At 70.4% G+C, this 57,671-nt stretch carries 43 protein-coding genes (1 of these 43 only partly in view); 26 read left to right on the top strand and 17 right to left on the bottom strand.

The features are described from left to right. Positions 1 to 134: 134 nt before the first annotated feature. Positions 135 to 1,145: an acetylxylan esterase gene (locus tag ACZ6I3_RS36140; RefSeq protein WP_469420514.1), complete on the bottom strand. Its 1,011-nt coding sequence runs from the start codon at positions 1,143 to 1,145 to the stop codon at positions 135 to 137. Between the two features lie 232 nt (positions 1,146 to 1,377). On the opposite strand from ACZ6I3_RS36140, the gene ACZ6I3_RS36135 reads away from it, so the two are divergent. The 5 genes from ACZ6I3_RS36135 to ACZ6I3_RS36115 are packed head-to-tail and all read left to right on the top strand — an operon-like array spanning position 1,378 to position 7,678. Beyond that, positions 1,378 to 2,370 carry an ABC transporter permease gene (locus ACZ6I3_RS36135; protein WP_469420513.1) on the top strand — a complete coding sequence of 331 codons (993 nt, stop codon included), beginning with the start codon at positions 1,378 to 1,380 and terminating at the stop codon, positions 2,368 to 2,370. Then, complete coding sequence (locus ACZ6I3_RS36130; RefSeq protein WP_469420512.1) at positions 2,364 to 3,236, top strand: carbohydrate ABC transporter permease; 873 nt, start codon at positions 2,364 to 2,366, stop codon at positions 3,234 to 3,236. The genes ACZ6I3_RS36135 and ACZ6I3_RS36130 overlap by 7 nt, the downstream gene beginning before the upstream one ends. A gap of 45 nt (positions 3,237 to 3,281) precedes the next feature. Continuing rightward, positions 3,282 to 4,937, top strand: coding sequence for an ABC transporter substrate-binding protein (locus ACZ6I3_RS36125; RefSeq protein WP_469420510.1), 1,656 nt, complete (start codon positions 3,282 to 3,284; stop codon positions 4,935 to 4,937). Between the two features lie 54 nt (positions 4,938 to 4,991). Next, a complete protein-coding gene (locus ACZ6I3_RS36120) occupies positions 4,992 to 5,675 on the top strand; it encodes a hypothetical protein (protein ID WP_469420509.1) in 684 nt (227 codons plus the stop codon). Continuing rightward, positions 5,672 to 7,678, top strand: a complete 2,007-nt coding sequence (locus ACZ6I3_RS36115) for a beta-galactosidase (protein WP_469420507.1) — start codon at positions 5,672 to 5,674, stop codon at positions 7,676 to 7,678. The genes ACZ6I3_RS36120 and ACZ6I3_RS36115 overlap by 4 nt, the downstream gene beginning before the upstream one ends. A gap of 9 nt (positions 7,679 to 7,687) precedes the next feature. Here the strand turns inward: ACZ6I3_RS36115 and ACZ6I3_RS36110 are convergent, their stop codons facing one another. Together ACZ6I3_RS36110 and ACZ6I3_RS36105 are read right to left on the bottom strand one after the other, a co-directional pair. Next, entirely contained in the window at positions 7,688 to 9,664 is a 1,977-nt protein-coding gene (locus tag ACZ6I3_RS36110) for an alpha-glucuronidase (RefSeq protein ID WP_469420505.1), read from the bottom strand. A 20-nt stretch (positions 9,665 to 9,684) separates the two neighbouring features. Beyond that, a complete protein-coding gene (locus ACZ6I3_RS36105) occupies positions 9,685 to 13,482 on the bottom strand; it encodes a GH92 family glycosyl hydrolase (protein WP_469420504.1) in 3,798 nt (1,265 codons plus the stop codon). 367 nt (positions 13,483 to 13,849) lie between these two features. Here ACZ6I3_RS36105 and ngcE point away from each other — a divergent pair, with 367 nt between their 5' ends. From ngcE to ACZ6I3_RS36060, 9 genes are all read left to right on the top strand, one after another. After that, positions 13,850 to 15,304 (top strand): N-acetylglucosamine/diacetylchitobiose ABC transporter substrate-binding protein, encoded by a 1,455-nt coding sequence (gene ngcE / locus ACZ6I3_RS36100; protein ID WP_469420502.1) that lies wholly within the window; start codon positions 13,850 to 13,852, stop codon positions 15,302 to 15,304. 41 nt (positions 15,305 to 15,345) lie between these two features. After that, the gene (locus ACZ6I3_RS36095; RefSeq protein ID WP_382495966.1) at positions 15,346 to 16,272 is read left to right on the top strand and encodes a carbohydrate ABC transporter permease; all 927 of its coding nucleotides are present in this window, start codon (positions 15,346 to 15,348) and stop codon (positions 16,270 to 16,272) included. Between the two features lie 3 nt (positions 16,273 to 16,275). After that, entirely contained in the window at positions 16,276 to 17,199 is a 924-nt protein-coding gene (locus ACZ6I3_RS36090) for a carbohydrate ABC transporter permease (protein WP_469420500.1), read from the top strand. A gap of 183 nt (positions 17,200 to 17,382) precedes the next feature. After that, complete coding sequence (locus ACZ6I3_RS36085) at positions 17,383 to 18,594, top strand: ROK family transcriptional regulator (RefSeq protein ID WP_469420520.1); 1,212 nt, start codon at positions 17,383 to 17,385, stop codon at positions 18,592 to 18,594. A gap of 133 nt (positions 18,595 to 18,727) precedes the next feature. Next, entirely contained in the window at positions 18,728 to 19,834 is a 1,107-nt protein-coding gene (locus tag ACZ6I3_RS36080) for an ABC transporter substrate-binding protein (protein ID WP_469420518.1), read from the top strand. A 118-nt stretch (positions 19,835 to 19,952) separates the two neighbouring features. After that, positions 19,953 to 20,744, top strand: coding sequence for an ATP-binding cassette domain-containing protein (locus tag ACZ6I3_RS36075; protein ID WP_391100768.1), 792 nt, complete (start codon positions 19,953 to 19,955; stop codon positions 20,742 to 20,744). Continuing rightward, positions 20,741 to 22,042, top strand: a complete 1,302-nt coding sequence (locus tag ACZ6I3_RS36070) for a sugar ABC transporter permease (protein ID WP_469420498.1) — start codon at positions 20,741 to 20,743, stop codon at positions 22,040 to 22,042. Before ACZ6I3_RS36075 ends, ACZ6I3_RS36070 begins: the two co-directional genes overlap by 4 nt. 188 nt (positions 22,043 to 22,230) lie before the next feature. Further along, positions 22,231 to 24,153 (top strand): 1-deoxy-D-xylulose-5-phosphate synthase, encoded by a 1,923-nt coding sequence (dxs, locus tag ACZ6I3_RS36065; RefSeq protein WP_469420496.1) that lies wholly within the window; start codon positions 22,231 to 22,233, stop codon positions 24,151 to 24,153. A gap of 145 nt (positions 24,154 to 24,298) precedes the next feature. Further along, positions 24,299 to 25,798 (top strand): amino acid permease, encoded by a 1,500-nt coding sequence (locus ACZ6I3_RS36060; protein WP_469420494.1) that lies wholly within the window; start codon positions 24,299 to 24,301, stop codon positions 25,796 to 25,798. Positions 25,799 to 25,891: 93 nt separating this feature from the next. Here the strand turns inward: ACZ6I3_RS36060 and ACZ6I3_RS36055 are convergent, their stop codons facing one another. Continuing rightward, positions 25,892 to 26,263: a PIN domain-containing protein gene (locus ACZ6I3_RS36055; protein WP_469420493.1), complete on the bottom strand. Its 372-nt coding sequence runs from the start codon at positions 26,261 to 26,263 to the stop codon at positions 25,892 to 25,894. 81 nt (positions 26,264 to 26,344) lie between these two features. Between ACZ6I3_RS36055 and ACZ6I3_RS36050 the strand changes: the two genes are divergently transcribed. Further along, the gene (locus ACZ6I3_RS36050; RefSeq protein WP_469420492.1) at positions 26,345 to 27,361 is read left to right on the top strand and encodes a PLL family lectin; all 1,017 of its coding nucleotides are present in this window, start codon (positions 26,345 to 26,347) and stop codon (positions 27,359 to 27,361) included. Between the two features lie 71 nt (positions 27,362 to 27,432). On the opposite strand, the gene ACZ6I3_RS36045 is transcribed toward ACZ6I3_RS36050, so the two are convergent. From ACZ6I3_RS36045 to ACZ6I3_RS36030, 4 genes are all read right to left on the bottom strand, one after another. Next, positions 27,433 to 29,586, bottom strand: a complete 2,154-nt coding sequence (locus ACZ6I3_RS36045; RefSeq protein WP_469420491.1) for a 3-hydroxyacyl-CoA dehydrogenase NAD-binding domain-containing protein — start codon at positions 29,584 to 29,586, stop codon at positions 27,433 to 27,435. Continuing rightward, positions 29,583 to 30,800 carry a thiolase family protein gene (locus ACZ6I3_RS36040; RefSeq protein ID WP_469420489.1) on the bottom strand — a complete coding sequence of 406 codons (1,218 nt, stop codon included), beginning with the start codon at positions 30,798 to 30,800 and terminating at the stop codon, positions 29,583 to 29,585. Before ACZ6I3_RS36040 ends, ACZ6I3_RS36045 begins: the two co-directional genes overlap by 4 nt. Positions 30,801 to 31,010: 210 nt before the next feature. Then, the gene (locus tag ACZ6I3_RS36035; RefSeq protein WP_469420487.1) at positions 31,011 to 32,045 is read right to left on the bottom strand and encodes a LacI family DNA-binding transcriptional regulator; all 1,035 of its coding nucleotides are present in this window, start codon (positions 32,043 to 32,045) and stop codon (positions 31,011 to 31,013) included. Next, complete coding sequence (locus ACZ6I3_RS36030; RefSeq protein ID WP_469420486.1) at positions 32,042 to 34,411, bottom strand: glycoside hydrolase family 2 protein; 2,370 nt, start codon at positions 34,409 to 34,411, stop codon at positions 32,042 to 32,044. Before ACZ6I3_RS36030 ends, ACZ6I3_RS36035 begins: the two co-directional genes overlap by 4 nt. A 164-nt stretch (positions 34,412 to 34,575) precedes the next feature. On the opposite strand from ACZ6I3_RS36030, the gene ACZ6I3_RS36025 reads away from it, so the two are divergent. From ACZ6I3_RS36025 to ACZ6I3_RS36015, 3 genes are read left to right on the top strand one after another with little or no spacing between them, the layout of a single operon-like run. Next, complete coding sequence (locus ACZ6I3_RS36025) at positions 34,576 to 35,889, top strand: ABC transporter substrate-binding protein (protein WP_469420484.1); 1,314 nt, start codon at positions 34,576 to 34,578, stop codon at positions 35,887 to 35,889. Continuing rightward, positions 35,889 to 36,767 (top strand): carbohydrate ABC transporter permease, encoded by an 879-nt coding sequence (locus ACZ6I3_RS36020; RefSeq protein ID WP_469420482.1) that lies wholly within the window; start codon positions 35,889 to 35,891, stop codon positions 36,765 to 36,767. The genes ACZ6I3_RS36025 and ACZ6I3_RS36020 overlap by 1 nt, the downstream gene beginning before the upstream one ends. Beyond that, positions 36,764 to 37,594, top strand: coding sequence for a carbohydrate ABC transporter permease (locus ACZ6I3_RS36015; RefSeq protein WP_469420480.1), 831 nt, complete (start codon positions 36,764 to 36,766; stop codon positions 37,592 to 37,594). Before ACZ6I3_RS36020 ends, ACZ6I3_RS36015 begins: the two co-directional genes overlap by 4 nt. A gap of 298 nt (positions 37,595 to 37,892) precedes the next feature. Here ACZ6I3_RS36015 and ACZ6I3_RS36010 read toward each other — a convergent pair whose 3' ends face one another. The 3 genes from ACZ6I3_RS36010 to ACZ6I3_RS36000 all read right to left on the bottom strand — a co-directional run bounded on the left by ACZ6I3_RS36010 (position 37,893) and on the right by ACZ6I3_RS36000 (position 41,041). Next, positions 37,893 to 39,182, bottom strand: a complete 1,290-nt coding sequence (locus ACZ6I3_RS36010) for a ribonuclease D (protein WP_469420478.1) — start codon at positions 39,180 to 39,182, stop codon at positions 37,893 to 37,895. 187 nt (positions 39,183 to 39,369) lie between these two features. Continuing rightward, positions 39,370 to 40,032, bottom strand: a complete 663-nt coding sequence (locus tag ACZ6I3_RS36005; RefSeq protein WP_184589340.1) for a response regulator transcription factor — start codon at positions 40,030 to 40,032, stop codon at positions 39,370 to 39,372. 334 nt (positions 40,033 to 40,366) lie between these two features. Further along, a complete protein-coding gene (locus ACZ6I3_RS36000; RefSeq protein WP_469420475.1) occupies positions 40,367 to 41,041 on the bottom strand; it encodes a DUF3000 domain-containing protein in 675 nt (224 codons plus the stop codon). 102 nt (positions 41,042 to 41,143) lie between these two features. On the opposite strand from ACZ6I3_RS36000, the gene hemE reads away from it, so the two are divergent. Continuing rightward, a complete protein-coding gene (gene hemE, locus ACZ6I3_RS35995; protein WP_469420473.1) occupies positions 41,144 to 42,211 on the top strand; it encodes a uroporphyrinogen decarboxylase in 1,068 nt (355 codons plus the stop codon). A gap of 109 nt (positions 42,212 to 42,320) precedes the next feature. Then, a complete protein-coding gene (locus ACZ6I3_RS35990; protein ID WP_184589326.1) occupies positions 42,321 to 42,650 on the top strand; it encodes a hypothetical protein in 330 nt (109 codons plus the stop codon). Positions 42,651 to 42,752: 102 nt separating this feature from the next. Here ACZ6I3_RS35990 and ACZ6I3_RS35985 read toward each other — a convergent pair whose 3' ends face one another. Further along, positions 42,753 to 44,150, bottom strand: coding sequence for an FAD-dependent oxidoreductase (locus tag ACZ6I3_RS35985; protein ID WP_469420472.1), 1,398 nt, complete (start codon positions 44,148 to 44,150; stop codon positions 42,753 to 42,755). Between the two features lie 27 nt (positions 44,151 to 44,177). Beyond that, positions 44,178 to 45,185 (bottom strand): DUF4349 domain-containing protein, encoded by a 1,008-nt coding sequence (locus ACZ6I3_RS35980; RefSeq protein WP_469420470.1) that lies wholly within the window; start codon positions 45,183 to 45,185, stop codon positions 44,178 to 44,180. A gap of 158 nt (positions 45,186 to 45,343) precedes the next feature. Between ACZ6I3_RS35980 and hemG the strand changes: the two genes are divergently transcribed. Both hemG and hemQ read left to right on the top strand, forming a co-directional pair. Beyond that, positions 45,344 to 46,807: a protoporphyrinogen oxidase gene (hemG, locus tag ACZ6I3_RS35975; RefSeq protein WP_469420469.1), complete on the top strand. Its 1,464-nt coding sequence runs from the start codon at positions 45,344 to 45,346 to the stop codon at positions 46,805 to 46,807. Between the two features lie 4 nt (positions 46,808 to 46,811). After that, complete coding sequence (gene hemQ, locus ACZ6I3_RS35970) at positions 46,812 to 47,543, top strand: hydrogen peroxide-dependent heme synthase (protein WP_469420468.1); 732 nt, start codon at positions 46,812 to 46,814, stop codon at positions 47,541 to 47,543. Here the strand turns inward: hemQ and ACZ6I3_RS35965 are convergent, their stop codons facing one another. From ACZ6I3_RS35965 to ACZ6I3_RS35955, 3 genes are all read right to left on the bottom strand, one after another. Further along, positions 47,544 to 49,154 carry an alpha/beta hydrolase gene (locus tag ACZ6I3_RS35965; protein ID WP_469420466.1) on the bottom strand — a complete coding sequence of 537 codons (1,611 nt, stop codon included), beginning with the start codon at positions 49,152 to 49,154 and terminating at the stop codon, positions 47,544 to 47,546. A 114-nt stretch (positions 49,155 to 49,268) separates the two neighbouring features. Then, on the bottom strand, positions 49,269 to 50,039 hold the full coding sequence (locus ACZ6I3_RS35960; RefSeq protein WP_469420464.1) for a TIGR04222 domain-containing membrane protein: 771 nt from the start codon (positions 50,037 to 50,039) through the stop codon (positions 49,269 to 49,271). An 86-nt stretch (positions 50,040 to 50,125) separates the two neighbouring features. Beyond that, complete coding sequence (locus ACZ6I3_RS35955; RefSeq protein ID WP_469420462.1) at positions 50,126 to 50,848, bottom strand: DUF4142 domain-containing protein; 723 nt, start codon at positions 50,846 to 50,848, stop codon at positions 50,126 to 50,128. A 384-nt stretch (positions 50,849 to 51,232) separates the two neighbouring features. Between ACZ6I3_RS35955 and ACZ6I3_RS35950 the strand changes: the two genes are divergently transcribed. From ACZ6I3_RS35950 to ACZ6I3_RS35940, 3 genes are all read left to right on the top strand, one after another. Further along, entirely contained in the window at positions 51,233 to 52,699 is a 1,467-nt protein-coding gene (locus ACZ6I3_RS35950; RefSeq protein WP_469420459.1) for an aldehyde dehydrogenase family protein, read from the top strand. Positions 52,700 to 52,763: 64 nt separating this feature from the next. Next, positions 52,764 to 54,335, top strand: a complete 1,572-nt coding sequence (locus ACZ6I3_RS35945) for a GMC family oxidoreductase (protein ID WP_469420457.1) — start codon at positions 52,764 to 52,766, stop codon at positions 54,333 to 54,335. Continuing rightward, positions 54,332 to 55,810 carry an APC family permease gene (locus ACZ6I3_RS35940; RefSeq protein WP_469420455.1) on the top strand — a complete coding sequence of 493 codons (1,479 nt, stop codon included), beginning with the start codon at positions 54,332 to 54,334 and terminating at the stop codon, positions 55,808 to 55,810. Before ACZ6I3_RS35945 ends, ACZ6I3_RS35940 begins: the two co-directional genes overlap by 4 nt. A gap of 16 nt (positions 55,811 to 55,826) precedes the next feature. Here the strand turns inward: ACZ6I3_RS35940 and ACZ6I3_RS35935 are convergent, their stop codons facing one another. Beyond that, entirely contained in the window at positions 55,827 to 57,458 is a 1,632-nt protein-coding gene (locus ACZ6I3_RS35935; RefSeq protein ID WP_469420453.1) for an MbnB/TglH/ChrH family RiPP precursor modification enzyme, read from the bottom strand. Between the two features lie 162 nt (positions 57,459 to 57,620). Between ACZ6I3_RS35935 and ACZ6I3_RS35930 the strand changes: the two genes are divergently transcribed. Continuing rightward, positions 57,621 to 57,671, top strand: partial view of a potassium channel family protein gene (locus ACZ6I3_RS35930; protein WP_469420451.1) — the 5' portion only. It continues 531 nt past the right edge of the window; 51 of the gene's 582 nt are visible here — the first part of the coding sequence; it begins with the start codon at positions 57,621 to 57,623; the stop codon falls past the right edge of the window.

Here is a 57,671-nt window from a genome sequence, read left to right as displayed (position 1 = left end):
CCCGCACCCCCAGACCGGGTCGTGCTCGGATGGTTGTTTGTGGACCGGGGGCCGGGCTGACTCACTGCACCGTGAGCGAGCTCTACTTGTTGCGTCGGCCAAGTCTCAAGGTGCCTCTGAACCGGCATCGCACCCTACGACGCACCACCCCCAACCACCCCCGCCACCCACCCCAGTTGACGCCGCACCTGCACCGCATCCCCACCCTCATGCCCGTTGAACGGATAGGAATGGATCTCCTTCACAGGGCCTGACCCCGCCCCCGCCCCCGCCAACTCCCCATAGACATTGAACGCCCCATACACCCCACTAGGCGGACACACCACATCCCGCAACCCCACCCCAAAATGGGCGGCAGCCGAGGCCCGGCGGGCGAAGGAGGTGCCCTCCATGTGCGACAGCGTGCGATAGGCCTCGCGTTCGGCGCCCCGATGGACGGACAGATACGCGGCGATCTCCCCGTACGGCCCCGCGTCCGTGAGGTCCAGCGCCCGTCGGATCCCGCACAGCAGGGGCGCCGTGACCAGCAACGCCGCCAGGTCGGGGACGAGCCCCGCGACTGCCAACGCCACCCCGCCTCCCTGGCTGTTGCCGGCCGCGACGATCCGCGCGGCGTCTACGCCGGGCAGCACCCGGACCGTCGAGACCGCCCGCACCGCGTCGGTGATCAGGCGCCGGTAGTGATAGTCCTCGGGGGCGAGCAGCCCGCGCACGGCAGGCCCGGGCCCGCCCGGTGCCGCGGCGTGCGGATCCGGGGTGTCGCCACCGCAGCCGTACTGGTCGCCCTGGCCGCGGTTGTCCATGAGCAGATGCGCGTACCCCGCGTTGACCCACGTCAGACGCTCGTGCGGAAGCCCGCGCCCGCGCCCGTACCCGGCGAACTCGACCACGGCGGGCAGGGGTTCGTCGACTCCGGCGGGGCGGCTGAACCACGCCCGCACCGGGTCGCCCGCGAAGCCCCGGAACGTCACGTCCCAGGTCCGTGTCAGCCGGAGGCCCGTCTCCACCGGCCGCATAGACACCAGCGGATCCGTCTGCCCGGCCTCCTTCAGCGTGCTCAGCCAGAACGCGTCGAAGTCGGCGGGCTCCGCCAAGTCCGGGCGGTGGCGCTCCAGTTCCGTCAGCGGCAGGTCGAACGCGGGCACAGCGGCACCTCGCAGGAGTCGGTGGTCATCCAGAAACTTGCGACGGACCAAGGGCGGCAGATGTCCGGGGTCTACCCAGGTTCGACGCGACTCCAACGCGGCACAGACGTCCCGCCCGACTGCCGCAGCACCCATTGACAGCGCTTTCTGCTGCCCTTAGGTTGCCGCGAAGTTACCGGTAAGAGCTCGAAAGTTTCGGTTCCGCGTCCCTTGCCCACGGGAGGCCCGAGCAATGAGCACGTCCACCACGTCGGCCCCGCCGGGCACCCAGGACCCGCCTCCGGCACGGGCCGCACCCCGACGCGGCACCCGGGTTTCCGCCCGGACCGGCTGGCGGCGGGCGCTGCGCCGTGACTGGCAGTTGTACTCGCTGGCGATCCTGCCGCTGCTGTTCTTCCTGGTCTTCCGCTATCTGCCGATGATCGGCAACGTGATCGCCTTCCGCCGCTTCGAGCCCGGAGGGTCGATCTTCGGCGAGGAGTGGGTGGGGCTGCGCTATGTGGAGATGTTCCTCAGCGACCCCACCTTCTGGCAGGTGTTCCGGAACACGCTGTGGATGGGCGGGCTCACGCTGCTGTTCTGCTTCCCGGTCCCGATCGTGCTGGCGCTGCTGCTCAACGAGGTGCGCCGGCGCTCCCTGAAGCGGTTCGTGCAGTCGGTGTCGTACCTTCCGCACTTCCTGTCGATCGTGATCGTCGCGGGCATCACGATGCAGATGCTCGCCAGTGACGGCCCCGTCAACCACGTCCTCGGCTGGCTCGGGCACGAACCGGTCCGCTTCATCCAGGAACCCGAGTGGTTCCGCACCATCTACGTCGGCTCGGAGATCTGGCAGACCGCCGGCTGGGGCACGATCCTCTACCTCGCCGCGCTCACCACGATCGACGAGGACCTGTACGAGGCGGCGCGCATCGACGGTGCCAACCGCTGGCAGCAGATCTGGCACGTCACCCTGCCCGGCATCCGGCCCACCATGGTCACGCTGCTGATCCTCAACATCGGCACGTTCATGGTGGTCGGCTTCGAGAAGGTGCTGCTGCTGTACAACCCGCTGACGTATCCGACGGCCGACGTGATCTCGACGTATGTCTACCGGGCCGGCGTGGAGTCCAACAGCTTCAGTTACGCCGCCGCCATCGGGCTGTTCGAGGCGATCATCGGCCTGGTCCTCATCACCTCCGCCAACCAGCTCTCGCGTCGGACAGTGGGGACGAGCCTGTGGTGAAGCCGAGTCGTTCCTACCGGGTCTTCCAGGGTGTCAACGGAGTGGTCCTCACCCTGGTCGTGCTGGTGACGCTGTATCCCTTCACCAACATCCTCGCGCGGTCCTTCAGCGGGGAGCGGCAGATCCGGGCCGGTGAGGTGACCCTGCTGCCCAAGGGGTTCAACCTCACCACGTACAAGATCGTGTTCCGGGACGAGATGTTCTGGCGGAACTACGGGAACACCGTGCTGTACACGGTCGTCGCGACGGCCGTGGCCATGGTGCTGACGACGTGTTACGCCTATGTGCTGTCGAAGAAGAACCTCAAGGGCCGGGGCGTGCTCGTCGGTGTCGCCGTGTTCACGATGTTCTTCACCGGCGGTCTGATCCCGAACTACATCCTGGTCACCAGCCTCGGCCTGAAGAACAGTGTCTGGGCGATCGCCCTGCCGAACGCGATCAGCGTCTTCAACCTGCTGGTGATGAAGGCCTTCTTCGAGAATCTGCCGACCGAGCTGGAGGAGGCCGCGCAGATCGACGGCCTGAGCACGTACGGCATCCTGCTCAGGATCGTCCTGCCGCTGTCCAAGGCGGTCGTCGCGACGATGGTGCTCTTCTACTCGGTGTCCTTCTGGAACTCCTGGTTCAGCGCGTTCCTCTATATGGACCGGACCGATCTGATGCCGGTCACGGTCTACCTCCGCAACCTGATCCAGGGCGCCACGGGCGGCGGCAACGCGGGCGCGGGCACCGAGCAGCTCAGCCAGGTCGCCGCGAACATCCAGTCGGTGACCATCGTCCTCACCGCCCTGCCGATCCTCTGCGTGTACCCGTTCGTCCAGCGCTACTTCGTCTCGGGCGTGATGCTCGGCGCGGTCAAGGGCTGACCGCCGCACCTCTCCTCGACTGACCGACGGAACAAGGGGATTCCCGTGAACAACGCAGGACAGCTCTCGCGGCGCCAGATACTCGCCGCCGCCGGTTTCATAGGCCTTGCCACGGTCACCGGCTGCGGCAGCGGCGAGGACGGGGGCGACTCCAAGGACCTGTCCAAGAAGCAGAACGGCGCGATGAAGAACTACCGGGCCGGGCAGCAGTTCAAGGCGGCCAAGCCGCTGTCCTTCTCGATGCTGCACAACAACAACCCCGTCTACCCGATGAAGGACGGCTGGCTGTTCTGGAAGGAGCTCACCAAGCGCACCGGGGTCACCCTCAAGCCGGTCGACGTCCCGCTGGCCGACTACGAGAAGAAGCGCAGCGTCCTCATCGGGGCCGGGGACGCCCCGTTCCTGATCCCGAAGACGTACCACCCCTCGGAGGTCGCCTTCGTCTCCTCGGGCGCGATCCTCGCGGTCAGCGAGTACGTGAAGCTGATGCCCAACTTCCGTGACAAGGTGCGCAAGTGGAAGCTGGAGCCCGAACTTGACTCCATCCGCCAGTCCGACGGCAAGTACTACCTGCTGCCCGGCCTGCACGAGAAGGCCAAGTCGGGCTACTCGCTGTCCTTCCGCACGGACGTCCTCGACAAGCACGGGCTGACCCTGCCCACCAGCTGGGACGAGGTGTACGACGTCCTCAAGGCGCTCAAGGAGGAGTACCCCGGCAAGTACCCCTTCTCCGACCGCTGGAGCACCAACACCCCGTTCCCGTGCGGAGCGCTATTCATGTATCTCGGCCAGGCGTTCGGTGTCAAAGCCGGTTGGACGTACGACAACATCAGCTTCGACCACAAGGCCGGGAAGTACGTCTTCACCGGCGCCCAGGACTCCTACCGTCAGATGGTCGAGTACCTGCGCAAGCTTGTCGCCGAGAAGCTCATGGACCCCGAGAGCTTCAGCCAGACCGACGACCAGGCCGAGCAGAAGCTCCTCGCCGAGAAGTGCTTCGCGATGAGCGCCAATCCCCAGGTGCTTGTGCAGAACTACCGCTACAACCTGGAGAAGCAGGTCAAGGGCGCGAAGATCGAGATGGTGCCGGTGCCCCTCGGGCCCGCCGGTCCCGTGGTGCTGGGCGGCAGTCGTCTGGAGAACGGCGTCATGGTCTCCAGCAAGGCCCTCAAGAGCGACAGCTTCGTCGCGATGATGCAGTTCCTCGACTGGCTCTGGTACTCGGACGAGGGCCAGAAGTTCTGCAAGTGGGGCGTCGAGGGCGTCACCTACACCGGCTCCGGCGGCGGCTACGAGCTGAAGCCCGGCATCTCCCTCATGGGCTCCGACCCGGACGCTCCGAAGGACCTCCAGAAGGACTACGGCTTCTTCAACGGCGTCTTCACCTACGGCGGCAGCTGGGACCTGGTCTCCTCCTCGTTCAGCCCGGACGAGAAGAAGTTCCAGGACGCCATGGCGCAGCGCGAGCAACTGCCCATCGACCCGGCCCACCCGCTCCAGTCCTTCGAGCAGGAACAGGCGACCCTCTGGGACACCCCCCTCAAGGACACCGTCATCCAGAACACCCTCCAGTTCGTCCTCGGCAAGCGCCCGCTGTCCCAGTGGGACGCCTACCTCTCCGAGCTGAAGTCGAAGAACATGCAGCAGCTCGTCGACCTGCACAACAAGGCGTACGAGCGGTTCAGGAAGGAGAACGGGTGATCCTCCGCGTCCCCGATGAGCCGAGCGGCGCCTGCCCGGCCGGGAGGTGACGGCATGAGCACCGTCCGCACCTCCGACTTCGGCACCGGCGCCCTCTCCCGTGCCTCCGCCCTGATCCACACCGTCCTGACCGTCGAGGCGCTGCTGCTCCTCACCGCCTCACCGGGCCTGGCAGGCCTGCTCCTGCTCGGCCCCGACCCGGCCAACCTCCCGCTCGCGGCCCTGTGCCTGCTGCCCCTCGGACCGGCCCTGTCCGCCGCGCTCTACGCCCTCCACCACCGCAGCCGCGACCTCACCGCACTGCACCCGGCCCGCGCCTACCTGCGCGGCTTGCGGCTCAACGCCGTACCGGCCCTGAAGCTGTGGACGCCCCTGCTGGCCTGGCTGACGGTCATCGCCTTCACCCTCACCCACTTCTCCGCCACCGGCCTGCCCGGCTGGTGGGCGCTGCTGCTCGCGGCGATCGGAGCGGGCGCCCTCCTCTGGGGCGCGCACGCCCTCGTCCTCACCTCGCTCTTCGCCTTCCGCGCCCGGGACACCGCCCGCCTCGCCGGGTACTTCCTGCTCCGGCACGGCCGCGCCACCCTCGCCGCCGCCTCCCTGCTGATCCTGACGGCCGCGCTGACCGCCCTGCTGACCGAGGCCCTGCCCGCCCTGCTGGCCGCCCCGCTGCTGCTGTCCCTGCTGCACGGCAGCCGCACGGTGATCACCGAGACCCAGGAGGAGTTCACGGCATGACCGCGCCCCGCACCCCGAAGATCCCGTACGGCGGCGACTACAACCCCGAGCAGTGGCCCGAGGACGTCCAGGACGACGACCACCGCCTGTTCACCCGGGCCGGCATCGACACGCTCACCGTCGGCGTCTTCACCTGGTCCCTCACCCAACCGGCCCCGGACAGCTACGACTTCACGGTCCTGGACCGCATCCTGGACCGGGCCGCCGCCGAGGGCCGGCAGATCTGTCTGGCCACCGGCACCGCCGCCCTCCCGCCCTGGCTCGCCAAGCGGCACCCGGAGGTCAACCGCACCGACTTCGAGGGCCGCCGCCACCGCTACGGCCAGCGCCACAACTTCTGCCCCAGCTCACCGGCGTACCGCGAGCACGCCACCTCGATGGCCGCCCGCCTCGCCGAACGGTACGCGCACCACCCGGCCCTGCTCGCCTGGCACATCAACAACGAGTACGGCGGGGTCTGTTACTGCGACCTGTGCGCCGAGGCGTTCCGGGAGTGGCTCCGCGACCGGCACGGCACCCTCGACGCCCTCAACGACGCCTGGTGGACCACCTTCTGGTCGCACCGCTACACCGACTGGGACGAGATCGAGCCGCCCAACGCCCTCACCGAGCACTGGCGCGGCCCCGACCACACCGCGTTCCAGGGCATCACCCTCGACTACTTCCGCTTCACCACCGACGCCCTCCTCGGCTGCTTCCTCGCCGAGAAGGAGGTGATCCGCGCCCACGACCCCGACACGCCCGTCACCACCAACTTCATGGGCACCTTTCGCCCCCTCGACTACCACCGCTGGGCGCCCCACCTCGACTTCGCGTCCTGGGACAGCTACCCGCCCCTCGACGCCCCGCCGACCCGGCCCGCCCTCGCCCACGACCTGATGCGCGGCCTGAAGGACGGTGCCCCCTTCTGGCTGATGGAGCACACGCCCTCCACCACCGCCTGCCGTGACGTCAACCCGCTGCGGCGTCCCGGTGAGCTCCGCCTCGCCACCTTCCAGGCCCTCGCCCATGGCGCGGACGCCGCCCTCTACTTCCAGATGCGCGCCTCACGCGGTGCCTGCGAGAAGTACCACGGGGCGGTCATCGGCCACGCGGGCCGCGACGACACCCGCGTCTTCCGCGAAGTCTCCGAACTGGGAGCGGAGCTGGAGTCCCTGGGCGGCCGGACACTGGGCGCCCGCACCCCGGCCCGCATCGCCCTCCTCTTCGACTGGGACAGCTGGTGGGCCCTGGAGATCTCAGACGGCCCGTCCCGGCTGGTCAAGTACCCGGACGTGGTCCACGCCTACTACCGGGCGGCCCGCGAGGCCGGCGCCGACGTGGACGTGATCCCGCAGACGGCCGACCTCACGCCCTACGACGTGGTGCTCGCGCCCGCGCTGTACATGATCAAGGGCGACCTGGCGGCCCGCCTCGAAGCCGTGGCCGCACGCGGCGGCACCGTCCTGACCACCTTCCTCTCCGGCCGCGTCGACGAACACGACCGCGCGTTCCTCACCGACGTCCCCGGCCCGCTCGCGCCCCTCATGGGCGTCCGCGTCGACGAATGGGACGCCCGGCCAGCGGAGTTCGTCCAGCCCGTCCCCGAGCTGTCGGCCGAGGCACGGCTCGTCTTCGAGATCGTGCGGCCGCGCGGCGCCGAACCGGTCGCCACCTACGGCACCGACTTCTACGCGGGCACCCCCGCGGTCACCCGCCACCCCTACGGCGACGGCGAGGGCTGGTACGTCGCCACCGCCCTCGACCAGCCGGGCGTCGACGAGATCGTCCGCCGGATCCTGACCCGCCACGACCTGCTCAGCCCCTACGCCGGCCACCCGGCGGTCGAGACGGCCACCCGTGTCACCCCCGACGGCACCCGCCTGCTCTTCCTCCTCAACCACGCCCCCGAGCCCGCCCGTCTCACCGCCCACACCACCGCCACCGACCTGCTCACCGGCAAGCGCGTGGACCAGGGCGAACCCCTGGTCCTCGATCCCCTGGGTGTGGCGATCCTTCAGTGAGTTCGCCTTTCAGTAAATGCGCCGCCCCCGCCCGTCCGGCACCCCGGACTTGCGCAGGAAATAGCTGTTGATCTGGTCGCGCCACTCGCGGGCACTGCGGAGCTGCTCCTCGTACCGCTCCGCCACCCGCGCGTGGCGCACGGGATCCACCAGCCCGGCCAGCGAGGCCCACACCTCCCGGGCCTCCTCGACGTCCGCCACGCCCTCGAAGTGCGTGTCGTAGATGTGCTGGATCACCGTCTTGCCGCTGTGCAGGGTGTGCCCGTACGCCACGTGGTGGAAGAACAGCAACAGCTCGTCGGGGCAGGTGTCCGGCGACTCGTACAGCTCGGCCCACGGCTTGGCGTACTGCCCGGCGTACCCGGTGCCGGTCGCCACGCTGCGGTCCACCCCGATGCCGTCCCGGTCGGCGAAGTGGTAGGTCCCCCAGGGGCTGTACTCGTAGCCGTCCACGTTCGGCCCGTAGTGGTGCCCCGGCTGCACCATGAAGCCCACGCCGAGGGGAGCGGTGTACTTCTCGTACGTCCGCCACGAGCCGTCGAGCACGGCGTGCAGCCCTGCCTCCGGCCCCGGTCCGAAGGTGAGCCCGATCCACTCGTCGAGCACCTCGCCCGGCTCGGCGTCCGGCCGCCAGGCCAGCCGTCCGAAGGTGTAGAGGTTCGCCTGGGCGAGGGGATGCCCGGTCCAGAACGGGTCGTCGCCGGCGTTGGACACGGCGATCAGCCCGCCCCGCGCCAACTCGCCGACAGAAGAACCCTGTTCGGCCGGGAAGCGCAGCACCTCGCTCCACATCGGACCCAGCCAGCACACATGCCGTTGCTGCCCGGTGTACTCCTGGGTGATCTGCAGCTCCACCGCCAGCCGGGTGCCGGGCATCGCCCCGATCAGCGGTGAGACCGGCTCGCGCACCTGGAAGTCGACCGGCCCGTGCTTGACCTGGAGCACGGCGTTGTCGGCGAACGCCCCGTCCAGCGGCACGAAGTGGTCGTAAGCGGCCCGGGCCCGGTCCGTCCGCCGGTCCCGCCAGTCCTGGCAGTGGTCGTAGACGAACGCCCTCCAGTGCACCGTGCCGCCGTACGGCTCCAGCGCGGCCGCCAGCAGGTTCGCCCCGTCGGCGTGGCTGCGGCCGTACGCGAACGGCCCCGGCTGGCCCTCCGAGTCGGCCTTCACCACGTACCCGCCGAAGTCGGGGATCGCCTCGTACACCGCCCCCGTGGCCTCGGCCCACCAGCCGCGCACGGCCTCGTCCAGCGGGTCGGCCGTGGGCAGCCCGCCGAGCACCACCGGCGCGGCGAAGGACACGGACAGGTGGGTGCGGATCCCGTAGGGCCGCAGCGCATCGGCGATCGCGGCGACCTCGCCGATCCGGTCGGTCAGCAGACGTGCCTCGGTCTCGTGCACATTGACGTTGTTGACGGCGACGGCGTTGATCCCGCAGGCCGCCAGCAGCCTGCCGTACGCCCGCATCCGCTCCAGGTCCCCGCGCGCTCGCCCGTCCTCCCAGAACAGCGAGCCGCCCGCGTACCCGCGCTCCACCTGGCCCATCACCGGGTGCACGGCGACGTTGTCCCAGTGGTCGAGCATGCGCAGGGCGAGGGCGGGGCGATGGGTCTCCCGCGCCCGCTCGGCGGTGAACACCGCTTCCCCGAGCCGTACGACGTGGAAGAGGCCGTAGAGCAGCCCGCGTCCGCCGACGGCTGTGACGGTCGTCGTACCGGCCTCCCGGGCGACCGTGAAGTCCTCGTCACCGAGGTCATGCACGCCGAGGTCGAGGACCAGGTCGTACGCGCCGCCCTCCTGCTCGGCGTCGCGCACGACCCGGCCCCCGAACCGCCGGCAGGCCTGAGCCACCTCCCCGTGCACCGTCTCCACCAGCGGGCCCGACCCACGGATCAGCGTCCGCCGGCCGCCGATCGCCCGGAAGGCCGCGGGCGGCAGCCAGGCCGGGTCGACACCCTCGGGCAGGACGGGCACGGGAAGCGGCATGAGACCCCCAACTCGATTGCTCAGGAGAGCAGTTCGACCTCCGCCAGGGTGCCCTCGCCGTCGAGGACCAGGCGGTATTTCTCGTACGTACCCGGTGACCTCACCGTGAACGCGCGGGTCTGCCTGTCCCAGGCGAAGGACTCGTCGGAGCGCCGGTCCAGCGTCCGCCAGGTCTCACCGTCCAAGGAGCCCTGGAGCGTCCAGCCGGTCGGCGCCTTCGCCCGGTCCGACGACGACGTCAAGGTGTACTGGACCGCCTCGGCGCCCTCCGGGACCGGCAGATCCACGGACGTCACCGCCGTGTCCGTCGCCGACGTGTCGTCGAACAGGGCGCCCTCGCCCTTCAGTACGTCCGCGCGGGGTGTCGGCACCTGGTCGTCCCGGGTGATCGACACGGGTGCGGCGTGCTTGCCCGTGCCCCAGGACGACGGCCGCGGGCCCATCTCGAACTCCAGGACACCGCCCCTGGCGACCACGGAGTGGGGGAGCGAGGTGCTCGTCCAGGTCCGGCCGTTGACCTTCAGCCCCTGCACGTACACGTTCCGCGCGCTGTTCCGCGGCGCCTTCACCACCAGCTCGCGCCCGTTCTCCAGATGCACGGTCGCCTTCCTGAACAGCGGTGAGCCGATCGCGTACTCGCCGCTGCCCATCACCAGCGGGTAGAAGCCGAGTGCGGAGAACAGGTACCAGGCCGACTGCTCGCCGTTGTCCTCGTCGCCGTGGTAGCCCTGGCCGATCTCACTGCCCGTGTACAGGCGCGACAGCACCTCGCGGACGTTCTTCTGCGCCTTCCAGGGCTGCCCGGCCGCGTCGTACATGTAGATCGCGTGGTGGGCGACCTGGTTGGAGTGCCCGTACATGCCCATCCGCACGTCCCGCGCCTCGGTCATCTCGTGGATGACACCGCCGTAGGAGCCGACGAACTCCGGGGAGGCCGTCTCCGGCGTGGAGAAGTAGTCGTCGAGCTTGTCGGCGAGCCCCTTCCTGCCGCCGTACAGATTCGCCAGACCCCGGCTGTCCTGTGGGGCGGTAAATGCGTATCCGTACCCATTTGTCTCGGTGTAGTCGTGGCCCCAGACCCGCGGGTCGTACTTCGAGGACTCGACCCGCCAGTCGCCCTTGGCGTCCTTGCCCTGGAAGAAGCCGGCCTTCGCGTCGAAGAGGTTCACATAGTCCTGGGCGCGGTTCCGGAAGTACTCCGACTCCTCCTTGTAGCGCCGCTCGCCGGTCTCCTCGTACAGCTTTCGGCCCATGCGGGAGATGCCGTAGTCGTTGAGATAGCCCTCCAGCGCCCACGAGAGGCCCTCGTGCGTCTCGGTGCTGGTGTAGCCGAGGAAGGGGGAGGTGGTCATGCCCTTGCGGCCGACGCCCGGGTTCGGGGGGACGACCGTCGCGTTCTTCACGGCCGCGTCGTACGCCGCCTTCGCGTCGAAGTCGACGCCCTTGACGTACGCGTCCGCGAACGCCACGTCCGAGGACGTGCCCGTCATGAGGTCCGCGTAGCCGGGGGAGGACCAGCGCGAGGTCCAGCCGCCGTCCTTGTACTGCTGCACGAACCCGTCGACCAGCTCGCCCGCCCTGCTCGGCGTGAGGAAGGAGTAGGCCGGCCAGGTCGTGCGGTAGGTGTCCCAGAAGCCGTTGTTGACGTACACCTTCCCGTCGACGATCTTCGCGCCGGTGTGGGTCGGGGTGTCCGGGTTCGGCATGGGGGAGAAGGGCGAGGCGTACTGGTGCTTCCCGCCGACCTTCTCGAACCCGGAGTTCGGGTACAGGTACAGCCGGTAGAGGCTGGAGTACAGCGTCGTCAGCTGGTCCGGTGTCGCGCCCTCGACCTCCACCTTGCCGAGCAGCCGGTCCCACTGCCGCTGGGCACTCTTCTTCACGGCCTCGAAGGACGTGCCGTCCGGGATCTCCTGGCGGAGGTTGTCCTTCGCCTGGTCGACGCTGATCAGCGAGGTCGCCAGGCGCAGGGTGACGGTCCGGTCGTCGGCCTTGAAGCGCAGGTGGCCCTTCACGCCGGACGACGAGCCCTCGGTCACCGGCTTGTCGAACGTGCCGTAGACGAACAGCCGGGTCGCCCCCGTCGACAGCCCGGACTTCACGTCCGAGTAGCCGGTGACGATCCCGTTCTCCTTGTCGAGGGTCAGGCCCGCCTGGTCGGTGACGTTGTCGAAGAGGACGCTTGCCTCGTCGCCGGGGTAGGTGAAGCGCAGGGCCGCCGCGTGGTCGGTCGGCGCCATCTCGGCCTTCAGGCCGTTCTCGAACCGCACCCCGTAGTAGTAGGGCCGGGCGGTCTCGTTCTCGTGCCGGAAGGCCAGCTCCCGTGCCTCCCGGCCGAGGTCAGGGGTGCCGGTGGCGAGGGACGGCATCACCTGGAAGGTCTGCCGGTCGCCCATCCAGGGGCTCGGCTCGTGGCTCGCGCTGAACGCCTGGATCGTCGGCAGGTTGTCGGAGTTGTTGGATCGCGCGTAGTCGTACAACCAGCTCAGCGAGCCCGCGTTGGTCACCGGCGTCCAGAAGTTGAAGCCGTGCGGCACCGCCGTCGCCGGGAAGTTGTTGCCCCGCGAGAAGCCGCCGCTGGAGTTGGTGCCGCGGGTCGTCACCGCGTAGTCCGACAGATGCGCCTTCGGGCGCTCGGGGGCGACGGAGTCGAGGGTCACGTCGTCGAGCCAGCCCCGGAACTTCGCCGGGCCCTTCGGGGAGTCGTACGCCACCAGGATCCGGTCCACGGTCTTCCCGGCCGCCACCGACCCGATCCGCGAGGCCACGTCGTTCCACTGGTTGACGTAGAGGATCTTCGCCTCGCCCTGCCCCCGCGGCGTCAGCGGGAAGCCGTGCTGGTCGGTGGCGCGCAGCTCGCTCAGCTGGGTGCCGTCGGTGAAGGCGAGGTCGACGGAGACGTGCGTCGCGTCGTAGTCGAGGTCGCCGTCCGCCATCGACGGGAAGATCCGGTAGGCCAGCTCCGTGTTCCGGCCGACGGCCACGTTCACGTCGAAGACCTTGTTGTACGAGTGGGCCTGGCCCTCGGCGGTGTGCCGGCCGGCGTAGCGCAGGGCCCGTTTCCCGGTGAACCCGGCGCCCGCCTTGGCGGTGGGGGAGCCGCTCGGGCCGCGGTCGACGAGGGAGAGCATGTCCTGCGGGACGGGCCCCTCGCCGCCGCCCGTGGACAGCTGGAGGTCGGCGAGCTGGAGGATGCCGCCGCCGTTGTTGCCGGTGATGTCGAGCCGGAAGTGCCGGTACTCGGCGGGCTCCGCGATGTCGTACGTCTTCGTCTGGAACCGCTCGGAGAAGGACTCGCCGGAGCGGGTGTCGAGGGTCTTCCAGCCCTTGCCGTCGGCGGAGCCCTTCAGGGTCCAGTCCTTCGGGTCGCGCTCGTCGTGGTCGTTGGCCGACGTCAGTGCGTAACGCACCAGTTTGACTGGTTTGTCCAGGTCGAACTCGGCCCAGCCGGTGGGCTCGAAGGTGAGCCACTTGGTGCTCGGCTCGCCGTCGACGAGGTTCTCCTTCACCTCACCCCCGCCCGTGTTCTCGCCGCCGGCCCGGACGTCGGTGACATGGTCGGTCACATTGCCCGGTATGCCGCTGCTGTAGCCGCCGTCGACACCCGAGGCACGCTTGCTGCCGTCGGGCGCGGTGTCGACGGTGTTCAACCAGTCCGGAACCGGGTCGTCCGGCTCGAAAGAGGAAGCGAACCTCCGGTCGGGGGTCTCGGGGGCTTGGGGCAGTGCGACCGCAACGCCCTGTGAGCTCAGGGCCAAAGTGAAGGCGGTCGCCGACACGACCGCCGAACCCCATCTGTGCCGAGCTTTCCGCTGCATCAACGGGTACCCTCCCTGCGCAGTGGACAACGTTGTCAGCTTCGATGCGCAAGGACCAGTAGTTGCCCAAGTGTCAGGCAGTGTCAAGGGTGTTGGTTGTGGCATCCGGGGGTGACGGCCAGGATATTTCCGCCGAGGAGCACACGGACCGCTCGGCTTTCCGTGAGGTCTCAACTCGGATAAGACCCGCGGCCAACCTTGTGTTCGATCTTGATCCGCTGGCGGGAAGTGGACTATACCTGTCGGGCGCTTCACACCATCCGCACGTCATCACCCGCACTTCCTGCACGACCCAGCGTGACCCGATCGCGGTGCCGGGGAGGATCCGGTTCACCGCCTGAGTCCTGGAGAAGGCGAGGACTTGAGCATGGGATCCACTTCCGCCGAGAACCACGGCACCGAGGGTGTCGGCCGCCGTGATCTGATCAAGAGGTCCGCCGCGCTCGGGCTGATCTCCGTACCGACGATGAGCTTCCTGTCCGCCTGCGCCAGCAGCGGCGGCGACGACAGCGGGGACAAGGCCAAGGCCGGCAAGAAGACCGCGAAGAACCCGCTCGGTGTCAATGACACCGCGGGCATGGAATTCGTCCTGTTCGACGGCGGCTTCGGCAAGGAGTACGCCGAGGACGCGGTGAAGATCTACGAGAAGAACTTCCCCAAGGTGCAGGTGAAGTTCTCCGCCACGCAGAAGATCCAGTCCACGCTCCAGCCCCGCTTCAACCAGGGCACCCCGCCGGACCTCATCGACAACTCCGGCGCCGAGCAGATGGACATGGGCGTCCTGGTCGGCAAGGACCAGCTCACCGACCTCACCCCGCTGCTGGACGCGCCCTCCTACGACGACCCGGGCAAGAAGGTGCGCGACACGCTGCGCCCCGGCATCGTCGAGATGGGCCAGTTCGACGGCGAGAAGGTCTGGATCTTCTACTACGCCTACACGGTCTACGGCGTCTGGTACTCGCAGAAGGCCCTGGACTCGCTCGACGAGCAGTACCCCGAGACCTGGGACCAGATGCTCGCGGTCTGCGCGAAGGCCAAGAAGAAGGGCATGGCGGGCTGGACGTACGCGGGCAAGTACCCGTACTACCTCCCCTTCTCGCTCTACCCGATGATCGGCAAGGTCGGCGGCGTCGAGGTCCTGGACGCCATCGACAACCTGGAGCCCAACGCCTGGAAGCACCCGGCTGTCAAGGCCTGCTTCGAGGCCTACTACGAGCTCTTCAAGAAGGGCTACGTCCTCAAGGGCACCCCCGGTCTGGACCACATCCAGTCGCAGACCGCCTGGGCCCAGGGCAAGGCGCTGTTCATCCCGAACGGCTCCTGGGTGGAGAACGAGTCCGCCAACGTCATCCCGAAGGACTTCGCCCTCTCCGTCTCGGCGCCCACCGGAATCGACTCCTCCGACAAGCTGCCCTTCGGCACCATCTGGGCCTCCGGAGGCGAGCCCTTCATCGTCCCGTCCAAGGCGAAGAACGCCGAGGGCGGCATGGAGCAGCTGCGCATCATGCTCAGCGAGGCGTCCTCGAAGAACTTCACGAGCAAGGTGAAGTCGCTGACCGCCTACAACGGCGGCACCGACGGCATCGCCCTCACCCCGGGCCTGAAGTCGGGCGTCGCGGCCCTGGAGAAGGCCGGCGACAACGTGGTGAATCCCCGTCTCCAGGACTGGTACGTGCAGTTGCAGAAGGAGAAGATCGGCGTGTCCGGTCTGGGCGAGATGATGGCCGGCCGCCTCACCCCGGCCGAGGCCATCAAGAAGATCCAGGGCTTCGCCGACGAGGCCGCCAAGGACGACTCCATCAAGCACTACAAGCACCAGTAACGGCACCGGAAACTCATTTCCGCAACGGCACCGGAGTGGCGATGCAGCACGGCAAGTACCGGTTCATCGTGGGCTTCCTCGCGTTGCCCCTCGGCCTGTACGCGCTTTTCGTGGTCTGGCCGTTCATCCAGTCCATCTACTACTCGTTCACGGACTGGACCGGCCTGAGCCCCGAATTCAAGATGGTCGGCTTCGACAACTACAGCCGGCTGCTCGACGACGAGATCTTCTGGAAGTCGTTGCAGCACAGTCTGCTGTTCGCGCTTCTGCTGCCGGTCGTGACGATCAGCCTGGCGCTGTTCTTCGCCTTCATGATCAATGTGGGCGGCAGAAAACGGAGAAACGGACCGGTGGTCACCGGCGTCCGGGGCTCCTCGTTCTACAAGATCGTCTATTTCTTTCCGCAGGTGCTGTCCATCGCCATCGTCGCGCTGCTGTTCGCGTTCGCGTACAACCCGGACAGCGGTGCGATCAACTCGATCCTGCGCGGGATCGGTCTCGACGACGTCCAGCCGCTGTGGCTGGGCGACCCCGACCTCGCGCTGTGGGCCGTGATGGCGGTGCTCGTCTGGTCCACGGTCGGCTTCTTCGTGGTGCTCTTCTCCGCCGGGATGGCCTCCATCCCGGCGGAGATGTACGAGGCGGCCCTGCTGGACGGGGCGGGCCGCGCCACGACCTTCTTCCGCGTCACCCTGCCGCTGCTGTGGGACACCGTGCAGTCCGGCTGGGTCTACATGGGCATCCTCGCCCTGGGCGCCGAGTCCTTCGCGGTCGTGCAGATCATGACGACCGGGCCGGGCGGTCCCGACTACTCGACCACCGTCATGGTCCTGTACGTGTACCAGAAGGCGTTCCGTGACGGGCAGGCCGCCTACGCCACCACCATCGGTGTCGCCCTGCTCGTCGTCACGCTGGCCTTCGCCGCCGTGGTGATGCGGCTGGGCCGTCGCGAGCGGCTGGAGTACTGATCAATGAAGACGACCGAAACCCCCGCTCCTCTCCCGGCCGAGTCCGGCGCGCCCGTCACCAAGGAGGACGTCCCGCCGGGCCCGCCGCGGAAGGCGAGGAAGGAAGGCACGGTCCTCAACGTCTTCTCCCACGGCGTCCTCGTCATCTGGGCCTTCATGGTGGTGATGCCGCTGCTGTGGGCGGTGATGACGTCCTTCAAGGACGACCGGTCCATCTTCTCCTCGCCCTGGTCGCTGCCGGACACGCTGCACTTCGACAACTGGTCGCGGGCGTGGACCGAGGCCAACATGAGCGACTACTTCCTCAACACCGTGCTGGTGGTGGGTGGTTCGCTCGTCGGAACCCTGGTGCTCGGGTCGATGGCGGCCTACGTCCTGGCCCGCTTCGAATTCCCGGGCAACCGCTTCATCTACTTCCTGTTCATCGGCGGCATGAGCTTCCCGATCATGCTCGCGCTGGTCCCGCTCTTCTACGTCGTGAACAACATGGGCCTGCTGAACACCATCCACGGGCTGATCCTGGTCTACATCGCCTACTCGCTGCCCTTCACGGTGTTCTTCCTGACGGCGTTCTTCCGGACCCTGCCGACGTCCATCGCGGAGGCGGCCTTCGTCGACGGCGCCTCCCACAGCCGTACGTTCTTCCAGATCATGCTGCCCATGGCCAAGCCGGGCCTGGTCAGCGTCGGCATCTTCAACTTCCTGGGCCAGTGGAACCAGTACATGCTTCCCACGGTCCTCAACACGGACCCGGACAAGCGCGTCCTCACCCAGGGCCTCGTGCAGCTGGCGGTCAGCCAGGGCTACAAGGGCGACTGGTCGGGTCTCTTCGCGGGCCTGGTGATGGCGATGCTGCCGGTGCTCGCCGCGTACATCGTCTTCCAGCGGCAGGTGGTGCAGGGGCTGACGGCCGGCGCCCTCAAATAACCCTGCGCGTTCGCTCGCGTACACGCCGCTCCCGTTTGCGGGGGCGGCGTGCAGGCGTGTGTCCATGGACCCGGAAACGGTTCAACCTCTTGACGGGAGGCGACCCGAACAGCTCAGCTTAGAGTTCACTAGTTGGACATGGACGGGGTCTCATCGAAGCGGCCCCGCGCGCAGGAGGTCGTCGTGGAGACTCCGGGGTCGCAGTCGTCGCTGCACCGAGCCAACCTGGAGCGGGTCGTACGGGCCGTGCGTCTGGCGGGCTCCCTCACCCAGGCCGAGATCGCGCGGACGACGGGCCTGTCCGCGGCGACGGTCTCCAACATCGTCCGGGAGTTGAAGGACGGCGGCACCGTCGAGGTCACGCCCACCTCCGCGGGCGGGCGCCGGGCCCGCAGCGTCTCGCTCAGCGGGGACGCCGGGATCGTCATAGGAGTCGACTTCGGGCACACCCACCTGCGCGTCGCGGTGGGGAACCTCGCCCACCAGGTGCTCGCCGAGGAGTCCGAGCCGCTGGACGTGGACGCCTCCTCGACGCAGGGCTTCGACCGGGCGGAACAACTGGTCAGCCGGCTGATCGAGGCCACCGGGGTCGACCGGTCCAAGATCGCCGGGGTCGGTCTCGGCGTGCCCGGGCCCATCGACGTCGAGTCGGGGACCCTCGGCTCGACCGCCATCCTGCCCGGCTGGACCGGCACCAAGCCCGCCGAGGAACTGCGGGGGCGGCTCGGCGTGCCGGTGCACGTGGACAACGACGCCAACCTCGGGGCCCTCGGCGAGATGGTCTGGGGCAGTGGCCGCGGGGTGCGCGACCTGGCGTACATCAAGGTCGCCAGCGGTGTCGGCGCCGGTCTGGTGATCGAGGGGAAGATCTACCGCGGTCCCGGCGGTACGGCCGGGGAGATCGGACATATCACTCTCGACGAGTCCGGCCCGGTCTGCCGCTGCGGAAACCGCGGCTGCCTGGAGACCTTCGCGGCCGCGCGCTACGTGCTCCCGCTCCTGCAGTCCAGTCACGGAACCGACCTGACGATGGAAGGCGTCGTGAGGCTCGCACGGGACGGGGACCCGGGCTGCCGTCGGGTGGTCGCCGACGTCGGCCGCCACATCGGCAGCGGCGTGGCCAACCTCTGCAATCTGCTGAACCCGAGCCGCGTGGTCCTCGGCGGTGATCTCGCCGAGGCCGGTGAGCTGGTGCTCGGGCCCATCCGGGAGTCCGTGGGACGGTACGCGATCCCCAGTGCCGCCCGGCAGTTGTCCGTGCTCCCGGGCGCCCTCGGCGGCCGTGCGGAGGTCCTCGGAGCGCTCGCTCTCGCCCTCAGCGAGATGGGTGATTCGACGCTTTTGGACGGAACTGCCCCTGGGGTCCTGCAGGCTGCCGCGCCCGCCTTCACTTAGAGAACGGATGGCACCGTTGCCATCTCGTTAAGGATTTACTTCTTGACGTCGCACGTGTGGCCGAGTTGACTTCCAGCCACCTCGGCCGCAATGTCGCGGCCTCGTCAGGGAGGTTTCTGAAGTGAACACGCGTATGCGTCGCGCCGCTGTTGCGATCGCCGCCGGTGCGATGGCCGTTTCGCTTGCTGCCTGTGGCAGCGCCAAGGAGTCCGGCGACAACGCCGATTCCAGTGGGTCCGGGTCCACGAAGAAGGGCGACGACATCAAGGTCGCCCTGCTCCTTCCGGAGAACGCGACCGCCCGCTACGAGAAGTTCGACCGGGTGCTCATCGAGAAGAAGGTCAAGGAACTCACCAGCGACAAGGGCGAGGTCGTCTACGCCAACGCCAACCAGGACGCGGCCAAGCAGAACCAGCAGGTCGACACGATGATCTCCAACAAGGTCGACGTGCTGATCGTGGACGCGGTGGACTCCAAGGCCATCGCCGGCTCGGTGAAGAAGGCCAAGGACGCCGGCATCCCCGTCGTCGCCTACGACCGCCTGGCCGAGGGCCCGATCGACGCCTACACCTCGTTCGACAACGTCACCGTCGGCAAGACCCAGGGCGAGGCCCTGCTGAAGGCCCTGGGCTCCAAGGCCAAGGACGGCCAGATCGTCATGATGAACGGGTCGGCCACCGACCCCAACGCCGCCCTGTTCAAGGAGGGCGCGCACTCCGTCCTCGACGGCAAGGTGAAGGTCGGCCGCGAGTACGACACCAAGGAGTGGAAGCCGGAGAACGCCAACTCCAACATGGAGGGCGCCATCTCCGCCCTCGGCAAGGACAAGATCGTCGGCGTCTACTCCGCCAACGACGGCATGGCGGGCGGCATCATCACGGCCCTGAAGGCCGCCGGCATCGCCGACGTCCCGGTCACCGGCCAGGACGCCGAACTCGCGGGCGTGCAGCGCATCGTGACCGGTGAGCAGTACATGAGCGTCTACAAGCCCTACCCGCAGGAGGCCGACGTCGCCGCGGAGATGGCCGTCGCGCTCGCCCAGGGCAAGTCGCTCGACTCCATCGCCAAGGACAAGGTCGACAGCCCGACCACCAAGGCCGTCCCCTCCGTCCTCGTCCCGGTCGTCTCGCTGACGAAGGACAACATCAAGGACACCGTCATCAAGGACGGCATCTACACCGTGAGCGAGATCTGCACCGGCAAGTACAAGGCCGCGTGCGACAAGATCGGCCTCCAGTAGTCCACCCCGAGTTCCTCCGGCGCCCCGCACACCAGCCCCGCAAGCTACGCGGGGCGCCGGAGTGATCACTCCTCCCACACTTTCTGCACAACCTCCCGCCGGTCAGGCGGCGAAGGAGATGGTTCACGTGTCCGCTACGCCCGTGCTGGCGTTGCGCGGGGTCTCCAAGCGGTTCGGTGCCGTACAGGCGCTCACCGACGTAGAGCTTGAGGTCCACGCCGGTGAGGTGGTCGCCCTGGTGGGCGACAACGGCGCCGGAAAGTCCACGCTGGTCAAGACGATCGCCGGCGTGCACCCCATCGATGAGGGCGTCATCGAATGGGACGGCAGGTCCGTCCAGATCAACAAGCCGCACGACGCCCAGAACCTGGGCATCGCGACCGTCTACCAGGACCTCGCGCTGTGCGACAACATCGACGTCGTCGGCAACCTCTACCTGGGCCGGGAGATCCGCAAGCGCGGCGTCCTGGACGAGGTGGAGATGGAGCGCCGCTCCCGCGAGCTCCTCCACACGCTGTCGATCCGCATCCCCAGCGTGCGCATCCCGATCGCCTCGCTCTCCGGCGGCCAGCGCCAGACCGTGGCCATCGCCCGGTCCATGCTCGGCGAGCCGAAGCTGGTCATCCTCGACGAGCCCACCGCCGCCCTCGGCGTCGAGCAGACCGCCCAGGTCCTCGACCTCGTCGAGCGGCTGCGCGAGCGCGGCCACGCCGTCATCCTCATCAGCCACAACATGGCCGACGTCAAGGCCGTCGCCGACAAGGTCGCCGTGCTGCGCCTCGGGCGCAACAACGGCATCTTCGAGGTCAAGTCGACCTCGCAGGAAGAGATCATCTCCGCCATCACCGGCGCCACCGACAACGCCGTGACCCGCCGTGCGGCGCGCACGAACGGGGAGGTTTCCAAGTGAGCATCGACAAGACCTCCGAGGCTCCGGGAGCCCCCGAAGACCACGTCGTGGCGAACCCCGAGGCGGCCAAGGCCGCCGTCACGGTCGTCGACCCCCGGCTGCTGGTGCGCGAGCAGGGATTCGCGGGCTACGTCACCGAGTTCAAGCGGAAGATGAAGTCCGGTGACCTGGGTTCCATCCCGGTGGTCGTCGGCCTGGCCATCATCTGGATCATCTTCCAGAGCCTGAACTCCAACTTCCTCACCGCGGGCAACCTGTCCGACATGTCCGTCGCCATGGTCGGCACCGGCATGATCGCCGTCGGCATCGTGTTCGTGCTGCTGCTCGGCGAGATCGACCTGTCGGTCGGCTCGGTCAGCGGTGTGGCGGGCGCGAGCTTCGCCGTGCTCAACGTCACCAACGGCATGAACGAATGGCTGGCCTTCGCGCTGGCCATCGTCACCGGCACGGTCGCCGGCGCGCTGCACGGCTTCTTCTTCGCGAAGATCGGCGTCCCCGCGTTCGCCGTCACGCTGGCCGGCCTGCTGTTCTGGAACGGCTTCATGCTCCAGATCCTGGGCGACAACGGCACGATCAACCTCGACCCGGACGGGGTCGTGGCCCAGCTGACCAGCTACTACTTCTCCGACGTGGCCGCCGCCTACGGTCTCGCCGCGGTGGTGACCGCCGGGTACTTCCTCAGCTCCTTCCTCGGCAACCGGCGGCGCGAGGCCGCCGGCGTGCCCTCGCAGCCGCTGAGCGAGACGGTGGTGCGGACGGCACTGCTCGCGGTCCTCGCCTTCGCCGTCGCGATCGTCTTCAACCAGTACAAGGGCCTGCCGCTGGCCGTGGTGATCTTCATCGTGGTGCTCCTGGTCACGGACTTCGTGCTGCGCCGCACGGCGTACGGGCGGAAGGTGTTCGCGCTCGGCGGCAGCGTCGAGGCGTCGCGCCGGGCCGGCATCAACGTGGAGCTGGTCCGGATCTCGGTGTTCGCGATCTCCGGGACGTTCGCCGCGGTGGGCGGCCTGTTCATCGCGTCGAAGATCGCCGCGGCGAACCAGGGCGCGGGCGGCGGTGACCTGCTGATGAACGCGATCGCCGCCGCGGTGATCGGCGGTACGTCGCTGTTCGGCGGTCGCGGGCGGACGTGGAACGCGCTGCTCGGCGTGCTGGTGATCGTCTCGATCCAGTACGGGCTCGCCCTGGAGGGCATCGCCTCTCCGGTGCAGTACATGATCACCGGTGGTGTGCTCTTGGCCACGGTCGTGATCGACGCGGTGACACGCAGGACGCAGAAGACCGCGGGCCGCGCGTAACACCGACGGCCCCCCTGTGCCCGGCATCGAGAGGTGCCGGGCACAGTTGTGTCGTAGGTGTGGCACAACTTGGGTACAGCCGAAAGCGTGATGTATGCCCCAAGGCCTCGGCGCAGTCCCCAGGAGCGGAACATTAGACTCGACACGCCCGGCAACAGCTCGATCAGCTCTACTGCAAGGAGGCACGGGTGCCGCTGCTGACCCGTATCAGGGGACCGCGCGATCTGGACCGGCTCAACCTGGAGGAGCTGAACCAGCTGGCGGAGGAGATTCGGAGCTTCCTCGTCGAAGCGGTCTCCAAGACCGGCGGTCACCTCGGCCCCAATCTCGGCGTGGTGGAGCTCACCATCGCCCTGCACCGGGTCTTCGACTCGCCCAGGGACAAGGTCCTCTGGGACACCGGCCACCAGTCCTACGTCCACAAGCTGCTCACCGGCCGTCAGGACTTCTCCAAGCTCAAGATGAAGGGCGGCCTGTCCGGCTACCCCTCGCAGGCCGAGTCCGAGCACGACGTCATCGAGAACTCGCACGCCTCGACCGTCCTCGGCTGGGCCGACGGCATCGCCAAGGCCAACCAGATCATGGACCGCGGCGACCACGTGGTCGCCGTGATCGGTGACGGCGCCCTGACCGGCGGCATGGCCTGGGAGGCGCTGAACAACATCGCCGACGCCAGGGACCGCCCACTCGTCATCGTCGTCAACGACAACGAGCGGTCCTACGCGCCGACCATCGGCGGCCTCGCCAACCACCTCGCGACACTGCGGACGACGGACGGCTACGAGCGCTTCCTCGCCCGCACCAAGGAGGTCCTGGAGCGCACCCCCGTCGTCGGCCAGGCGCTCTACGACACCCTGCACGGCGCCAAGAAGGGCCTGAAGGACTTCATCGCCCCGCAGGGCATGTTCGAGGACCTCGGCCTGAAATACGTCGGCCCGATCGACGGCCACGACCTCGATGCCCTGGAGTCCGCGCTCGCCAAGGCCAAGCGGTTCGGCGGCCCGGTCATCGTGCACTGCCTCACCGAGAAGGGCCGCGGCTACCAGCCCGCCCTCCAGGACGAGGCCGACCGCTTCCACGCCGTCGGCAAGATCCACCCCGACACCGGCCTGCCGATCAAGAGCTCCGGCGCCGACTGGACCTCCGTCTTCGGCGACGAGATGGTCGAACTCGGCAAGGAGCGCGAGGACGTCGTCGCCATCACGGCCGCGATGCTCCAGCCGGTGGGCCTGGAGAAGTTCGCCAAGCGCTTCCCCGACCGGGTCTACGACGTCGGCATCGCCGAGCAGCACGGCGCCGTGTCGGCGGCCGGCCTGGCGACGGGCGGAGTGCACCCCGTGTTCGCGGTGTACGCCACCTTCCTCAACCGCGCCTTCGACCAGGTGCTGATGGATGTGGCCCTGCACAAGTGCGGTGTCACCTTCGTGCTGGACCGGGCCGGTGTCACCGGCACCGACGGGGCCTCCCACAACGGCATGTGGGACATGTCGATCCTCCAGGTCGTGCCCGGGCTGCGGCTCGCCGCGCCGCGTGACGCCGACCAGGTCCGCGCGCAGCTGCGCGAGGCCGTCGCGGTCGACGACGCGCCGACCGTGGTCCGCTTCTCCAAGGGCGCCGTCGGCCCCGCCGTGCCCGCCGTCGGCCGCGTGGGCGGCATGGACGTGCTGCGCGAGCCCGGCACGGACCGGCCGGACGTGCTGCTGGTCTCCGTCGGCGCCCTCGCCCCGATGTGCCTGGAGATCGCCGCGCTCCTCGACAAGCAGGGCATCTCCGCCACCGTCGTCGACCCGCGCTGGGTCAAGCCCGTCGACGAGGCCATGGCCCCGCTCGCCGAGCGGCACCGCGTGGTCGTCACCGTCGAGGACAACAGCCGGGTCGGGGGTGTGGGATCGGCGATCGCGCAGGCCCTGCGCGACGCGGGAGTGGATGTGCCGCTGCGTGACTTCGGCATCCCGCCGCGCTTCCTCGACCACGCCACGCGTGCCGAGATCCTCGCCGAGATCGGCCTCACCGCGCCGGACATCGCCCGGCAGGTGACCGGGCTGGTCGCCAAGCTGGACGGGCGGTACGAGGGCGGTGCCGTGGAGTCCGTGGAGTCCGTGCGCGACTGACACGGCCGAACGGGTTCGGATGGGCCGGTTTCCCCACCATGAGGGTGGTGCAACCGGCCCATTGGCGTGAATGCGCCCATGCCGGGGCATACGGATGGTGCCACCTCTCGATCATGTCGAGGACGACAAGCGTGGGAGGTACCCCGTGAGCAGCACCCTCTTCCGGACGAAGAAGGTCGAGCAGTCCATCCTCGACACCGAGGAGCCAGAGCACGCGCTCAAGAAGTCCTTGTCCGCGCTGGATCTGACCGTCTTCGGCGTCGGCGTGATCATCGGCACCGGCATCTTCGTACTCACCGGCACTGTCGCCAAGGACAACGCCGGGCCCGCCACGGCCCTGGCGTTCGTCGCGGCCGGCGTCGCCTGCGCCCTGGCCGCACTCTGTTACGCCGAGTTCGCGTCCACGGTCCCGGTCGCCGGGTCCGCCTACACGTTCTCGTACGCCTCCATCGGTGAACTGCCCGCCTGGATCATCGGCTGGGACCTGGTTCTGGAGTTCGCGCTCGGGACGGCGGTGGTGGCCGTCGGCTGGTCGGGCTACATCCAGTCGCTGATGGAGAACGCGGGCTGGACGATGCCCACGGTCCTGGGCAGCCGGGAGGGCGCCGACGCCTTCGGCTTCGACATCCTCGCCGCCGCGCTCGTCCTCGTCCTCACCGGCATCCTCGTCATCGGCATGAAGCTGTCCGCGCGGATCACGTCGGTCGTCGTCGCCATCAAGGTGACGGTCGTCCTCGTCGTGATCATCGCGGGCGCGTTCCTCATCAACGGCGACAACTACGACCCGTTCATCCCGGAGGAGAAGCCGGTACCGGCCGGCTCCAGTCTCGACTCCCCGCTGATCCAGCTCATGTTCGGCTGGGCGCCCTCCAACTTCGGCGTGATGGGCATCTTCACCGCCGCCTCGGTCGTGTTCTTCGCCTTCATCGGCTTCGACGTCGTGGCCACGGCCGCGGAGGAGACCAAGAACCCGCAGCGCGACATGCCGCGCGGCATCCTCGGCTCCCTCGTGATCTGCACGACGCTGTACGTCCTCGTGTCGATCGTCGTCACCGGCATGCAGCACTACAGCGAACTGTCGGTCGACGCGCCGCTCGCCGACGCGTTCAAGGCGACCGGGCATCCGTGGTTCGCGGGCTTCATCAGCTTCGGGGCCGCGGTCGGCCTGACGACGGTGTGCATGATCCTGCTGCTCGGCCAGACCCGGGTGTTCTTCGCGATGAGCCGCGACGGGCTGCTGCCGCGGTTCTTCTCGCACGTCCACCCGCGGTTCAAGACCCCGCACCGGCCGACGATCCTGCTCGGCGTGGTCATCGCGGTGCTGGCGGGCTTCACGCCGCTGACCGAACTCGCCGCGCTGGTGAACATCGGCACGCTGTTCGCCTTCGTGGTCGTCGCCATCGGTGTGATCATCCTCCGCAGGACGCGCCCCGACCTGCCGCGGGCCTTCCGGACCCCGTGGGTGCCGGTCATCCCGATCCTGTCGGTGTGCGCCTCGCTGTGGCTGATGATCAACCTGCCCGCCGAGACGTGGGTGCGGTTCGGGTTCTGGATGGCCGCCGGGTTCATCGTGTACTTCCTCTACGGCCGCACGCACAGCCGCCTCGCGACAGGAGAGGAACCGCAGGCCGAGAACACGCCGTAGCCGCCGCCTCCCGTGCTGAGCTGCGGGCAATCGTAATCGTGCCTCCCCCAGGGCCTTGAGGGCCGGGGGGAGGCACCCCGCTACACCGGGCTCCTACGGCCGCACCGTCCGCGGACCCGCCACCTCCGCCCCCAGCTCCCCGACCCGACGCCGCAGCTCCCGGTCCGCCGTGACGACCAGTACGGACCGCTCAGGCGCCCTCGCGACCACGTCCACGATGTGATCGTCACCGCTGCCCGGTGCCGACTCCACCCGCACCCCCGGCACCGACTCCACCCCCCGGGCCGCCCCCTCCACCACGAGCAGGATCTCCACCGGCCCGGAGGCCCCCGGCACTCCGTCCGACGCCAACCGGTCCCGCAGCCGCTCCGCGGCACCCCGTCGGTCCCGCCACCAGCCGTCCGGTACCGACCCGACGACGTTCGCGGCGTCGACGACGACGAGGAGGGGCGCGTTGTCGTTCATGCGGCCAGGGTCGCACGGCGGTTGTCGGCCAGGCGGGGGCGGGCCGCGCGCGGAGCCGTCCCACCCGCATAAAGTGAACTGGTGAACGGCGACTGGCTCATCCGCGGCCGTGACGGCCGCCTCACCGTCTATCTGCCCTCCGGCGACGCCGTCCTGTGCCGTGCGGAACGTGGCCCCGCCGGCTCCTGGGACGCTCCCCGCACCGTCGGCGGCGGCCAGAAGCTGCACCCGGGCCCGGCGATCGGCCAGGGTGCCGACGGGTACACCCATCTGGCCGCCTGGCGGCCCACCGTGCCCGGCGAGTCGGGGCTCGTGCATTCGACGCACTTCCGGCCCCGGCTCGCGCCCCTGGACTGGGCATCGATCGGGCATCCGGACAAGAAGGGCGACCGGACGGGCCCGCCTGCCGTCGCCGTCGACTCGGCGGGGCGTGGCTATGTCTTCGTCCGTAACCGGGGCGGTGGGGTGAGCCTGCGCAACCAGAAGGTGAAGGGCGGCTGGGGGCCCTGGCAGAACCTCGAAGGGAATGACGTGGAGGGCGAACTCGCCGCCGTGACGGGGGAGTCGGGGCTGGTGGAGGTGTACGCCTCGGTGCCCGGCGGGGTGCTGCACTGGCGGCAGGAGGAGCACGGCAGGACGCCGGTGCGGACGGAGGGCGTCGAGGTGCCCGTCCGGCCGGGGACGCTCCGGGCGCTGGCCACGTCCGCCGAGCACACCACCCTCTTCTTCACGGACACCTCGGGCGACGTCTGCGCCTGGCGGCCGGGGGAGAAGCCGGTGACGCTCATCGCCTCCGCGGGACCCGGGCCGGTGTCCGCCGTGCGCTGTGACATCGACGGCCACGACTGCACCGTGCTCGCCCAGCGGTCGGCGAGCGGCCGGGTCGCCTTCGCCGCGTATCCGACCGAACAGGAGTCGGCCGGTGCCTGGTGGACCGAGTCCGGCCCTCAGCTGCCCTGCGACGCCGTGGTGGCGGTGGCGCTCGACGAGGAGGACGAGGTCGTCGCCGCCAGCCTCGCCCCGTCGGCCGGGAAGCTCCTGCTCGCGCGCCGCAAGGACGAACCGGGGCTGGCGCTCACCGCGTGGCAGGAGCTCTGAGCGGACCCACCCACATGCGAAGAGGGCCTCCGCACACCGCGGAGGCCCTCCTCACTCATCTCACCAGGCGGTTACGCCGGAACCGACGCCACGCCCTGCGCGAGGAACCGCTTGCCGTTGACCCGCTCGGAGACGCCCTCACGGTCCAGGTACGGCGTGATGCCGCCCAGGTGGAACGGCCAGCCGGCGCCCGTGATGAGGCACAGGTCGATGTCCTGGGCCTCGGCGACGACGCCCTCGTCGAGCATGATGCCGATCTCCTGCGCGACCGCGTCGAGCACGCGCTCGCGGACCTGCTCCTCCGTCAGGACGCTGTCGCCCTGCTTGAGGAGCGCGGCGACCTCGGGGTCCAGCTCCGGCTTGCCGGAGTCGTAGACGTAGAAGCCGCGCTTGCCGGCCTTGACGACGGCCGCGAGGTTCGGGGAGACCGTGAAGCGGTCCGGGAACGCCCTGTTGAGCGTCTCCGAGACGTGCAGGCCGATCGCCGGGCCGACCAGCTCCAGCAGGACCAGCGGCGACATCGGCAGACCGAGCGGCTCGACGGCCTTCTCGGCGACCGCGACCGGGGTGCCCTCGTCGATGACGTTCTGGATCTCGCCCATGAAGCGGGTCAGGATGCGGTTCACGACGAACGCCGGGGCGTCCTTGGTGAGGACCGCGGTCTTCTTCAGCTTCTTGGCGACGGCGAACGCCGTGGCCAGCGAGGCGTCGTCGGTCTTCTCGCCGCGCACGATCTCCAGGAGCGGGAGGACCGCGACCGGGTTGAAGAAGTGGAAGCCCACGACCCGCTCGGGGTTCTTGAGCTTCGACGCCATCTCCGAGACGGAGAGGGAGGAGGTGTTCGTCGCGAAGATCGCGTGCGCCGGGGCGACCGCCTCGACCTCCGCGAACACCTGCTGCTTGACGCCGATCTCCTCGAACACGGCCTCGATGATGAAGTCCGCGTCCGCGAAGCCCTCGGCCTTGTCCAGCACACCGGAGACCAGTGCCTTGAGGCGGTTGGCCTTGTCCTGGTTGATACGGCCCTTGCCGAGCAGCTTCTCGATCTCGGCGTGGACATAGCCCACACCCTTGTCGACGCGCTCCTGGTCGATGTCGGTCAGGACGACCGGCACCTCCAGGCGGCGCAGGAAGAGGAGGGCGAGCTGGCTGGCCATCAGGCCCGCGCCGACCACGCCGACCTTGGTGACCGGGCGGGCCAGGTTCTTGTCCGGGGCGCCGGCCGGGCGCTTGCCGCGCTTCTGCACCAGGTTGAAGGCGTAGATGCCGGAGCGCAGTTCACCGCCCATGATCAGGTCGGCGAGCGCCTTGTCCTCGGCGTCGTAGCCCTGCTGGAGGTCGCCGTTCTTGGCGGCGGCGATGATGTCCAGGGCGCGGTAGGCGGCCGGGGCGGCGCCGTGCACCTTGGAGTCCGCGATGAAGCGGCCCTTGGCGACGGCCTGGTCCCAGGCCTCGCCGCGGTCGATCGCCGGGCGCTCGATCTGGATCTCGCCCTTGAGGACCGTCGCGGTCCAGATCAGCGACTGCTCCAGGAAGTCCGCGCCCTCGAAGATCGCGTCGGCGATCCCGAGCTCGTAGACCTGCTTGCCCTTGAGCTGCTTGTTCTGGTTGAGGCTGTTCTCGATGATCACCGAGACGGCCTTCTCCGGGCCGATCAGGTTCGGCAGCAGGGCGCAGCCGCCCCAGCCCGGGACCAGACCGAGGAAGACCTCGGGGAGCGAGAACGCCGGCAGGGCCGCCGAGACGGTGCGGTAGGTGCAGTGCAGACCGACCTCGACACCGCCGCCCATCGCGGCGCCGTTGTAGTACGCGAAGGTCGGCACGGCCAGCTTGGACAGCCGCTTGAAGACCTCGTGGCCGCCCTTGCCGATGGCGAGCGCGTGCTCGTACTCCTTGAGGATCTCCACGCCCTTGAGGTCGGCGCCGACCGCGAAGATGAACGGCTTGCCGGTGATACCGACGCCGATGATCTCGCCGTCCGCCGCCTCCTTCTCGACCTGGTCGATCGCGGCGTTCAGGTTCGCCAGCGAGGCCGGGCCGAAGGTGGTCGGCTTGGTGTGGTCGTGGCCGTTGTCCAGGGTGATCAGGGCGAAGCGGCCGCCCGCGGCGGAGCCGCTTTCGGATGGCGTCAGCGGCAGGTCGAAGTGGCGTACGTGCGCACTCGTGACGACCTCGTCCGGGAACAGCTCGGAAGCCTGCTTCAGAAGCTCGGCGGTGGTGCTCACTTGTCCCCCTCGAAGTGCGGGTTCTCCCAGATGACCGTCGCGCCCATGCCGAAGCCGACGCACATGGTGGTCAGGCCGTAGCGGACGTGCGGCTGCTCCTCGAACTGGCGGGCCAGCTGCGTCATCAGCCGGACGCCGGAGGAGGCCAGCGGGTGGCCGAACGCGATGGCGCCGCCGTACTGGTTGACGCGCGCGTCGTCGTCGGCGATGCCGTAGTGCTCGAGGAAGGCCAGGACCTGGACGGCGAAGGCCTCGTTGATCTCGAACAGGCCGATGTCGGAGATCGACAGGCCGGCCTGGGCCAGCGCCTTCTCCGTGGCCGGGATCGGGCCGTAGCCCATGACCTCCGGCTCGACACCCACGAAGGAGTAGGAGACCAGACGCATCTTGACGGGAAGGTCGTTCTCCCGCGCGAACTCCTCGGAGGCGATGACCGAGGCGGTGGCGCCGTCGTTCAGACCGGCCGCGTTACCGGCGGTGACCCGGCCGTGCACACGGAACGGGGTCTTCAGGCCGGAGAGGTTCTCCAGGGTCGTGCCCGGGCGCATCGGCTCGTCGGCGGTGACCAGGCCCCAGCCCGTCTCGCCGGCCTCGGGGGAGGTACGGCGTACGGAGACCGGAACCAGGTCGGCCTGGATCTTGCCGTCGGCGTACGCCTTGGCGGCCTTCTCCTGGGAGCGCACGGCGTACTCGTCGGCGCGCTGCTTGGTGATCTGCGGGTAACGGTCGTGCAGGTTCTCCGCGGTCATGCCCATGAACAGGGCCGACTCGTCGACCAGCTTCTCGCTCACGAACCGCGGGTTCGGGTCGACGCCCTCGCCCATGGGGTGGCGGCCCATGTGCTCGACACCGCCGGCGATGGCGACGTCGTAGGCGCCGAAGGCGACGGAACCGGCGACCGCGGTCACGGCCGTCAGGGCGCCGGCGCACATGCGGTCGATCGAGTAACCCGGAACGGACTGCGGGAGACCGGCGAGGATCCCGGCCGTACGGCCGATGGTCAGGCCCTGGTCGCCGATCTGCGTGGTCGCGGCGATGGCGACCTCGTCGATCTTCTTCGGGTCGAGACCGGGGTTGCGGCGCAGCAGCTCCCGGATCGCCTTCACGACGAGGTCGTCGGCACGGGTCTCGTGGTAGATGCCCTTCGGTCCCGCCTTGCCGAACGGGGTGCGGACGCCGTCGACGAAGACGACGTCCCTGACGGTACGAGGCACGATGGCTCTCCTCCAGGGTCCGGAACTGCATTACTGCTGCGAGATGCGCTGAGCGCGCGCTCAGGCCCATGCTACTTATGGGTAACGTAGCTGCACAGTCCTGACAGGCGGAGCGGTGAAGGTCACACCCGCTGAGGGCAGCGCCCTGCTTTTCAGGGGCGCGGGGAACTGCGCGAGCAACCCGGCACGGCCTGCACAACCGTACGGCGCTCACCGAGGCGGCGCTGTGGATCCCCGAGGCGTCAGCACCGGTGTCGGCACAGGATGGGACCCACCCTCACCCCCGGTGATCACGGAGAACAGCGTCCGAGCCACCTCCGCCCCGAACCCGTGCACGTCATGACTCATCGCGGACAACGTCGGATGCGTCAGCCGGCACAGCTGCGAGTCGTCCCACGCCAGCAGCGACACGTCGTCCGGCACCCGCAGCCCCATCTCCGCCGCCACCGACAGCCCCGCCACCGCCATGATGTCGTTGTCGTACACGATCGCCGTCGGCCGGTCCGGCGGCGCGGCCGTCAGCAGGGACCGCGTCGCCCGCGCCCCCGCGTCCCCCGAGAAGTCCGTCGCGACCTGCCACGCCCCGGCCAGCGCCAGCGCCCCCGCCGCCTCGTCGAACGCCGCCGTCCGGATGGCCGTGTGCCCGAGGGCCGCCGCCCCGCCGACCCGGGCGATCCGCCGGTGCCCGAGCGCCGCCAGATAGCGCACCGCCTCCGTCACGGCCGTGGCGTCGTCCGTCCACACCGAGGTGAGGCCCCCGGTCAGCGAGGGATGCCCGACCGCGACCACCGGCAGCCCGAGCCGCTCCACCAGGCCCACCCGGGGATCGTCGGCCCGGAAGTCGACGAGGATCGAACCGCCGATCTGCCGCCCCCGCCACCATGCCTCCTGGACCCCGGTCTCCTCGTCCAGATTCCGTACGAGCCTCAGCAGCAGCGAGCAGGAGTGCTCGGCCAGCACGCTCTCGACACCCGAGACGAAGTCCATGTACCAGGGCTCCAGCCCCAGCATCCGGGCCGGCCTGCACACCGCGAGCCCCACCACGTCCACGCGTGAACCGGCCAGCGTCCGCGCCGTGAGGTTCGGCGCCCAGCCCAACTCCCGCGCCGCCCGGAAGATCCGGTCCCGGGTCGCCTCCGACAGGCCCGGCTTGTGGTTGAAGGCGAGCGACACGGCACCCTTGGACACACCGGCACGCGCGGCGACGTCCTTGATGGTGACGCGGGGGGCCGGCGTCGCCGTCATCGGGTGGGCTCCACGCAGTACAGGGCCGAACGGGCACGGAGAGCGTCCGGAGTCTTCCAGCCGCGCACCCCGATGGTCACCTCTTCGCCCGGCAGCAGGGTGACCAGCCCCCGGTCGGCCCGGGCCTCCGGATCCAGCCGGTCGGCCTGGAGCAGCAGGTCCCGGACCAGGGTGCGGGCGGTCACGGTGATACCGCCGGACGCGAGTGCGACATCGAACCGCGGTGCGGGGTAGGGGACTTCGCGGTCCGGTACCGGGAAACGGAGCGCCCGCAGGCCGTCCGCGTCCGCGACCAGGAACTCCTTCGGCCCGTCGGGCGTCAGCTCGGGCGGGACACCGACCCGGGCCACGGACCGCCGCCCGGCCGCGAGTTCCACCTCCGCCCGCCCCAGTACCTCGCCCTCGACGGACATCCGCCGCAGGGCCAGGGTCCCGGTCCAGTCCTCCGCGCCCTGGTTCACGGCGGCCAGCACCAGCCCGCCGTCCTCCTCCCGGAGCGTCAGCAACCGGTCCGCGTACAGCCGCTTCAGCTCGTGGTACAGCGGCTTCTCGCGCCCGTCCCCGTCGATCGCCGCCCACGAGGTCACCGGCCAGCAGTCGTTGAGCTGCCAGACGACCGTGCCCGCGCACACCGGCCAGTGCGAGCGCCAGTGCTCGATCCCGGCGGCGACCGCACGCGCCTGGTTGACCTGCGTCAGATAGTGCCAGCGGTCGAAATCCCCGTCCGGCACGGCGAAATGCCGGGCGAGTCCCCGTTCCAGTTTGCCGTTGCCGTCGTCGGCCTTCTGGTGCTGCAGCATGCCGGGGGAGTCCGGCGCGAGCGTCTCCCCGGGCAGCGCCCGGCGCAGGGTGGCGTACGCGGGCGGCGCCTGCCAGCCGAACTCGGCGACGAACCGCGGCACGCTCAGCCGGTAGTCGGCGTAGTCCTCGCGGTTCCACACCTCCCACGAGTGGTGCGTGCCGTGCGCCGGGTCGTTCGGATGGTGCCGCCAGGACCCCGACCAGGGGCTGCCCGCCGTGTACGGCCGGGTCGGGTCCAACTCGGCCACCACCCGCGGCAGCACGCCCAGGTAGTAGCCCTCGCCCCAGGAGTCCCCGGCCAGCCTCGGCTCCCACGCCCAGTCCCTGAAGCCCCACAGGTTCTCGTTGTTGCCGTTCCACAGCACCAGCGACGGATGCGGCATCAGCCGTACGACGTTCTCCCGCGCCTCGGCCTCCACCTCGCCGCGCAGCGGCTGCTCCTCCGGGTAGGCCGCGCACGCGAACGGGAAGTCCTGCCAGACCAGCAGCCCGAGTTCGTCGCAGGCGTCGTAGAAGTCCTCGCTCTCGTAGAGCCCGCCGCCCCAGATCCGTACGAGGTCCACGCCCGCCGCGGCGGCCTGCTCCAGCCGCTGCCGGTAGCGCTCGCGGGTGACGCGGGAGGGGAAGACGTCGTCGGGGATCCAGTTGACGCCGCGTGCGAAGAGCCGCTCGCCGTTGACGACGAGGGTGAACCCGGTGCCGTGCGCGTCGGGCCGCCGGTCGAGTTCCACGCTCCGGAAGCCGATCCGCCGCCGCCACACGTCCAGGGCGCCGCCCTCGCTCAGCAGCCTCAACTCGACGTCGTACAGCGGCTGTTCGCCATATCCGCGCGGCCACCACAGCTCAGCGTCCGGTACCCGCAGCCGGACCACCCCGTGTGCCCCGTCCAGCTCCGCGCGGGCCCGCACCCCGCCCACCGTCGCCTCCACGGCCAGCGGCGCTTCCACCCGGGTCCGCTCGACGTCGACGGCCAGTTCGACGACCCCCGCGCCCTCCTCGACGGTGACCAGCGGACGCACCCGGGCGATCCGGGCCGTCGACCAGTGCTCCAGGCGCACCGGCCGCCAGATCCCGGCCGTCACCAGGGTCGGCCCCCAGTCCCAGCCGAAGGAGCAGGCCATCTTGCGGACGTACTGGTAGGGCTCGGCGTAGGCGGCGGGCCGCTCACCCAGCCGTCCCCGCACGGCCTCGGCCTCGGCGTAGGCGGAGACGAACCGCACGGACAGCAGCCCGGACAGCCCCGTCACATCGAAGCGGTACGAGCGGTGCATGTTCCGCACCGTGCCCAGCTGCCGCCCGTCCAGGGAGATCTCGGCGATGGTGTCGAGCCCGTCGAAGACCAGGTCGGTCTGCTCCTGCGCGCCGGGGACCCCGAGCTCCCGCTCGTACGTCCAGTCCCGGCGCCCCACCCACGCCACCTCGGACTCGCCCTGGCCCAGGAACGGATCCGGGATCACCCCGGCCGCCATCAGGTCGGTGTGCACACAGCCCGGCACGGAGGCCGGCAGCCTGTCCGACTCGTGCCGCAGGATCCATCCGTCGCCGAGCGCTGTGGCCTCCAGCATGCGCACTCCCTTAACCGGTCCAGTGAAGAGTCGTGTCCAGGTTTCGCATCGTTGGCGGGAATCGGACTTTACCGGTTGAGGAAAGCGCTGTCAGAGTGCCGAACCAGCCATACCGCACGTGCTCTTCCGTCCCGAGTTCCTCTCCGCGAACGGAGCTGATGCACATGAACCGCCGTACCGTCCTCGCCCTCGCCGTGGGCGCCGCCCTGCTCGCCTCGGGCTGCACCGGTACCGGAGGCACCTCCAAGGGCGCGGATGCCGAGGCACCCGACGATCCCGCCAAGGTGACCGGGACCATCACCGTCCTCACCCACCGGACCGACCTCGTGCAGGACGGCACGATGAAGAAGTACGCCGCCGAGTTCAGCAAGACCTATCCCAAGGTGAAGGTCGAGTTCGAGGGCCTCACCGACTACGAGGGCGAGGTCAAGATCCGGATGAACACGGAGAACTACGGCGACGTCCTGATGATCCCGGCCGTGATCGAGAAGAAGGACTACCCGAAGTTCTTCGCCTCGCTGGGCACCCGGGCCGAGCGGAGCAAGAAATACCGCTTCACCGACTACTCCACCGTCCAGGACAAGGTCTACGGGCAGAGCCCGATCGGCGTGGTCCCCGGCTTCATCTACAACAAGAAGGTCTGGAGCGCGGCCGGCGTCACCGACTGGCCCACCACCCCGGCCGAGTTCCTCGACGACCTCAAGGCGATCAAGGACAGGTCCGAGGCGGTCCCGTACTACACCAACTTCAAGGACATGTGGCCGCTGACCCAGTGGACGAGTGTCAACGGCTCCGTCGGCTGCGACACCGGGGCCACCACGCGCCTCGCCGAGGGCGACCCGTGGGCCGACGGCGCCGACCTGCGCGTCGGCGACACGCTGCTGTACGACATCGTGAAGTCGGGTCTCGTCGAGAAGGACCCGACGACCACCAACTGGGAGGCCTCCAAGCCCAAGCTGGCCAAGGGCGAGATCGCCACGATGTGGCTCGGCTCCTGGGCGGTCGTGCAGATGCGGGACGCGGCGAAGCAGGCCGGCACCGACCCCGCCGACATCGGCTTCATGCCCTTCCCCGCCCAGAAGGACGGCACGTTCTGCGCGGTGACGTCCCCCGACTACCAGCAGGCCGTCAACGTCAACTCCGACCACAAGGCCGCCGCCCGCGCCTGGATCGACTGGTTCACCGACAAGTCCGGCTACGCGGACGCCAACCTCGCCCTCTCGCCTCTCAAGGACGCCCCGCTGCCCGACGTGCTGAAGCCCTACGAGGAGGCCGGCGTGAAGCTCCTCGACATCGACGACACCAAGGGCGCCGAGGTCAAGTCCATCGACAACCGGTCCGAGGTCGGCATCTACAAGCCCGACTACCGCCAGGACCTCGTCGATCTCGCCCGCGGTGCGCGCAAGGGCGGCCTGGACGACTTCCTCGCCGGACTCGGCGACAAGTGGACCGAGGCGCAGCGGAACCTGGGGTCCTGATGGCCCGGCCCATCCGGCGGTGGCGGGGCGTGACGCCCTGGCTGTTCCTCCTCGCCCCGCTCGTCCTGCTGATCACGTTCACCTACGCGCCGATCGTCAACATGGTCGCGTACAGCTTCACCGACTGGGACGGCGTCAGCCCGGAGCTGCGCTACACGGGCGCCGGGAACTACGCCGAACTCCTCACCCGCTCCGAGCTGTTCGAGGTGTTCTTCGTCAGCGGGTACTACCTCGCCGCGTCCGTGGTACAGATCGCCGCCGCGCTGTACTTCGCCACCGTCCTGAGCTTCAACGTCCGCTTCCGCAACTTCTTCAAGGGCGTGCTCTTCTTCCCGTACCTGATCAACGGCGTCGCCATCGGCTTCGTCTTCCTGTACTTCTTCCAGGACGGCGGCACCCTGGACGCGATCCTGGGCCTCGTCGGCTACGACGGCGACCGCGCCTGGCTCGGTACGCCCGCCTCGGCCAACGTCTCCCTCGCCGGCGTCTCGGTCTGGCGCTACATGGGCCTGAACTTCGTCCTCTTCCTCGGGGCGATCCAGTCCATCCCGGGGGAGCTGTACGAGGCGGCCGAGATCGACGGGGCGAACCGCTGGCAGCAGTTCCGCCACATCATCGCGCCGGGCATCCGGCCCGTGCTGAGCCTCTCGGTGATCCTGTCCGTCTCCGGGTCGCTGTCCGTCTTCGAGATTCCGTACATCATGACCGGCGGCGCGACCGGCACCGAGACCTTCGTGATCCAGACCGTGAAGCTGGCCTTCCAGTTCAACAAGACGGGCCTCGCCTCGGCGGCGGCCGTCGTACTGCTGCTGATCATCCTGGCGGTGACCTGGGTGCAGCGGCGCCTCGTCCCGGACGACAAGGTGGACCTCGTATGACGCGCCGCAGGGTGGCCCGGGCCCTCGTGTATCTGTCCCTGGTCCTCGCGACACTGGTGGTGTTCCTGCCGCTGGCCGTGGTCTTCCTGACCTCGCTGAAGACCTCCGGGGAGATGGCGGACGACAGCGGCGCCCTCACGCTGCCCGACGACCCGCTCAACTTCTCCAACTACGTGACGGCGTTCCAGGACGGCCGGATGCTCTCGGCGTTCGCCAACACGGCGATCATCCTGGTCGTCGCCATCGGGGGCACGATCCTGATCGGTTCGATGACGGCGTACGCCATCGACCGCTTCCGGTTCCGCTTCCGCAAGCTGGTCCTGGCCCTGTTCCTGGTCGCCGCGCTCGTCCCCGGGGTGACCACCCAGGTGGCCACCTTCCAGATCGTCAACAGCTTCGGCATGTTCGACAGCCTCTGGGCGCCGATCGCGCTCTACATGGGCACGGACATCGTCTCGATCTACATCTTCCTGCAGTTCGTGCGATCGATCCCGGTCTCACTCGACGAGTCGGCCCGCCTCGACGGGGCCAACGCCTTCACGATCTACCGGAAGATCATCTTCCCGCTCCTGAAACCGGCGATCGCGACGGTCGTGATCGTGAAGGGGATCAACGTCTACAACGACTTCTACATCCCCTTCCTCTACATGCCCTCCGAAGATCTTGGCGTGATCTCGACGTCCCTGTTCCGCTTCAAGGGCCCGTTCGGCGCCCACTGGGAGACCATCTCGGCAGGCGCGATCCTGGTCATCGCCCCGACACTGATCGTCTTCCTGCTCCTGCAGCGGTTCATCTACAACGGCTTCACCAGGGGAGCGACCAAGTGACCTAGGGCCTGTCGTTTGGATCAGGTCGCAGGAAATCGACCGTGCTGTTCGGCGCCGGTGAGCGGGGCTTGGTGCGTGCAGCTGCAAGGCGGAGGAGGGCGTCGACGCGATGGGGGCACCTCCCGCGCGAGCGCAGCCGAGCGTGGGGGAGTCGGCAACCGACGACAACGCGGCAGATGCGCGTGCCAAGCCCCGCGTCTGCGACGTGATCCAAACGACAGGCCCTAGGGGCGCGGGGAACTGCGCGAACAACCACAACAGGCCCGCAGCCGCCGTACGACGAACACCGCTACGGCGGCTAGGCCTCCTTGACGGCCAGCGCCTCCACCAGCACGGGCGTCACCTGCTCGACCTGCCACTGACGTGCACCGTGACCTGCCAGCGCGGCCGCCACAGACTCCGCGTCCACCACACCCGGCGGCTCCCAGCAAACCCGCCGCACCGTATCCGGCGTGATCAGATTCTCCTGCGGCATGTTGACCTGCTCGGCCAGGGCCGAGATCTTGGCCCTGGCCGCCGACAACCTCGCCGCGGCGACAGGGTCCTTGTCGGCCCAGGCCCGCGGCGGCGGCGGCCCCGCCACCGGCTGCCCCGGCTGCGGCAACTGCGCCTCGGTCAGCGCCTTCGCCCGGTCCACGGCCGCCTGCCACTGCTCCAGCTGCCGCTTGCCCGTCCGGTGTCCGAAACCGTTCAGCGCGGCGAGCGCGTGCACGTTGGCCGGAACCGCCAGCGCGGCCTCCACGATGGCCGCGTCCCCGAGCACCTTGCCGGGCGAGACGTCCCGCCGCTGCGCGATCCGGTCCCGGGTCTCCCACAGCTCTCGCACTACGGCCAGCTGCCGCCGCCGGCGCACCTTGTGCATGCCGGACGTGCGCCGCCAGGGATCCTTGCGGGGCTCGGGCGGCGGTGCCGAGGCGATCGCGTCGAACTCCTGGCGGGCCCACTCCAGCTTGCCCTGCCGGTCCAGCTCCTTCTCCAGCGCGTCACGCAGGTCGACGAGCAGCTCGACGTCCAGCGCCGCGTACCGCAGCCAGGGCTCGGGCAGCGGCCGGGTGGACCAGTCGACCGCGGAGTGGCCCTTCTCCAGGACGAAGCCGAGCACGCCCTCGACCATCGCGCCGAGGCCGACCCGGGGGAATCCGGCGAGGCGCCCGGCCAGCTCGGTGTCGAAGAGCCGCGTCGGCACCATGCCTATCTCGCGCAGGCAGGGCAGGTCCTGGGTGGCGGCGTGCAGCACCCACTCGACGCCGGAGAGGGCGTCGCCCAGGGCGGACAGGTCGGGGCAGGCCACGGGGTCGATCAGGGCCGAGCCGGCGCCCTCGCGGCGCAGCTGCACCAGGTAGGCGCGCTGGCCGTAGCGGTAGCCGGACGCCCGCTCGGCGTCGACGGCGACGGGGCCGGTACCCGCCTCGAAGGCGGCGATCACCCGGGCCAGGGCGGTCTCGTCCGCGATCACGGGCGGAATGCCCTCGCGCGGCTCCAGCAAGGGGGTCGGCGCCTCCGTAGCAGAAGATCCGCCGTCGTCCGGAGGGGCGCCTCCGGTGGTTCGCAGTGAGCTGTCTGCTGCGGTGTCGTGGGCGTCGGTCACATGTCAAGGGTATCCATGTATGGACAGCGCCCGCCGACGGAACGTTCCGTCGACGGGCGCTCGAGGGTCGCAAACCAGTCACGTCGGGGAAGTACGGGGTTCGCGAGCCGCGCGTGGGGTGAATGGGGACCGGCGGTCGATCCCGTTCAGGTGAGTGAATGATCACAAAGGGTCAGGACGGAGCGGATCAGTGGATGATCCCGGTCCGCAGCGCCACCGCCACCATGCCGGCGCGGTCGCCCGTGCCGAGCTTGCGGGCGATGCGGGCGAGGTGGCTCTTGACGGTCAGTGCGGACAGGCCCATCGAGACGCCGATCGCCTTGTTCGACTGGCCCTCCGCGACCAGGCGCAGCACCTCGACCTCACGGCCGGACAGTTCGCGGTAGCCGCCCGGGTGGCTCGGGGCACCCGGGGGGCGGCGGTGCAGACGTGCGGCGGCGGCGCCGATGGGGGCGGCGCCCGGCCGGGTGGGGAGCCCGACGTTGGTGCGGGTGCCGGTGACGACGTACCCCTTCACCCCGCCGGCGAGCGCGTTGCGCACGGCGGCGATGTCGTCGGCGGCGGAGAGGGCGAGGCCGTTGGGCCAGCCCGCGGCGCGGGTCTCCGACAGCAGGGTGAGGCCGGAGCCGTCCGGCAGGTGGACGTCGGCGACGCAGATGTCGCGGGGGTTGCCGATGCGGGGACGAGCCTCCGCGATGGACGAGGCCTCGATGACATCGCGCACACCGAGCGCCCACAGGTGGCGGGTGACGGTGGAGCGGACGCGCGGGTCGGCCACGACCACCATGGCGGTCGGCTTGTTCGGGCGGTAGGCGACCAGGCTTGCGGGCTGCTCGAGGAGAACGGACACCAGGCCTCCTGGGGTGCGGGACGGGGCCGGCTCGTGGGGATGAAGCCGGGACGAACCGTGCTTTCAAGGTCACAGTCGTCTTCGGCACCGAACCCGTCCGCCTTTAGAGAATGATCACGATTCGGTGATAACAATCCGTGCAATTCGGACACGCGGTCGATCATTCGAAGGTCGAACGGTTTCGCTCTGCGTCGGTACGCGGTCGAAAGTGGCCGTATCGACAAAGTGATTCGGCCAAGAGGGGGACGCGGGTGTGATCGTCGACAGGACAAACGTCGACCGCCCCCGCACAGGGTCGATCAGTGCGGGGGCGGTACGGGCGGTACAGGTGCTGTCAGCGGGACTGTGGCCCCCGCCGCTGCGGCAGGGTCACCACCGACGCGTCGCCGGGACCGGCCGGCGGCAGCCCCGCGACCTGGGCGAGCAGATCGCACCAGGCCGCCAGGTGCCCGGCCGTGTCCGGAACCCCGCCCAGGCCCTCGCGCGGCGTCCACGACGCGCGGATCTCGATCTGCGAGGCGGCCGGGCGCGCGGACAGACCGCCGAAGTAGTGCGAACTCGCGCGCGTGACGGTGCCGCTCGGCTCCCCGCACGCCAGCCCGCGCGCCTGGAGCGCACCGGTCAGCCAGGACCAGCACACCTCCGGCAGCAGCGGGTCCGCCGCCATCTCCGGCTCCAGCTCCGCGCGCACCAGCGTCACCAGCCGGAACGTACCCCGCCAGGCCTCGTGCCCCGCCGGGTCGTGCAGCAGCACCAGCCGGCCGTCGGCCAGGTCCTGGTCGCCGTCGACGACCGCCGCCTCCAGCGCGTAGGTGTAGGGGGCGAGCCGCTGCGGCGGGCGCGTCGGCTCGATCTCGATCTGGGGCCGCAGCCGCGCCGTCCTGAGCGCGTCGACAGCGGACCGGAAGGGCAGCGGGGCGGTGTCCGCCTCCCTCCGGTCGTTCTCGGTGTCCTTCGCCTCGTCCATTCCGCCAGCGCCGTCCGACAGTCGTCCCTGAGCCGCAGCCATGCGGGAAGATTACGGGGACCGGGCCCCGGGTGCCGGGCTAGACACCCCGCGCCTCTCCAGGGGCTGAATCGCGCTCCTTGACGGCGTGCGAAACTTGGCCCCGTGAGTGCCAACGACGCCCCTCGGGCCCAGCAGCCGTCCGTCACGTACGACTCAGCCTTCCTCAAGGCCTGCCGGCGCGAGCCCGTGCCGCACACTCCGGTGTGGTTCATGCGGCAGGCCGGGCGCTCACTGCCGGAGTACCGCAAGGTGCGCGAGGGCATTCCGATGCTCGAGTCCTGCATGCGGCCCGAGCTGGTCACCGAGATCACGCTCCAGCCGGTGCGCCGGCACGACGTGGACGCGGCGATCTACTTCAGCGACATCGTCGTACCGCTCAAGGCCATCGGCGTCGACCTCGACATCAAGCCCGGCGTCGGCCCGGTCGTCGAGCGCCCGATCCGCACCCGCGCTGACCTCGCGCAGCTGCGTGACCTGACCCCCGAGGACGTCTCCTACGTCACCGAGGCCATCGGCCTGCTGACGCGCGAGCTCGGCGCCACGCCCCTCATCGGCTTCGCCGGCGCCCCGTTCACCCTCGCCAGCTACCTCGTCGAGGGCGGCCCGTCCCGCACGTACGAGAACGCCAAGGCGATGATGTACGGCGACCCCGAGCTGTGGGCGGATCTGCTCGACCGCCTCGCGGACATCACGACCGCCTTCCTGAAGGTGCAGATCGAGGCCGGCGCCTCCGCGGTCCAGCTGTTCGACTCCTGGGCCGGCGCCCTGGCCCCCGTCGACTACCGGCGTTCGGTGCTGCCCGCCTCGGCGAAGGTCTTCGACGCCGTGGCCGGCTACGGCGTCCCGCGCATCCACTTCGGCGTCGGCACCGGCGAACTGCTGGGCCTCATGGGCGAGGCCGGCGCGGACGTCGTCGGCGTCGACTGGCGCGTCCCGCTCGACGAGGCCGTCCGCCGCGTCGGCCCCGGCAAGGCGCTCCAGGGCAACCTCGACCCCACCGTGCTGTTCGCCTCCACGGAGGCCGTCGAGGCGAAGACCCGGGAGGTCCTGGACAGCGCGGCGGACCTGGAGGGCCACATCTTCAACCTGGGCCACGGCGTCATGCCGTCCACCGACCCGGACGCGCTGACGCGGCTCGTGGAGTACGTGCACACGCACACGGCACGCTGACGGGGTATTCGGTGCGGCGGTGAACGCTGTCGTCGGGACGTGCGTATGTGTCGGCAACCGCCCGCGGCGCGGGGAAGGCGGGTCGCGGGGCCGACGTGAGGAACAGGCGATGAACGACCGAGTTACTCCCGCGATGCACGCCCTGCCCGACGGCGAGGCGGAGCTCACGCTGGTGGTGCGGCTGCCCTGGGAGGACGTGGCCCGCCTCGGCCAGGAGGCCGGGCGGCTGGCGTCCCAGATGCGGCGGCCCGTGACGCTGGAGGAGGCGGTGAGCCACCGGTTGCGTTCGTCGCGGGCCGCCGCGCATGCGAAGCCGGCGGGGGAGCAGCCGCCGGCGGTGACGGCTTCGGCGTCGGTGTCGTCCTTGCCGTCCCGGCCGCCGGCGGAGCAGGCGAGGCAGGCCATTGACCGGATCAACGGGACTGCCGGGACCGCGTAGGGGTTCGCCGTAGGGGTGCGGGTGCGTCGCCGGGTGCGGGCGCGCTGTGGTTGCTCGCGCAGTTCCCCGCGCCCCTTAACAGAAGGGCATTGCCCCGCCGCCCTATGAAGTCTCGCGGACTTTCGCCGCCGCCTTGCGGGCCGCTACCAGTACCGGGTCCCAGACGGGGGAGAAGGGTGGGGCGTAGCCGAGGTCCAGGGTCGTCATCTGTTCCGCCGTCATGCCCGCGGTGAGGGCGACCGCCGCGATGTCGACGCGTTTGCCCGCGCCCTCCCTGCCCACGATCTGGACGCCGAGGAGGCGGCCCGTGCGGTGTTCGGCGAGCATCTTGACCGTCATGGGCGAGGAGTTCGGGTAGTAGCCGGCGCGGCTGGTCGACTCGATGGTGACCGTCTCGTAGCGCAGGCCCACGCGGTGGGCGTCCTTCTCGCGCAGTCCCGTGCGCGCGATCTCCAGGTCGCAGACCTTGCTGACGGCCGTGCCGACCACGCCGGGGAAGGTGGCGTAGCCGCCGCCCGCGTTGGTGCCGATGACCTGGCCGTGCTTGTTGGCGTGGGTGCCGAGCGGGATGTGCCGTTGCTGGCCGGAGACCAGGTCGAGGACCTCGACGCAGTCGCCGCCGGCCCAGATGTTCTCGTACCCGCGCACTCGCATCGAGCGGTCGGTGAGCAGACCCCGGTGCGTGCCGAGCGGGAGGCCCGCCGCCTTCGCGAGCGTCGTCTCGGGGCGTACGCCGATGCCGAGCACGACGACGTCCGCCGGGAAGTCGCGGTCCTTCGTGGCCACCGCGCGTACCCGTCCGTCCTCGCCGGTCAGGATCCCGGTGACCTCGGCGTCGTTGACCATCCTGATGCCCAGGCCCTCCATGGCCTCGTGCACCAGGCGGCCCATGTCGGGGTCGAGGGTCGACATGGGCTCGCTGCCGCGGTTGACGACCGTCACCTCGTAGCCGCGGTTGATGAGTGCCTCGGCCATCTCCACGCCGATGTACCCGGCCCCCACGACCACGGCGCGACGGCCACGCGTGCGTGCCAGCGTGTCCAGCAGCGCCTGGCCGTCGTCCAGCGTCTGCACCCCGTGCACCCCGGGCGCGTCCATCCCGGGCAGGTCGGGCCGGATCGGCCGGGCACCGGTCGCGATCACGAGCTTGTCGTACGACGTCCAGGACTCGGCACCGGAGCCGACGTCACGCGCGCGTACCCGCTGCCCGTCGGGGTCGATCTCGGTGACCTCGGTGCGCAGCCGCAGATCGATGTCCCGCGCGCGGTGCTCCTCGGGAGTGCGGGCGATGAGCCGGTCCCGGTCCGGGACGTCGCCGCCCACCCAGTAGGGGATGCCGCACGCCGAGTACGACGTGAAGTTGCCGCGCTCGAACGCCACGATCTCCAGTTCGTCGGGCTTGTTCAGCCGGCGTGCCTGTGACGCCGCGGACATCCCCGCGGCGTCACCGCCGATCACGACCAGTCGCTCCCGTGTACCCCGCGTACGGCTCATGCTCATGCGAACACGCTACGGGAGCAGGGCATTTCAGTCCTGCTCGCCGGGCGTGCGCGGCTGCGCCGACTCCGGGGCCGGGCGGGCCGTCGGCAGTGGGCCCAGCGCGCTGATCGCGGGCGACGCGGGCCGCGGGCGGCGCGGGAGGCGGGGGCGGACGACACGCAGCCACAGCAGCGTGATCAGGGCCGCGACCGCGGCGAACGGCAGGACCGCGCCGAGGGCCACCGCGAGCCAGCGCAGCATCGTCACGAACGCGTTCCAGCCGCCCGCGAGCGCGTCCACGAAGCCCGGGTCGTCGTCCTTCGCCTCCTTCTTCTTCACCGGGGTCTCGGACAGGGAGAGGGTGATGGTGGCCAGGCTCGTGCGGTCCTTCAGGGACGTCTGCCGGGCCAGCAGCGCCTCCAGGTCGGCCTGACGGGTGCTCAGCTCGCCCTCCAGGGTCACCACGTCGCTCAGCTTGGTGGCCTGGTCCATCAGCTCGCGGATCCGGGCCACGCTCGCGCGCTGCGACTTGATCCGGCTCTCCACGTCCACGACCTGGTCGGTGACGTCCTCGGCCTTGGCGCTGCGGTCGAGGAGCTTGCCGGCGCCCTCCAGCTCGGCGAGGACCTCGTCGTACTTCTCGACGGGCACACGCAGCACGACCCGGGTCCGCTCGTGTCCCTCCCCGTCCCGGGTGGTGGTCTCGTTGCCGACGTAGCCGCCCGCGTTCTCGGTGCCGGTGCGGGCCTCGTCCAGGGCCTTCGGGACGTCCTTGACCCGCACGGTCAGCGAGGCGGTGCGGATGATGTGGTTCGCGGTGAGCTTCGGCGGGGCGGTCGCCCGGGCTCCGCTTCCCGCGGCGCCTGGCGCGGCCTCGTTCGCGCCGGACGTGTCGCCCGCCTTGCCGTCGGCCTGCGGGGCGGCGACTCCGCGGTCGGCGGAGCTGCCGGCGGAGTCCTCGCCCGCGCCGCTGCATCCGGTGAGCGCGAGGGCCGCGGCCAGCAGGACGGCGGCCAGAGCCGGGGCGGGGTGGCGTGCGGGTCGTCGTGTGCGCATGTGGGCTTCCCCCGGGGTTCGATTCCGCTGACGCTTCTTCGACGCCCGGGCGGCGCCGGACGTTTGGTCCGGGACGGTTCCGATGCGGTCACGGTCGGGACTCGTCCGGGACACCGGGGCACGGCGGCACTGTCAGCGGGGTCTGAGAGGCTGGATACATGCGCGAAGGTCAAGCCCGTGCGGGCACGGGACACGTCATCGTCATCGGGGCCGGCATCGCGGGCCTGGCCGCGGCACACCGGCTGCTGGAGCGCGGGGCGCGGGTGACCGTGCTGGAGGCCTCCGACCGGGTCGGCGGGAAGCTGCTGCCCGGCGAGATCGCGGGCGCGCGCGTGGACCTGGGCGCCGAGTCGATGCTGGCCCGCCGCCCCGAGGCGGTGGCGCTCGCGCGCGAGGTGGGCCTCACCGACCGCCTCCAGCCCCCGGCCACCGCCACGGCCTCGATCTGGACCCGGGGCGCACTGCGCCCGATGCCCAAGGGGCATGTGATGGGCGTCCCCGGCACCGCCGCCGCCCTGTCCGGCCTGCTGTCCGACGAGGGCCTCGCCCGCATCGAGCTCGACGCCGAGCTGCCCCGCACCGAGGTCGGGGACGACGTGGCGGTCGGGGAGTACGTGGCGGAGCGCCTGGGCCGCGAGGTCGTCGACCGCCTGGTGGAGCCCCTGCTGGGCGGCGTGTACGCGGGCGACGCGTACCGCATCTCGATGCGCTCGGCCGTACCCCAGCTCTTCGAGGCCGCCCGGGGCCACACCTCCCTGACGGAGGGGGTCCGCGAGATCCAGGCGAAGGCCGCCGCCGCCCAGCAGACCGGCCCGGTGTTCATGGGCCTCCGGGGCGGAGTGGGCACCCTGCCCCTCGCGGTGGCGGAGTCGGTCCGGGCCCGCGGGGGCGAGATCCTGACCGGGACGCCGGTGACGGAGCTGCGCCGCACCCCGACGGACGGCGGGTGGCGGGTCGTCTCCGGTGTGCACGTGTGGCACGCGGACGCGGTGGTCGTCGCCGTCCCCGCCCCGGCCGCCGCCACCCTTCTGCGTACCGACAGCCCCGGGGCCGCCGCCGAACTCGGAGCCGTCGAGTACGCCTCCATGGCCCTGGTCACCCTCGCCTACCGCCGCGCCGAGGCGGCCCTGCCCGACGGCAGCGGCTTCCTGGTGCCGCCGGTCGACGGGCACACCATCAAGGCATCGACCTTCGCCTCACGGAAATGGGGCTGGATCGACGACGAGAACCCCGACCTGCTCGTCCTGCGCACCTCCGTCGGCCGGTACGGCGAGACGGAGATCCTCCAGCGCGACGACACCGACCTCGTGGCCGTCTCCCGGCGCGACCTGAAGGCGGCGACCGGCCTGGACGCGACACCCGTCGAAACCCGCGTCACCCGCTGGGACGACGGCCTGCCCCAGTACCCGGTCGGCCACCACGCGCGCGTGGCCCGCGTCCGCGAGCACATCGCCGGACTGCCCGGGCTCGCCGTGTGCGGCGCCCCGTACGACGGCGTCGGCATCCCGGCCTGCATCGCGAGCGCCCATGCCGCCGTCGACCAGATCCACGGTGACCTGCGAGGTGTGGAGGAGCTCACCGCCCACCCGGTGCAGAGCCTGCACGGCGGAGCAGGAGAATGAGGACATGAGCAACGACGCCTCCACCCCCGAGACCGGCAGGATCCCGAACAAGGGCAAGCTGGCCAAGGACCTCAACGAGGTCATCCGCTACACGCTCTGGTCCGTCTTCAAGCTGAAGGACGTCCTCCCCGAGGACCGCGCCGGGTACGCCGACGAGGTCCAGGAGCTGTTCGACCAGCTCGCCGCGAAGGACGTGAAGATCCGCGGCACGTACGACGTCTCGGGCCTGCGCGCCGACGCCGATGTCATGATCTGGTGGCACGCGGAGACCAGCGACGCGCTGCAGGAGGCGTACAACCTCTTCCGCCGCACGAAGCTGGGCCGCGCGCTCACACCGGTGTGGTCGAACATGGCGCTGCACCGCCCCGCCGAGTTCAACCGCGCGCACATCCCGGCGTTCCTCGCCGACGAGACGCCCCGGAACTACGTGAGCGTCTACCCCTTCGTGCGCTCCTACGACTGGTACCTGCTGCCCGACGAGGACCGCCGCCGCATGCTCGCCGACCACGGCAAGATGGCCCGCGGCTACCCGGACGTGCGCGCCAACACCGTCGCCTCGTTCTCCCTCGGCGACTACGAGTGGCTCCTCGCCTTCGAGGCCGACGAGCTGTACCGCATCGTCGACCTCATGCGTCACCTGCGCGCCTCCGAGGCCCGTATGCACGTCCGCGAGGAGGTCCCGTTCTTCACGGGCCGCCGCAAGGACGTCGCCGAACTGGTCGCCGGTCTGGCCTGATCAGCGGCGCCGTCGCTCGGCCCCGGGCTTCTCCGGGGCCGTCGCACGCGGCTCGGGTTCGGCGTGCGGTGCGCACTGCGCGCTCCGCCCCGGCAGCCGGCCCTCCAGCAGGTACGCCTCCAGGTGGCCGTTGACGCAGGCGTTCGGACCGCCCGCCAGGCCGTGCGCGCCCGCGTTCCGCTCCGTCACCAGGACCGAGCCCGCGAGGCGGCGGCGGAGTTCCAGGGCGCCGTCGTAGGGCGTGGCGGCGTCCCGCTCGGCGGCCAGGATCAGCGTCGGCGGGAGTTCGCCCGGCGCCGTGCCGACGTCGAGCGGCCGTTGCCGCGGTCCCCGCCAGTAGGCGCAGGGCAGGTTCGTCCACACGTTGTCCCAGGTCTCGAACGGTGCCGTCCGGGCGAGCCGGGTGTTGTCCCGGTCCCACACCCTCCAGTCCGTCGGCCAGGGGGCGTCGTTGCACTCGACGGCCAGGTACACCGCGTGGGTGTTCTCCGCCTCGGCGGCCGCTTCCGGATACCGGCTCGCCTGCTCGACCAGCGGTTTGGGATCGCCCTTGAGATACGCCGAGAGCGCGTGCGCGAGGAGCGGCCACTGGTCGTCGTAGTACCCGGCCTGTAGGAACGCCTCCTGCAACTGCCCCGGCCCGACCTTCCCGCCGGCCGGCTCGGCGGTCAGCCGCGCGTTCGCACGCTCGTAGCGGCGCTGTACCTCCCGCGCGGTCCTGCCCAGCCCGTACACGCCGTCGTGCCGGGCGACCCACCTCCGGAAGTCCCGCCAGCGGCCCTCGAACGCCGCCGACTGGGCGAGGTTGTTGCGGTACCAGATCTCCGCCGGGTCGGGGTCGACGACCGAGTCGAACACCATCCGCCGTACGTGCGCGGGGAACAGCGTCGCGTACAGGGCCCCGAGGTAGGTGCCGTACGACGAGCCCAGGAACGTCAGCCGCGTCTCGCCGAGCGCGGCGCGCAGTACGTCCAGGTCGCGGGCGTTGTTCAGCGAGTGGTAGTGCCGCAGCGCGCTGCCGGCCCGCTCGGCGCAGCCGCGCGCGTACGCCTTCGCCTGCGCGATGCGTTCCCTCTTGAACGCCGGAGAGGGGTGCGTCTGCGCCTGGGTGGGCGCTTTGAAGAACCGCTCGGGGTCCTGGCAGGACAGTGGCGCGGAAGGGCCGACGCCGCGCGGGGCGTAGCCGATGAGGTCGTAGGCGGCCGCGAGCCGCTTCCACTCGGGGAGCAGCCCGACGATCGGGAAGTACAGGCCGGTGGCGCCGGGCCCGCCGGGGTTGTAGACCAGGGCGCCCTGCCGGCGGACCTCGCGCTTGCTGTTGTGCGGGTCCTTCCGCGTGGCCCGGGTCCGGCTGACGGCGAGTCGGATCTGTCGGCCGTTCGGCTGCGCGTAGTCCAGCGGGACGGTCACCGTGCCGCACCGCATGCCGCCCGGCAGGTCCTGCGCGTCGTCGCACGGCCCGAACCGGACACCGGCCGCCTTCGCGCGCGCGGCGGCCACCGCGGTGCCGTGCGACTCGGGCGCGGCGGACCGGCCCTCGATGCCCGGGGCCGCGGTCAGGGTGCTCAACAGCAAGGACCCCGCTGCCGAGTAGAGGAGGGCGGCTCTCATCGCGTTTCCCTTCGGTGCACGGTGGCGACAAAAGGGATGTTTGGTGCGGCGATTGAGGAAGGCAAGCACCGTCCGCCGGTGTCGGCGTCAATGCTCCCGTGCGCCCCCGGTCCGTCAGTCGTGTGCCTCGCGGTGCGCGAAGGCGGCGCGCAGCTCCGGTTCGCCGATCGCGCGGACCCCGCGTACGGCCACGGAGGTGAGGTACGTACGGTCGTCGGCGCCGCCGTCCGCGTTCCGGGCCAGTGCGCCGAGCAGCCGCTGACCCGCCGGGGAGGCCCAGCGCGAGTACGGGTGGATCTCGACTCGCGCGACGGCGAGGCAGCTCAGGGTCAGTGCGAGCGGCAGTGCGAACCACAGGGCGACCAGGTGGCGCGGCATGTCCGGCGGGGCGGGCGTCAGCAGCGCGGCGACGCCGAGACCGAGCACGGCGACCGCCGCCGCGCGCACCTGCCGGACTCCCGCCGCGACCGTCGTACGGGCGCTGTCGGGCACCGCCAGGCCCGCGCGCACCAGCCCGTCGGCGATCCCGCGCACCGCCTCCGCCGTGGCGGCGGTGGCCCGCACCGGTGCGATCCGGGACTGGCCCTCGGGGCCGATGGCCCCTATCACCGACCGCTCCATCGCGTCCCGCCCGCGCGGATCGACGACGGTCGCCCAGCCGGTGTGGGCCAGCAGCAGGCGCCGCTGACGTGCCATGGCGACGAGGGTCACGTCGGCGACCCGCCGGGGGCCGCCGGAGAGGAACGCGGCCTCGTACAGGGTGAGTTCATGGACCCGGCCGGTGTCCGTGTCACCGGCCGCGGCGCGCACGGCGGCCAGGCACAGCCGTGTGCACGCCGTGCCCGCCACGGCCCAGGCCGTCAGCAGGAGAAAAGCCCAGAGCATATGTTGTTTGTATGTGACACGGTCCCGAAAGCACCATGCCTCGTTCACCATCAGGATGGAGTGTTGTCGGTATGTGACGTTCCGTTTCACTGCCCCGGTGGCGGGCGGAAGGCGGGCGGCGGGAGCGACTGGGACGGGGCCGAGGCCGGAGCGGGGGGCGAGGGAGTGCCGCCGGTGGCCATGTCGCGGGCCACGGTGTCGTAGTCGACGTCGCCCGTCGCCTCCAGGGCCTTGATGTGGTCGAGGACCGTCGTGGTGGCGTCGTCGGCGAGGGCGCGCACCAGGGAGTTGCGGGTGCTCGCGCGGACCTGGGCGACGACCGGGAACACCTGACCCTGGGACAGCCGCAGGACGGTGGCGAACTGCCGGTCGTACTCCGCGCCCCGCGCCTCGTCCAGGGTGGCCAGCCACTGCTTCTGCTGGTCCCCGGGCGCGTCCGGCAGGGTGAGGTTCAGCTGGGCGGCGGCACCGCGGACCCGCTCGTCCAGGAACCGGTGCCCCTCGACGAGTCGCCTGCCGGCCGTCCGTACGGCCGGGGTGGTCCCCTTCGTCCGCGCCTGCCGCCCCGCGGCCGGCTCCCACAGCCCGGCCAGCCGCACCTTGACGAGGAAGTCCTGGTCGAGGGCGGAGAGCGGGCCGTAGCTAGTCCGCAGCGTCTGCACGCGCGGCACGTCCGGCGCCGTCCCCGGCCGGCCGGGGTACGGCCAGAGCGAGAAGACCAGCGCGGCGAGCGTCGCCGCGAGGCACGTGACGATGAGCCCCGTGCCGCTGACGATGCCTCGGCCCTTGACGGGGGGTCGGGGTCGCATGGTGGTGCCTCCTGGTACGGCACCGCACGCTAGTGCGCTTCGGGTGCGGAATCGCCATGGTACGGCGGGGTCTACGCCAACCGCCGTACAGGGGCGAATGGTTGCATCGGGGACAGTGCGGGACGACTGGGGGAGGCGCGTCGAGGGGCCTATCTGCGCAAACGGGCCCATACCGACCCGCGGGCCCCGGCGGACCCGACCCGGGTGTTAGTCCCGGCACACTCGGGCGCGCACGCGCGGGGCCCGGCGACTAGCCCACCCGGGTCCTCTGGGCCGCCCGGACGCCGTCGCGGCGGTGTGCCCCGTGGCCGCCGACCGCCCGATGGGCCATGTTGCTGACCGTCGAGCCGATCGGCACCGGCCGGATGCGAAGGAGGCCCCGCGGTGGGTGAGCTGTACATCGACGGCGAGTGGACACAGGCAACGGCCGGTGGACGGCGGGAGGTGGTCAACCCCTACGACGCCTCGGTCGTCACCACCGTCGACGAGGCCGACGCCGGTGACGTCGACCGCGCCGTACGCGCCGCCCGGCGCGCCTTCGCCGAGGAGGACTGGGCGAACGCCCCCTCCCGCCGCCGCGCCGACCTGCTGATGCGCGTCCACGACCTGCTGCTGCGCGACCGGGAGGACATCGCCCGCACCGAGACGCTCGACACCGGGAAGACGCTGACCGAGGCCCGTATCGACGTGGAGGATGTGGCGGGCGCCTTCCGCTACTTCGCCGAACTCGCGGGCAAGGACGGCGGCCGGGTCGTGGACGTCGGCCCGGACGTCCTCAGCCGCGTCGTGTACCAGCCGATCGGCGTGTGCGCGCTCATCGCCCCCTGGAACTACCCGCTGCTCCAGGCCTCCTGGAAGGTGGCCCCGGCGCTGGCCGCGGGCAACACCTTCGTCCTCAAGCCCAGCGAAACCACACCGCTCACCACCATCGCCATGATCCGGCTCATCGAGGAGGCAGGCGCCCCGCCCGGCGTCGCCAACCTGGTGCTGGGCTCCGGGGCGACCGTCGGAGCGGCCCTGACCAGCCACCCCGACGTCGACCTGGTGTCCTTCACCGGCGGCCTCAACACCGGACGGTCCATCATGGCCAGCGCCGCCGAGGGGCCGAGGAACATCGCCCTGGAACTGGGCGGCAAGAACCCCAACATCGTCTTCGCGGACGCCGACTTCGACGCCGCCGTGGACTACGCGCTGGACGCCGCGTTCCTGCACTCCGGGCAGGTCTGCTCGGCCGGTTCGCGCCTGCTCGTCGAGGACTCCCTGCACGACCGGTTCGTCGAGGCCTACGCCGAGCGCGCACGGGCGATCCGGCTCGGCAGCGGCCTGGAGGAGGGCACCGAGAGCGGCCCGCTCAGCTCCGCCGAGCACCGCGAGAAGGTCGAGGGCTACATCGCCATCGGCCGGGAAGAGGGCGCCCGGCTCGTCACCGGCGGCACCCGCCCCGACGACCCCGCCCTGAGCCGCGGCTTCTTCCTGCTGCCGACGATCTTCGCCGACTGCGACCGGTCCATGCGCATCGTCCAGGAGGAGGTCTTCGGCCCGGTCGTCACCGTGGAGCGCTTCCGCACCGAGGACGAGGCCGTGGAACTCGCCAACGACACCCGCTACGGCCTGGCCGGCGGCGTGTGGACCTCCGACGCGAGCCGCGCCCAGCGCGTGGCGCAGCGGCTGCGGCACGGCACCGTGTGGATCAACGACTTCCACCCCTATGTGCCGCAGGCCGAGTGGGGCGGCTTCGGCCGCTCCGGCGTCGGGCGCGAACTCGGCCCCACCGGGCTGCGCGAGTACCAGGAGGCCAAGCACATCTACCAGAACCTCGCCCCCGCCCCCTCCGGCTGGTTCAAGGGCTGACCTTCCGGCAGCACAGCGCCCGCCCGCCCGCGGCGCACCGAACGACAAAGAAAGCAGGGCACGCATGGCCCCCACCACCGCGCACGGCGCCGAGTCCGCCTACGACTACGTCATCGTCGGCGGCGGCACCGCCGGCTGCGTGCTCGCCGCCCGGCTCAGCGAGGACCCCGACTGCCGCGTCTGCGTCATCGAGGGCGGCCCCAGCGATGTCGGCGACGAGCGCATCCTGCGCCTGCGCAACTGGATCAACCTGCTCGACTCGGAGTACGACTACGGCTACAAGACCGTCGAACAGCCGCGCGGCAACTCCCACATCCTGCACTCACGGGCCCGTGTGCTCGGCGGCTGCTCCTCCCACAACACCCTGATCAGCTTCCTGCCGCTGCCGCAGGACCTCGACGACTGGGTGGCCCGGGGCTGCCCCGGCTGGGACCCGGCGACGATCCTCCCCTACCGGGACCGGCTGCGCACCCAGATCGTCCCGGTGGCCGAGGCCGACCGCAATCCCATCGCCAAGGACTTCGTCACCGCGGCCACCCGCGCCCTCGGCGTGCCCGTCGTCGACGACTTCAACGCCGAACCCTTCGCCGACGGCACCGGCTTCTTCTCGCTGGCCTACGAGCCGGAGGGCAATCTGCGCTCCTCCGCGTCCGTCGCCTACCTCCACCCGATCATGGACCGGCCCAACCTCACGCTCCTCCTGGAGACCTGGGCGCACCAGCTGCTCACCGACGACGCGGGACGGCTGACCCGGGTCGCCGTCCGCGGCGCCGACGGGCAACCCGCCACCGTGCGCGCCGAACGCGAACTCCTGCTCTGCGCCGGAGCCGTCGACACCCCCCGCCTGCTGATGCTCTCCGGCATCGGCCCGGCCGACGACCTGCGCAAGCTGGGCATCGACGTACGGGCCGACCTGCCCGGCGTCGGCGAGAACCTGCTCGACCACCCCGAGTCCGTGATCGTCTGGGAGACCGACGGCCCGCTGCCGCCCAACTCCGCGATGGACTCCGACGCCGGACTGTTCCTGCGCCGCGACAAGAGCGGGCCGCGCCCCGACCTGATGTTCCACTTCTACCAGGTGCCGTTCACCGTCAACACCGAACGCCTGGGCTACCCCGTGCCGCAGCACGGCGTCTGCATGACGCCGAATGTGCCCCGGGCCCGGTCCACCGGCCGCATGTGGCTGCGCAGCGCCGACCCCGCCGAGCACCCCGCCCTGGACTTCCGGTACTTCACCGACCCGGAGGGCCACGACGAGCGCACCATCGTGGACGGTCTGAAGATCGCCCGCGAGGTCGCCGCCACCGCCCCGCTGAGCGACTGGCTCGTCCGCGAGGTCGCGCCCGGCCCGGACGTCGTCTCCGACGCCGACCTGTCGGAGTACGGCCGCCGCGTGGCACACACCGTCTACCACCCCGCGGGCACCTGCCGCATGGGCGCCCCGGACGATCCGCTGGCCGTCTGCGACCCCGAGTTGAGACTGCGCGGCTTCGAGGGCGTGCGGATCGTCGACGCGTCGATCTTCCCGACCATGCCCACGATCAACCCCATGGTGACCGTCCTGCTCACCGCCGAACGCGCCGCCGACCTGATCAGCGGCCGCACCCCGGCCGCGGAGCGGAGGGCCGGACAGTGACCGCCGCACCGCCTCCCGCACCGGCCGCCGGCACCCCGGGAGGGGAGCCCGGCTCGGAGTTCCGCAAGGACATGAGCCCCTGGGCCAACTTCGCCCTCGGCTTCACCTACCTCTCCCCGGTGGTGGGCACCTACACCCTCTTCGGCATCGCGATCGCCGACGGCGGACCGCCGATGATCTGGGCGTTCCTGGTCGCCGGCTGCGGCCAGTTCCTCGTCGCGCTGATCTTCGGGGAGATCGTCGCCCAGTACCCGATCGCAGGCGGCGTCTACCCCTGGGCCCGGCGGCTGTGGGGCAAGCGCTGGGCGTGGATGACCGGCTGGGTGTACATGTGGGCGCTGCTGGTGACCATCACCTCCGTCGCGTACGGCGCCGGCCCCTACATCGCCATCCTCTTCGGCTTCAGAGCCACCGTGCACACCACCGTGCTGTGCACCGCCGTGCTCATCGTCGTCGCCATCCTCGTCAACTACATGGGCACCAAGGCACTGTCGACGGCGGCGCTCATCGGTTTCGCCGGCGAGCTCATCGGCGCCCTCGTCGTCGGCGTCTACCTGCTGTCCACCCACCGCCACCAAGGCCTCGGCGTCATCTTCGACACCTACGGCGTCGAGGGAGACGGCTCCTACCTGCCGGCGTTCCTGGCAGCCGGCATCATCGGCCTCTACCAGTACTACGGCTTCGAGGCGTGCGGAGACACCGCCGAGGAGGTCGCCCACCCGGGCCGGGTCATCCCCCGCGCGATGCGCCGCACCATTTACATCGGCGGGGCGGCGGCCACGTTCACCTGTATGTCGCTGCTGCTGTCGGTCACGGACTTCAACGCGATCATCTCGGGCGAGCAGGCCGACCCGGTGGTGGACATCCTGTACGACGCGATGGGTGAGACCGGGGCGCGGATGGTGATGGCCGTGGTGCTGATCTCCTTCCTGTCCTGCACGATCAGCCTCCAGGCCGCGGCCGGGCGGCTCATCTACTCCTACGCCCGTGACGAGATGATCGCCGGGCACCGGCTGCTGCGGCGGTTCGTCCACGCCCGTGCGGTGCCGAGCTGGGCGCTGTTCGTGTCCGCGGCGGTGCCGCTGATCATCGCCTTCGCCTCACTGCTCTCCGAGGACGCCCTCACCAACATCGTCTCCTTCGCGATCCTCGGCATCTACGGCTCGTTCCAGATGGTGGTCCTGGCCGCGCTGCGAGCCCGGCTCAAGGGCTGGAAACCGGCGGGGGAGTTCACCCTGGGCCGCTGGGGCCTCGCGGTGAACATCGCCGCGCTGGCCTACGGCATCCTCGCCATCATCAACATCTGCTGGGCCCGTAGCCCGGAGAAGGCCTGGTGGGAGAACTGGATCGTCCTGCTGTGCGGCGGCGTGGTGCTGGGGAGCGGCCTGCTCTACATGTTCACGACGCACCACTATGGCCGGGGCGATGCTCCGGCGGGCGACGCGGTACCGGAGAAGCAGGCTGCCAAGAGGTAGAGGTAGAGGGCTCTCCTCAACGCCGCAGCAGGACCCTGCGCGTGGCGCGAGCGAGTCGGTGGACCGGACGCCGGGAACGCGGCGCGGGCCCCGACCGCTCCAGCCACCACTCCCGTAGTTCCCGCCGCGACTGCGCGTCCCCGGGCCGCCCGGCGGACAGCAGGTGCTCGGCGAAGGTGAGGGCGTCGCGTCGGTAGCCGTCGGTCATCGGGTGGGTCTGGGCGTAGCCGAGGAAGGCGGTGCGGTAGTCCGCTCCGAGGATCACCGGCAGCTCGGGCGCGACCTTCCCCACGACATCCGCCCGCTTCGCGGCGAGCGCCCGCGCCTGCACGCCGACCCGTACCCGGTCGAACCCCTCGGGCACGGGCGTCCCCGCGACCAGCGCGGACAGCAACGCGGCCTGCGCCAGCCCCACCCGCTCACGTGCACCGGGGTGGGGCAGGTCGAAGGCGCCCCGTGTCGCCCCGACCGCCCCGGTCTCATGGCCCCGCACCCCGGCACCGGCGAGCAGCCGGCCGTCGGTGGCCCGGGTCTCTTCGCTGGGTCGTCCGGCGTCGGCGTGCGGCTGGTCTTCGGTGGCCCGGGTCTCTTCGCTGGGTCGTCCGGCGTCGGCGCGCGGCCGGCCCTCGGCGTCCTGGGGCTCGTTGCCGGGCCCCTCGGTGTCGCCCCCCGCCAGCTGCTCGCCCTCCGCGCGCCGGGCCTCCCGGGTCCGCCCGGACGGGTCCGCTGCCCCGAGCGCCTCGCCGTTCCCGGGTCCGAACGCCCCCGCCCGGCGCGTGGCCGCGCTGCCCGCTTCCAGGAGCCGTGTCTTCACGCGTTCGACCGCGCCCGTCTCCAGTGCCCGTCGGATCGAGCCCAGTTCGTGCTCCAGCTCCGCCGGTTCCGGGAAGTTCTCGTCGCGTTCCAGGAGGACGCCCGGGGGACAGACGCGGGAGGCGAGGTCGGTCAGGATGTCGAGGACCGGCCGGGGGACGGGGTGGGCGTGGCTGTCGTGCCAGACGCCGTCGCGTTCGAAGCCGCCCGCGACATGGACGTAGGCGATGGCCTCCAGGGGCAGCTCGGCGAGGGCCTTGGCCGGGTCCTCGCCGCGGTTGACGTGGTTGGTGTGCAGGTTGGCCACGTCGATGAGGAGACGGACCCCCGTACGGTCGGCCAGGTCGTACAGGAACTGGCCCTCCGTCATCTCCTCGCCCGGCCAGGAGATCAGCGCGGCGATGTTCTCGACGGCCAGCGGCACCGGAAGCGACTCCTGGGCGATGCGGACGTTCTCGCAGAGGACGTCGAGGGCGTCCCGGGTCCGGGGAACGGGCAGCAGATGGCCCGCCTCCAGGCGCGGGGACGCCGTCAGCGCACCGCCCGCCCGGACGAACGCGATGTGCTCGGTGACCAGCGGCGAGCCGAGCGCCTCCACCCGCTCGGCCAGCGCGGCCAGCCGGTCCTCGTCGGGCCGGTCCGCGCCCCCGAGGCCCAGCGAGACACCGTGCGGCACCACGGTGACGCCGCGCTCGCGCAGCCGCTCCAGCGACTCGGGCAGGTGCCCGGGACAGACGTTCTCGGCCACGGCCTCGACCCAGTCGATCCCCGGCATGCGCTCCACGGCGTCCGCGATCTCCGGCCGCCACCCGATGCCTGTCCCCAGTCGCTCCATTCGTCCCCCTCCTCCGCACGGCCCGATCCTCGAACGTGAGGGGGGTATGGCCCAGCCGCCCGGCCCCGAACCCTGCCACCGACGGCTTCAGAGGAATATTTGAGGTTCACCGACGGAGGCACCGGGCTCGCGCCACCCCCTGATGCGTCGTAGACCGGACGTATGCGCGACGGCAGCGAGCAGGCGCACCACCCCGCGCGAAAGCGCGGACGG

Source organism: Streptomyces sp. NPDC041940 (assembly GCF_055589465.1).
The sequence above is the reverse complement of the archived record's forward strand: the minus strand, read 5'-3'. Positions and strand labels throughout refer to the sequence as shown.

Excerpts from the sequence above, each read along its gene's own strand:
- ACZ6I3_RS36135 (WP_469420513.1), top strand. The coding sequence starts at position 1,378 with ATGAGCACGTCCACCACGTCGGCCCCGCCGGGCACCCAGGACCCGCCT.
- ACZ6I3_RS36120 (WP_469420509.1), top strand. The coding sequence starts at position 4,992 with ATGAGCACCGTCCGCACCTCCGACTTCGGCACCGGCGCCCTCTCCCGT.
- ACZ6I3_RS36115 (WP_469420507.1), top strand. The coding sequence starts at position 5,672 with ATGACCGCGCCCCGCACCCCGAAGATCCCGTACGGCGGCGACTACAAC.
- ACZ6I3_RS36110 (WP_469420505.1), bottom strand. The coding sequence starts at position 9,664 with ATGCCGCTTCCCGTGCCCGTCCTGCCCGAGGGTGTCGACCCGGCCTGG.
- ACZ6I3_RS36105 (WP_469420504.1), bottom strand. The coding sequence starts at position 13,482 with ATGCAGCGGAAAGCTCGGCACAGATGGGGTTCGGCGGTCGTGTCGGCG.
- ngcE (WP_469420502.1), top strand. The coding sequence starts at position 13,850 with ATGGGATCCACTTCCGCCGAGAACCACGGCACCGAGGGTGTCGGCCGC.
- ACZ6I3_RS36095 (WP_382495966.1), top strand. The coding sequence starts at position 15,346 with ATGCAGCACGGCAAGTACCGGTTCATCGTGGGCTTCCTCGCGTTGCCC.
- ACZ6I3_RS36090 (WP_469420500.1), top strand. The coding sequence starts at position 16,276 with ATGAAGACGACCGAAACCCCCGCTCCTCTCCCGGCCGAGTCCGGCGCG.
- ACZ6I3_RS36080 (WP_469420518.1), top strand. The coding sequence starts at position 18,728 with ATGCGTCGCGCCGCTGTTGCGATCGCCGCCGGTGCGATGGCCGTTTCG.
- ACZ6I3_RS36075 (WP_391100768.1), top strand. The coding sequence starts at position 19,953 with ATGGTTCACGTGTCCGCTACGCCCGTGCTGGCGTTGCGCGGGGTCTCC.
- ACZ6I3_RS36055 (WP_469420493.1), bottom strand. The coding sequence starts at position 26,263 with ATGAACGACAACGCGCCCCTCCTCGTCGTCGTCGACGCCGCGAACGTC.
- ACZ6I3_RS36035 (WP_469420487.1), bottom strand. The coding sequence starts at position 32,045 with ATGACGGCGACGCCGGCCCCCCGCGTCACCATCAAGGACGTCGCCGCG.
- ACZ6I3_RS36030 (WP_469420486.1), bottom strand. The coding sequence starts at position 34,411 with ATGCTGGAGGCCACAGCGCTCGGCGACGGATGGATCCTGCGGCACGAG.
- ACZ6I3_RS36025 (WP_469420484.1), top strand. The coding sequence starts at position 34,576 with ATGAACCGCCGTACCGTCCTCGCCCTCGCCGTGGGCGCCGCCCTGCTC.
- ACZ6I3_RS36020 (WP_469420482.1), top strand. The coding sequence starts at position 35,889 with ATGGCCCGGCCCATCCGGCGGTGGCGGGGCGTGACGCCCTGGCTGTTC.
- ACZ6I3_RS36015 (WP_469420480.1), top strand. The coding sequence starts at position 36,764 with ATGACGCGCCGCAGGGTGGCCCGGGCCCTCGTGTATCTGTCCCTGGTC.
- ACZ6I3_RS36000 (WP_469420475.1), bottom strand. The coding sequence starts at position 41,041 with ATGGCTGCGGCTCAGGGACGACTGTCGGACGGCGCTGGCGGAATGGAC.
- ACZ6I3_RS35990 (WP_184589326.1), top strand. The coding sequence starts at position 42,321 with ATGAACGACCGAGTTACTCCCGCGATGCACGCCCTGCCCGACGGCGAG.
- ACZ6I3_RS35985 (WP_469420472.1), bottom strand. The coding sequence starts at position 44,150 with ATGAGCATGAGCCGTACGCGGGGTACACGGGAGCGACTGGTCGTGATC.
- ACZ6I3_RS35980 (WP_469420470.1), bottom strand. The coding sequence starts at position 45,185 with ATGCGCACACGACGACCCGCACGCCACCCCGCCCCGGCTCTGGCCGCC.
- hemG (WP_469420469.1), top strand. The coding sequence starts at position 45,344 with ATGCGCGAAGGTCAAGCCCGTGCGGGCACGGGACACGTCATCGTCATC.
- hemQ (WP_469420468.1), top strand. The coding sequence starts at position 46,812 with ATGAGCAACGACGCCTCCACCCCCGAGACCGGCAGGATCCCGAACAAG.
- ACZ6I3_RS35965 (WP_469420466.1), bottom strand. The coding sequence starts at position 49,154 with ATGAGAGCCGCCCTCCTCTACTCGGCAGCGGGGTCCTTGCTGTTGAGC.
- ACZ6I3_RS35960 (WP_469420464.1), bottom strand. The coding sequence starts at position 50,039 with ATGCTCTGGGCTTTTCTCCTGCTGACGGCCTGGGCCGTGGCGGGCACG.
- ACZ6I3_RS35955 (WP_469420462.1), bottom strand. The coding sequence starts at position 50,848 with ATGCGACCCCGACCCCCCGTCAAGGGCCGAGGCATCGTCAGCGGCACG.
- ACZ6I3_RS35945 (WP_469420457.1), top strand. The coding sequence starts at position 52,764 with ATGGCCCCCACCACCGCGCACGGCGCCGAGTCCGCCTACGACTACGTC.
- ACZ6I3_RS35935 (WP_469420453.1), bottom strand. The coding sequence starts at position 57,458 with ATGGAGCGACTGGGGACAGGCATCGGGTGGCGGCCGGAGATCGCGGAC.